Origin of the sequence: Staphylococcus shinii (assembly GCF_017583065.1) — a bacterium.
In the GTDB taxonomy this organism is placed as follows: Bacteria; Bacillota; Bacilli; order Staphylococcales; family Staphylococcaceae; genus Staphylococcus; species Staphylococcus shinii.
The window spans coordinates 288357-346027 of sequence record NZ_JAGEVL010000007.1; the positions used below are offsets into that span (position 1 = coordinate 288357).

The window sequence follows — 57671 nt, forward strand, 5'->3', positions numbered from 1 at the left end:
AATTCAAAATTGACTGTTGTATTACAGTATAATAACAATCGCAAATGTCTAGGGGTTATGTGCTATATTATTGTTGATTAAAATTAAGACAGTAAAGGATGAAATACTTAATGAAGAAAGGGTTAACATTTTCTATAACTACGGCAGCAATGTTTTTTGGAATAAATGGTGTAGCATCTGCAGACCAAATCCATACAGTGAAAGAAAATGCTAAATTAACAGATATAGCTCAAGCATTTGCAACATCAACTAATGAAATTCAAAGCTTAAACCAAATAGATAAAAGAGAATATGTGCAAGCAGGAGAAAGATTAGTACTTCCAGATGATGATATTGTAGAAGTAAAAGCTGGTGATTCAATTCAAAGTATCGCAACAGCACATCAACTTACAGTTGATCAAATTGTCCAGTTAAATCCAAATTTAAGAGAAATGATTTATCCAGGTCAACTTATAGCAGTCTCTGAGAAAGGTTCAGCACATTTAAACAATCAATTACAGCAAATATTTAGTGAACATGTTGGTGAGCAAAATGATAATTACAATGCAACTACTTATGAACAATCAATACCAAATCATATTGCAACTTCATCAAGTGTATCATCTGTTGCACCACAAGCATGGTCATATGTTAACTCACAAGACACAGGGGTAGACAACCAATATACGTATGCCAATCAAAATGCGGAATCTACAGGACAGTATAGTCCAGTGCAACAAGCTTCAAATGGTAATAACTATTATACTTGGGGACAGTGCACATATTACGCTTTCGATAGACGACAGCAACTAGGAAAGTCTGTAGGTAATTTATGGGGGAACGCAAATAATTGGGCTTCAGCAGCTCGCCAAAATGGCTATCAAGTAAACCATACGCCAGAAGTTGGAGCTATTTTTCAAAGCACTGCAGGCAACTATGGCCATGTAGGTGTAGTGGAACGTAAAAATTCAGATGGGTCAATCCTTGTGTCAGAGATGAACTGGCAAGGGGTAGGCCAAAAATCTTATAGAACTGTACATAACACAGGACAGTATAATTATATTCACTAACAAATACCATAGCCCTCAGTCTACAAATATATTAATAATTTATTTTATAATATAATGAGCGAAATCGATAGCTATATTAATTTGATAGAATGAATATAGAAAAAGTTTTAATAAGTTGAAGATTCTGTACGAGGGAGTGGGACAATGAAATCATTGTAGCGTAATGTGATTTCGCTGTTCCACTCCCTCATTATATTAAATATTTATTTTCAAGGATATTAGTAAGACATTTTATTTGTTGAGTGATATTATGAAAATAAGTATAATGATACATTAAATAAACTTAGGAGGCGATGTCATGGGAGTACATCAATATTTTAAACGCTTATCTGATTTAGAAAAATTAATTAGATTGCCAGGTAAATTTAAGTATTTCGAGCATAACGTCGCTGCCCACTCATTCAAAGTAACTAAAATAGCTCAATATTTAGGGACAGTTGAAGAATATCATGGGAATGAAGTGGATTGGAAAAGCTTATATGAAAAGGCATTAAATCATGATTTCGCAGAAATATTTACAGGAGATATTAAAACACCTGTAAAATATGCTAGTGGAGAATTAAAGAAATTATTCTCACAAGTAGAAGAGGAAATGGTAGATCATTTTATAAATGAAGAGATTCCAGAACCATATCAAGCTATCTATAGAGAAAGACTACAAGAAGGTAAGGATGATTCGTTAGAAGGTCAATTGCTTTCGGTAGCTGATAAAATAGATTTATTATATGAAACATTTGGAGAAATTCAAAAACGTAACCCAGAACAATTATTTTTTGAAATATATGAAATGTCATTAGAGACAATCATGCAATTTGATCACCTTAGCTCGGTACAAGATTTTATAGAAAATATCATTCCTGAAATGTTGACAGAAAAATTTATTCCAAAATCAGAATTACGAGAAACAACCATGGCTATTTTGAATAATAGAAACGGGTGAAACGAATGATTTGGTATGCGCTTGCGGCTTTTTTTCCTTGTATTTTTGTTGTGTTATTTAGTGTATTAACGAGAAATAAATGGGTAGGCACAATTCTGACATTAGTTATAATAGGTGCGTCTGTACAAAAAGGATTCTTCCATAGCGAATGGATTATTTTTATAGATGTAGTGTCTATGTTGGCAGGGTATCTCATTATTGATCAATTAGAATTGCACAAAAAAGAAGACGAATGAAAAGTAAGTATTGAGCAACCCAATTGCTATAATTGAATAAGCGCTTTATAATTATATGGCTTGAGATAATCAAGAATATGATTATAATCCTAATTTATGCAAACATGGTAGATTGACTATGTTTGTTTTTTATTTATAGAGAACAAGATTAACTAAAACGAACAAATGTTTGCTTTCGTGTTTGTTAATCTGTTAAAATATGTAACGAGTATGAGCACCTTCGGAAAAAATTACGCCAAATAAGTAATATATATAACCTAATAAGGAAATTTGAAATAGGTTCTAAGCGTTAGAAATGATATAGGAGGTATGGGTTAATATGGAACATTATCCGTTTAAACTACATTCTGATTTTGAGCCCCAAGGGGATCAGCCAGAAGCTATAAAAAAAATTGTGAATGGTGTCAATGAAGGAAAAAGACATCAAACGTTACTTGGAGCTACAGGTACAGGTAAAACTTTTACAATGAGTAACGTTATTAAACAAGTGGGTAAACCTACATTAATTATTGCACATAATAAAACGCTAGCAGGTCAATTATATAGCGAATTCAAAGAATTCTTCCCTGAAAATAGAGTAGAATATTTTGTCAGTTATTATGATTATTATCAACCAGAAGCTTACGTGCCATCAACAGATACTTTTATAGAAAAAGATGCCTCTATTAATGATGAAATTGATCAATTACGACATTCAGCAACTAGTGCATTATTTGAAAGAGATGATGTCATTATCATAGCCAGTGTAAGTTGTATTTACGGTTTGGGTAACCCAGAAGAATATCGTGATTTAGTTGTAAGTGTTCGTGTCGGCATGGAAATGGATAGAAGTGAATTGCTAAAAAAATTAGTTGATGTGCAATATACGAGAAATGATATTGATTTTAGACGTGGTACATTCCGTGTTAGAGGTGATGTAGTAGAAATATTCCCAGCCTCAAGAGAAGAAATGTGTATTAGAGTAGAATTTTTTGGTGATGAAATAGATCGCATTCGTGAAGTGAACTACTTAACTGGTGAAGTGTTAAGAGAACGAGACCACTTTGCCATTTTCCCAGCTTCCCACTTCGTAACACGTGAAGAAAAAATGAAATTAGCTATCCAAAGAATTGAAAATGAATTAGAAACACGTTTGACTGAATTACGTTCTGAAAATAAATTACTAGAAGCGCAACGTTTAGAACAGCGTACAAACTATGACCTAGAGATGATGAGAGAAATGGGCTTTTGTTCAGGAATAGAAAACTATTCCGTTCATCTTACTTTACGACCAACAGGTTCAACACCTTATACGCTTTTAGATTACTTTGGTGATGATTGGTTAGTAATGATTGATGAGTCACATGTTACGTTACCACAAATTAGAGGTATGTATAACGGCGACCGTGCTCGTAAACAAGTATTGGTTGACCATGGGTTCCGCTTACCGAGTGCTTTAGATAATAGACCATTAAAATTTGAAGAGTTTGAAGATAAGACTAAGCAACTAGTCTATGTATCTGCTACACCAGGTCCATTTGAATTAGAACATACAGATGAGATGGTACAACAAATTATCAGACCAACAGGTTTATTGGATCCTAAGATTGAAGTTAGGCCAACTGAAAATCAAATTGACGATTTAATTGGGGAAATTCAAGACCGTATTGATCGAAATGAGCGTGTCCTAGTAACTACTTTAACTAAAAAAATGAGTGAAGATTTAACTACCTATTTGAAAGAAGCAGGCGTAAAAGTTAACTACTTACATTCAGAAATTAAAACGCTAGAACGAATTGAAATTATTCGTGACTTACGAATGGGCACATATGATGTCATTGTCGGAATTAATTTATTAAGAGAGGGTATTGATATACCAGAAGTATCTCTTGTAGTGATATTAGACGCAGACAAAGAAGGATTCTTGCGTTCACAAAGATCACTTGTTCAAACAATTGGACGTGCTGCACGTAATAGTCGTGGTGAAGTTATTATGTATGGAGACAAGATTACTGACTCTATGCGTTATGCGTTGGATGAAACAGAAAGACGTCGCACTATCCAAGAAGCATATAATGAAAAATATAACATTACTCCTATGACAATTAATAAGAAGATACATGATGTGATTAGTGCTACTGTTGATAACAATGAAACTAATGATCAACAACAAACGGAAGTTCCTAAGAAAATGACAAAGAAAGAACGCGAAAAGACAATTGCAAATATAGAAAAAGAAATGAAGCAAGCAGCGAAAGATTTAGATTTCGAAAAAGCTACAGAGCTTAGGGATATGTTATTTGAATTAAAAGCAGAAGGGTGACACAAATGAAGCAACCATCCATTGTAGTAAAAGGGGCACGTGCCCATAATTTAAAAGATGTTGATATAGAAATACCTAAAGATAAACTTATAGTTATGACTGGACTTTCAGGTTCAGGTAAATCATCTTTAGCATTTGATACAATATATGCTGAAGGACAACGTAGGTATGTGGAATCATTAAGTGCATATGCAAGACAATTTTTAGGCCAAATGGATAAGCCAGACGTAGACACGATAGAGGGATTATCACCAGCTATTTCAATAGATCAAAAAACAACGAGTAAAAATCCAAGGTCTACTGTGGCAACCGTAACAGAAATTTATGATTATATTAGATTACTCTATGCACGCATTGGGAAACCATTTTGTCCTAATCATGGCATTGAAATAGAATCACAAACAGTACAGCAGATGGTCGATCAAGTCATGAAATTAGAGGCGCGTTCTAAGATTCAAATTCTTGCGCCAGTAATTACCCATAGAAAAGGTGCACAAGAGAAATTAATTGATGACATTAGTAAAAAAGGTTACGTACGTGTAAGAGTAGATGGTGAAATAACTGATGTAAATGAAGTGCCTGCATTAGATAAAAACAAAAACCACACTATCGAAGTAGTCATCGACCGTTTAGTTGTTAAAGAAGGCATTGAATCACGCTTGGCAGACTCTATCGAAACAGCATTACAACTTTCTGAAGGTAGTCTTATAGTGGATATCATTGACGGCGAAGAGTTAAAATTCTCGGAAAATCATGCTTGTCCGATTTGTGGATTTTCAATTGGCGAATTAGAACCACGTATGTTTAGTTTTAACAGTCCATTTGGTGCATGTCCAACCTGTGGTGGCTTAGGTCAAACACTTACTGTTGATTTAGATTTAGTTGTTCCTGATGCTAATAAAACGTTAAACGAAGGCGCTATTGTTGCTTGGGAATCATCTAGTTCTGATTATTATCCAACATTGTTAAGTCGTGTTTGTGAAGTGTTTAAAATAAATATGGATAAACCTTTTAAAAAACTTACAGATCGACAAAAGGATATCATTTTATATGGTTCAAAAGGTAAAGAAATTGAATTTACATTCACACAACGTAATGGACAAACGCGCAAACGTACAATGGAGTTTGAAGGAGTAATCAATAATATAAATAGAAGATATCATGATTCTCCATCTGAATTGGTAAGAGAAATGATGAGTAAATATATGACTGAATTGCCGTGTGAAACTTGTCATGGTAAACGTTTAAGTCGCGAAGCGCTATCTGTTTACATCGCCGGAAAAAATATTGGTGATGTCGTTGAACAATCCATTAAGGAAGCGTTGCATAGTTATGAACATATAGAATTATCTGAACAAGATAGAAAAATTGCTAATCAAATCTTAAAAGAAATCAATTCAAGATTAGAATTCTTATATAACGTTGGACTTGAATATTTAACATTGAATCGTGCATCTGGATCGCTATCTGGTGGCGAGGCACAACGTATTCGCCTTGCGACTCAGATTGGTTCGAGACTTTCAGGTGTACTTTATGTATTAGATGAACCTTCTATCGGCTTGCACCAAAGGGATAATGACCGTTTAATTAATACGTTAAAAGAAATGCGTGATTTAGGTAATACCTTAATCGTTGTTGAACATGATGACGATACAATGCGCGCAGCAGACTTCTTAGTTGATGTTGGTCCGGGCGCTGGTGAACATGGTGGAGAAATCGTTGCGAGTGGGACACCGAAACAGGTAATGAATAATAAGAAATCATTAACGGGCCAATATTTAAGTGGACAAAAACGCATTGAAGTACCAGAAGCACGTAGGCAGATTACAGATCGCAAAATTAGCGTGAAAGGTGCTAGAAGTAACAACTTGAAAGACGTAGATGTTGATTTCCCACTTTCAACAATGACTGTTGTCACAGGGGTTTCTGGTTCTGGTAAAAGTACATTAGTGAATGAAATACTATATAAATCATTAGCAAAACACATTAATAAATCTAAAGTAAAACCTGGAGATTATGATGAAATTCAAGGTATAGATCAATTAGATCGTATAATTGATATCAATCAATCTCCGATTGGCCGGACACCAAGGTCTAACCCAGCTACGTATACAGGTGTTTTTGATAATATACGAGATATCTTTGCGCAGACAAATGAAGCAAAAGTTAGAGGTTATACAAAAGGACGCTTTAGTTTCAACGTTAAAGGTGGGCGTTGTGAAGCGTGTAAAGGTGATGGTATTATAAAAATAGAGATGCATTTCTTACCTGATGTATATGTGCCTTGCGAAGTGTGTGGTGGCTCTAGATATAACCGTGAAACTTTAGAAGTAACATACAAAGGAAAAAATATTGCTGATATTTTAGCGATGACAGCTGAAGAAGCTACGTTTTTCTTTGAAAATGTACCCAAAATTCATCGTAAATTGAAAACATTAGTAGATGTTGGTTTAGGCTATGTAACGTTAGGCCAACCTGCGACTACTTTATCTGGCGGTGAAGCGCAGCGTGTGAAACTTGCTTCAGAGTTGCATAAACGATCTACAGGTCGATCAATTTATATATTAGATGAACCTACAACTGGTTTGCATGTTGACGATATTAGCCGCCTGTTAAAAGTGTTAAATACACTTGTCGAAAATGGTGACACTGTAGTTATTATAGAACATAATCTAGACGTAATTAAAATGGCTGACCACGTCATAGATTTAGGCCCAGAAGGTGGCGATGGCGGCGGTACACTTGTTGCTACTGGTACGCCTGAAGCAATTACAGAAGTTGAAGAAAGTTATACAGGACGGTATTTAAAACCAGTATTAGAGAGAGATACAGTTAAATAAACAATCATGTTTCAGTACACATTGATGAACTATATTAAAAGTACAAAATTAGAATCCTCACAAATAACACATAATAGTGTTGTTTGTGAGGATTCTTTTTCTGGTTTTACTATAAAAATATATAATTATTAGATGAACGAACTAAAAATTGAAGATATCGTTTATAATTAATTAAGAAGTGATGAATTAAATTATTGATCTCCTACACTTTTTAATATGGATTATCTATTCTTTTTGATATGATAATAAATATACTATAAATGTCGGAGAAATATTGATAGAGGTGAACCAATGTTAACTACAAAAAGTTTAGTAGAACGCTTCGAACTTGAAATGATTGCAGGAGAAGCAGGACTAAATAAGCAAATTAAAAACACTGATATTTCAAGGCCTGGATTGGAAATGGCGGGGTATTTCTCTCACTATGCTTCAGACCGTATTCAATTATTAGGTACTACAGAATTATCTTTTTATAATTTATTGCCAGATGAAGAACGTAAAGGACGCATGAGAAAATTATGCCGACCTGAAACACCGGCAATTATTGTGACGAGAGATTTAGAACCACCAGAAGAATTGATTGAAGCTGCAAAAGAACATGAAACACCTTTAATTACTTCTACAATTGCTACTACTCAATTAATGAGCCGTTTGACTACGTTTTTAGAACATGAACTAGCTAGAACGACGTCGCTTCACGGTGTGCTTGTCGATGTGTATGGTGTAGGAGTACTAATAACTGGTGATTCTGGTATTGGTAAAAGTGAAACAGCTTTAGAATTAATTAAAAGAGGGCATAGACTTGTAGCAGACGATAATGTTGAAATAAGAGAAATTAGTAAAGATGAATTAATTGGAAGAGCTCCAAAATTAATAGAACATTTACTAGAAATTAGAGGTTTGGGCATTATCAATGTTATGACTTTATTTGGTGCTGGATCAATTCTTACAGAAAAACGATTACGTTTGAATATTCATTTAGAAAACTGGCATAAAGAGAAATTATATGACCGTGTAGGATTAAATGAAGAAACTTTACGTATCTTAGATACAGAAATCACGAAGAAAACGATACCGGTAAGACCTGGTCGTAACGTAGCAGTTATCATTGAAGTAGCAGCGATGAATTACAGACTAAACATTATGGGTATTAATACCGCTGAAGAATTTAATGATCGTTTAAATGCAGAAATTTTACGTAATGGTAATAATGGTGAGGAGAAATAAGTAATGTTGACATTAAACTATATCGATCCTATTGCATTTGAATTAGGACCGATTTCAGTCCGATGGTACGGCATCATCATTGCGGCTGGTATACTATTAGGCTATTTCATAGCACAAGCTAGTGTAAAAAAGATTGGTTATGACCAAGATACGCTAGTTGATATTATTTTTTGGAGTGCAATATTAGGCTTTATTGTGGCAAGAATCTATTTTGTTATTTTTCAATGGCCTTATTACATACAAAATCCAATTGAGATACCAATGATATGGCATGGTGGTATTGCGATACACGGTGGTTTAATTGGAGGATTTGTTACTGGCATTATTATTTGTAAACAAAAGAACATTAACCCTTTTCAAATTGGTGATGTAATTGCACCTAGTATGATTCTTGGACAAGGTATTGGAAGGTGGGGGAATTTCATGAATCATGAAGCCCATGGTGGACCAGTTTCAAGATCTGTGCTTGAAAATTTACATATCCCTAATTTTATTATTGATAATATGTACATTGAGGGTAAATATTATCAACCAACATTTTTATACGAATCTATATGGGATATCTTAGGTTTTGTTATATTGATTTTATTAAGAAAACATCTACGTATTGGTGATACATTCTGCCTTTATTTAATTTGGTATTCTATCGGGAGATTTTTCGTGGAGGGCATGCGCACGGATAGTTTAATGTTAACAAGCGATATTCGTGTAGCACAGTTAATGTCTATAATCTTAATTTTAGTTGGTATTATCATAATGATTGTTAGAAGGGTGAAATATCATTCGCCACGTTATAAAGATGTTGGGCCGTTATCATGGCCAAATACCAAAGTGAAGTGATAAAATAGCATGCGGAATTTAAAAAGACTAAAGTCACAAGTCAGAAATCCACTGTGGCATATGTACCGTTATATAAGGTTTGTTAAAATTTTCAAGCAAACAGTGATTATTGAAATTTGTCGATATTTACCTATAGTAAAGTTAAAACATTGGATATATCGTAAATTTCTAAAAATGAATATCGGAGCAGAAACTGCATTTGCGTTTAAAGTTGTTCCAGATTTACTATATCCAGAATATATTACAATAGGTAAAAATTGTGTCATTGGATATAACACAACTATTTTGACGCATGAGTTTCTAGTGAATGAGTTTAAAACAGGGCCAGTCTGTATTGGAAACAATACATTAATTGGAGCGAACGTTACTATTTTGCCTGGTGTTACGATAGGTAATAATGTCAAGATAGGTGCGGGCGCCGTTGTATCTAAAGATATACCGGATAATTCGCTGGCTTATGGGAATCCCATACAAATTAAAAGTTAAAAACATAGGAGGTGATCATGGATGGCGCATAACGACAATGTAATACCGATGAAGTTAGATAGTCAATTTTATAAAAAATTAGGTGAGCAAAAATTTCACCAACAAGATTATAAAAAGGCTGCAGAATATTATAGAAAAGTGCTTGAAATGTCACCTCAAGATTTTGATACAAAAGTAAAATATTCGGAATGTCTAGTAAATATAGGACTAGGTAATAAGGCGGAACATCTTTTTTATGAAAGTATAGCGCAAGATGAATTTGTGGAAGAAAGCTATTTCCAACTTAGCCAACTTAATATTACGATGAATGAAGCCAATAAAGCATTCCTATTTGGAATCAATTATATTACAATGTCTGACGATGAAGATTATAGAGATGAACTTGAAGAGATGTTTGAAGTTTCCTACCATTCTGCTGAAAAAATTGAAACAGAAAGCCAACTATTTGCCATACAACTCATTTTTCAATATTTATTCTCCCAAGGTCGTTTACCAGAAGCAAGGAATTTTATTTTAAATCAAAATGATGACATACAAGCACATCGCGTCGTACGTAATTTGTTAGCAATGTGTTATTTATATTTAAATGAATATGATACGGCAAAAGAGATGTTTGAACGCTTATTGAGTGAAGATAATAGTGATGTACATGCCTTATGTCATTATACGTTATTACTATATAACACAAATGATAAAGAGAAATATCAACGTTACTTAAAAATTTTAGGAAAAGTAATGCCGATGAATGATGACGAATCGTTCAAATTAGGTATCGTTCTATGTTATTTAAGACAATATGAAGCATCACAAAAGATACTACTGCCCCTATATAGAAAAGGAAAATTCCTTTCTATACAAATGTACAATGCACTCAGTTATAATAATTACTATTTAGGAAATTTGGAAGATAGTAAATATTTTTGGTCCAAACTACAAGAGATTACGCAAGTAGACGTTGGGCATGCTCCGTGGGTTATAGAAGAAAGTAAAGCTTACTTTGATCAACAAATCTTACCATTATTATTAAATGACGATAGTCACCATAGATTGTATGGCATTTTTTTACTTAATCAATTAAAGGGAAGAGAAGTATTATTGACCCAAGAAATTTGGGGCGTACTAGAATCTATGAATGATTATGAAAAATTATATTTAACATACCTTATACAAGATTTAAAATTAAATAAGTTAGATTTTATTCATAGAGGTTTGTTAATGCTTTATGATGTGGAATCATTGAAAAATAATGAAGAATTATTTATTATATGGATTGATCAAGCGGAAGCAATTATTTCTGAAAAAGTAGACTTAACTAATGTGGATGATTATGTAGCGGCATTTGTGTATATGTATTTTCGAAACACTGATATTAAAGTGACGAAACAACAAGTGTTAGACTGGTTCAATATCTCAGCATATCGTTTAAATAAAACAATCGATTATTTAGTGAGCATATAAGTTTATAAAATGCAAGAAATCATATATACTGCGCATAATGAATTATTAAATAGGAGGCAATTAAATGGCTGAACAAGTGGATTTTGATATTGCAATTATCGGTGCAGGTCCAGCAGGTATGACTGCTGCAGTTTACGCATCTCGTGCAAATTTAAGCACTGTAATGATAGAACGTGGCATGCCTGGTGGTCAAATGGCGAATACAGAAGAAGTTGAAAACTTCCCAGGATTTGAAATGGTTACAGGTCCAGACTTATCTACAAAAATGTTTGAACACGCGAAAAAATTCGGTGCAAAATATCAATATGGTGATATTAAATCAATTGAAGATAAAGGATCATATAAAGAAATTAATCTTGGTAATAATGTAATTACAGCTCATGCAGTTATCATTTCAACTGGTGCAGAATATAAAAAAATTGGTGTTCCAGGTGAACAAGAACTTGGCGGTCGTGGTGTAAGTTACTGTGCAGTTTGTGACGGCGCATTCTTTAAAGGTAAAAAATTATTTGTTATCGGCGGTGGTGATTCAGCTGTTGAAGAAGGAACATTCCTTACAAAATTTGCTGACAGTGTAACAATCGTTCACCGTAGAGATGAATTACGTGCACAAAAAATACTTCAAGATCGCGCATTTAAAAACGACAAAATTGATTTTATCTGGAGTCATACGTTAAAAACTATTAATGAAAAAGATGGAAAAGTCGGTTCTGTCACTTTAGAATCAACTAAAGATGGTGCAGAACAAACATTTGATGCAGATGGTGTATTCATTTATATCGGTATGAAACCATTAACAGTACCTTTCCAAGATTTAGGTATTACAAACGAAGTTGGTTATATCTTGACTAATGAAGATATGAGTACCAATATTCCTGGTATCTATGCAGCAGGCGATGTTCGTGAAAAAGGCTTACGTCAAATTGTAACTGCCACAGGTGATGGAAGTATTGCAGCACAAAGTGCAATTGCATATATTGAACACCTTAAAGATACAATTGAAGCATAATTTAAAAATTAACTGAGGCATTAGAATCAATGAATGAACCTCAGTTATGCAATTATTGCTAGGATGTCAAACTTACAGTGGATTGTAAGTGAATACATTCTAGCTTTTTTTACATAAAAAATTATACATGTCGAAATGTTGTCATGATTAAATTTTAAAAATTAAAGTCACTCAATATAAATAATCTCATATTGACAAATGCTTAGACTACTACCTCCGACCTTTTTCATGTAAAATGGTATATGATACTATAAGACTATTAGCTATAAATGAATCACTTTAAAGAATGAATACAAAGGTGATTCAACGTAACGATTGGACTATTATTATGATAAATAAACAACGGATGGTGTGAAAAGATGCAACCGGAAGAACAAGATATTGTGAAAAGTGAGTTATTAGTTGTTACAGGTTTGTCAGGTGCCGGAAAGTCTGTAGTTATACAGAGCTTAGAAGACATTGGATATTTTTGTGTAGATAATTTACCACCAATTCTTTTACCAAAATTCGTCGAACTTATGAGACAAGGTAATCCTTCTTTACAAAAAGTAGCGATTGCAATCGATTTAAGAGGTAAAGAATTATTCAAGTCACTTGTTAAAGAAATTGATTTAATCAAAGGTGATTCAGATGTTATCGTTGATATGATGTTTTTAGAAGCATCTGATGAAAAATTGATTTCCAGATACAAAGAAACACGTCGTGCACATCCATTGAACGAAAGAGGACAGCGCTCATTAATTGAATCTATTGAAGAAGAACGTGAACTATTGACTGAGATTAAAAGCTTGGCAAACTATACAATTGATACTTCACAAATGAAACCAAAAGAATTGCGCAAACGTATTGGTGATTATTTCAATCAAAGTAACTATCAAACTTTTAATATAAATGTAACTAGTTTTGGTTTTAAGCATGGTATTCAAATGGACGCTGACTTAGTGTTTGATGTAAGATTTTTACCTAATCCACACTATGTTGATGATTTGAGACCGTTAACTGGTGAAGATGAAGCAGTCTATAAATATGTCATGAAGTGGAAAGAAACAGAAACTTTTTATGAAAAATTAATAGATTTATTAAAATTTATGATTCCAGGTTACAAAAAAGAAGGTAAATCTCAACTTGTTATTGCCATTGGGTGTACTGGTGGACAACATCGTTCTGTCGCATTAGCCAAACGAATCGGAGCAGAACTCAAAGAGAGTTTTGACTATAATGTTTATGTGCATCATAGAGATGCACATGTCGAAAGTGGCGTGAAGCATAAAGATGAGAAGAATTAAACTTGTACTTATAGGTGGAGGTACTGGTTTATCCGTTTTAGCACGAGGTTTAAAAGGCTACCCTATAGATATTACGACAATTGTAACAGTTGCCGATGACGGGGGCAGTACTGGGAAGATAAGAAGCGAAATGGATATACCTGCTCCAGGTGATATACGAAATGTAATTTCAGCATTAAGCGAAACTGAATCGACAATAGAACAATTATTTCAATATCGATTTAAAGAAAATCAAGTTGAAGGACACTCTTTAGGTAATTTATTGATTGCTGCACTTACAAATATTAATAATGATTTTGGACATGCAGTTAAAGAATTGAGTGAAATACTAAATATTAGAGGGCGTGTTATACCTTCAACAAATACAAGTGTAAGATTAAATGCGGTGATGGAAGATGGAGAAATTGTCTATGGCGAATCTAAAATACCTAAAAAAAACAAAAAAATAGAACGTGTATTTTTAGAGCCAGAGGATGTAGAACCAATGGAAGAAGCTGTGGAAGCTATTGAGGAAGCGGATCTAATTGTATTAGGTCCAGGCTCACTATATACGAGTGTTATATCTAATCTGTGTGTTAAAGGTATCTCTGAAGCATTACTTAAAGTTGACGTGCCTAAACTATATGTGTCGAATGTTATGACACAACCTGGGGAAACAAATCATTACACAGCACTCGACCACGTCAAAGCAATACATGATCACATAGGAAATAATTGTATTGACTACGCTATTTGTAGTACGCAAGCCTTTCATGGGGATGTAGTAGAACGTTATAGAGAAGATAATGCAGAACCTGTGCAATGTGATATAACTAAAATGGAAGCGCAAGGTATTAAAGTTTTTACACATCCAAACTTGGTTGAAGTTTCTACTGAAAATTATGTACGGCATAATACAGATGTTCTTTCAAAGATGATATATGAAATTGCTATGCAAGAAACAGAGACAATTGAATTTACACGCAAAAAAGAAAATGAAGAAAAACATTAGGTGAGACTATAAAGTTAAGAAGGGACTGATTGTAATGAGCTTTGCATCCGATATGAAGAATGAACTAACAAGAATAGAAGTAGATGAAGAGAATGCAAAAGCAGAGCTCAGTGCCCTTATTCGAATGAATGGTGCACTCAGTCTATCCAATCAGCAATTTGTTATCAACATCCAAACTGAAAATGCTACAACAGCTAGACGTATCTATTCACTAATCAAAAAAGTATTTAATGTTGAAGTAGAATTACTAGTAAGAAAGAAAATGAAGCTTAAAAAGAACAATATATATATTTGTCGCATTAAAGCACGAGCAAGAGAAATTTTAGATGAGTTAGGTATTTTAAAAAATGGTGTTTTCACACATGAAATTGATGAGGGCATGATTTATGAAGACGAAATGAAAAGAAGCTATTTAAGAGGTGCTTTTCTTGCTGGTGGTTCAGTGAATAACCCAGAAACATCTTCTTATCATCTTGAAATATTTTCATTGTACGAAGATCACTCTGAAGGTATTACACAATTGATGAATGAATACGAATTAAACGCCAAACATCTTGAACGGAAAAAGGGGAGTATAGCATATTTAAAAGAAGCAGAAAAAATATCAGACTTTCTTAGTTTGATTGGTGGTTTCCAAGCATTGTTAAAATTCGAAGATGTACGCATCGTACGTGATATGAGAAATTCTGTAAATAGACTAGTTAATTGTGAAACTGCAAATTTAAATAAAACAGTAAGTGCTGCAATGAAGCATGTTGAGAGTATCCATCTCATTGATAAAGAAATAGGATTAGATAATTTACCGGATAGGTTACGTGAAATTGCAAAATTAAGAATAGAACATCAAGAAGTATCGTTAAAAGAACTTGGTGAAATGATGTCGACTGGAAAGATATCTAAATCTGGCGTGAACCATCGTTTGCGCAAATTAAATGAAATGGCGGATAAAATACGTAGTGGCGAATCAATAGAGTTGTAATTTAGTGCAACAACAGGTCGATTTACTGTGTGGAAAATTTTTCTATATATAAACAAATTATATCTGGATATTTTTTTAATAATTATGCTAATATATTATAAAAGCAATCATTTCAATTACTGACACCTTGTTTAGGTGTCTTTTTTATATGATTAGAAAATTTGATTCTAAGGTTGAATCGAGGCGAAGTTTAATTAAGTAATTTAGACAATAAGGAGGGCATACATGTTAGATTTTATTAATAAGCATTATAGAAACATTATATTTTGTTTGATCGGTACATTAATTAACGCTATAGGGGTGAATTGCTTTTTACTTGGTTCTAACCTTGGTGATGGTGGGACTGTTGGCATATCACTTTCATTACTGTATGCCTTTGGTTTATCGCCTGCATGGACCTCTCTAATTATAAATACTATTGTTGTTTTTATTGGTTGGAAATTTTTAAGTAAAACAGTTGCTGTTTATACAGTAATATCAAATACTGCTCTGTCCTTCTTTTTACACTTAACTGAAAATATTAATCTCGGTATCGATAACTTTGTTATTAATTCGGTCTTTGGTGGCGCTATTATCGGTATTGGTGCTGGTTTAGTTATCTCAACAGGCAGTACGCTTGGTGGGACATCTGTTATTGCTAAAATAGTAAATAAATATACAGAGATTAAAACATCGCAAGGTATTTTTATACTTGATGCATTAGTAGTGCTTTCTTTTTTAATGGTATTACCGTTAGAAAACGTCTTATTTACAATTATTATGTTATTTGTTACTGAACGAGCAACGGCCTTTATTATTGAAGGGTTTAACCCTAAAAAAGCAGTTACTGTAATTTCAAATAAAAGTGAAACAATTAGCGATAAGATTAACGCTTTTACAGGTAGAGGTTCAACAATCCTTACTGGTAAAGGTGGATATGGTAAAAATGAAACACATATGCTTTATGTCGTTGTGCCACAGTCACAAGTGACAAGAGTGAAAAAACTTGTAAATGAAGAAGATGAAAATGCCTTTTTAGTGATACACGATGTTCGAGATGTGTTAGGTAGTACTTTTATTAATATGAGTTAAGTAATAAAACTGAAACTATGGATGCGTTGATTGAACAATGGCCAATTGGCAGATTTGCTAAACCAGAAGAAGTAATATCTGTCGTTCTATGGCTATGCCCTATATGAACGTGTTATATGATTGGAGAGCTGATATTAGAAGTTTGTGGTTTTATCATTTAGTAAGATATAAAAATGGGAATACCGTCGATTTGGTATTCCCATTTTATATGTATATAATTAAAAATTATAAGTCCCCTCGAAGGGAATCGAACCCCTATCTTAAGAACCGGAATCTTACGTGTTATCCATTACACTACGAGGGGATAAAAAACACATTAATCTTAGTGTACAAATCAAAATGGCTCCGGTCAATAAGAATAATTTAACTTTCATAAAAAAAGTGAGCGTTATTCTTTGACCATGTTTGACTTTTGAGTTAAAATAAGTTTATCAATTAGAAATAAGGAGGCAATATTAATGAATTTAATACCTACAGTAATTGAAACAACAAACCGTGGGGAACGTGCCTATGACATTTACTCACGTTTATTAAAAGATCGTATTATTATGTTAGGTTCACAAATCGATGATAATGTAGCAAACTCTATTGTTTCTCAATTATTATTCTTACAAGCGCAAGATGCTGAAAAAGATATCTATCTTTACATTAACTCACCAGGTGGTAGTGTAACTGCTGGTTTCGCAATTTATGATACAATCCAACACATCAAACCAGACGTACAAACAATTTGTATTGGTATGGCTGCGTCAATGGGTTCATTCTTACTTGCAGCTGGAGCAAAAGGTAAACGTTTTGCACTTCCAAACGCAGAAGTAATGATTCACCAACCATTAGGTGGCGCACAAGGTCAAGCTACAGAAATTGAAATTGCTGCTAACCACATTCTTAAAACACGTGCTAAATTAAATCAAATTTTAGCAGAACGTACAGGTCAATCAATCGAAAAAATTGAAAAAGATACTGATAGAGATAACTTCTTGTCTGCTGAAGAAGCAAAAGAATACGGTTTAGTTGACCAAGTAATGGTTCCTGAATCATAAAATTACAAGTTGGTAGATAAGCCACAAATAGAATTATGGCTTATTTCATACAATCCGGGACATAAATAGGTGTTCCGGATTTTTTATGCGCATTGTAATCTTGAACACTATAAATTTAACCGTTGCAAGATTGATTATCTTTCTTTAAGAATTAATAGTAATCAAATCCAAACATAATAATTAAGTAAATAAAAAACCAATCAAATGCAAAGATAGCACTTGGTTGGTTTTAGTTAAAAAGTATATTAAGAATCTTGGAATGTATTACTTTTTGAAGTGCTTTTACTGTTAAAGAAGAGTTTTAGTGCAAACACAGTAATAATTACTCCGGAAATGATTAAAAAGGATGAAACAACGAGCATCGGTATAGATTTCTCAAATGCAAAGCCACCATTTAACAATAGTAATAAACCAGAGATTAAAAGTAATACATGTGATAAACGATCATGTTTCATTTTTTAAATTCAGTCCTGTTCAATTAGTGTACTAAATCTTCTAAAGCTATTTTTAAATCTGGATATTTGAATTTAAAGTCAATTGCCTGTAGTTTATTAGGGATAACTTTTTGCGTATCAAGAATAACTGTAGACATTTGACCTAAGATAATTCGTAGTGCTAATGATGGTACCCATGTGTAATGAGGGCGATGGGTTGCGCGCGCCAGTGTGTAACCAAATAAATTTTGGTGTTCTACAATAGGTGCAGTAAAATTAAATACGCCTTGTGCTTCTTCTGTGTTAATAGTGTGAAGAATTGCTCTTGTTAAATCGTCAATGTGTATCCAAGAATACCACTGTCTTCCAGTGCCAATCTTACCACCAACGTATAATTCATATGGCAGTTTCATCATTGGTAAGGCACCGCCTTCTTTAGATAGCACCATACCAAATCTACCTATAACTACACGTGTACCTAATGATTCGAATTGACGAGCAAGACGCTCCCATTGATAGACTACTTCTGATAAGAAATCAAATGGTAACGTTTTGTATAATTCAGTATATGTGCGATATAAATCGGGTTTGTAATAACCGACAGCACTTGCGTTGAAGAATACTGAGGGTTTCTGCTCGCGCTCTTCAAACAATTCAAATAAGGCTTGCGTTGATTGTAATCGACTCACCATAATTTTTTGTTTATAGCTTTTAGTCCAACGCTTATTTAAACTTGCACCCGCAAGATTGATAACGATATCTATGTCAGGTACTCGTGCTTCCCAATCAGATTTTGACCAATTTACATAAGTGATTTTGGGATGTGATGTTGTTTTATCTTGTCTTGTTAAAATTGTAATATGTGCGTCACTTTGGACAATGGCTTCTACTAATTGTGTACCAACCATGCCTGTGCCACCTGTAATTAAATAGTTTTTCATTTTATCACCTCATAAATAGTAATGCCTAATGTTGCAATGGTTTTAAATGAAACAATCGCATCGCATTTGAAGGTCATAATTTTTTCAAAGATTGTTCAAGAATATGTCATTTACTTACCTTAAGAAGTATTTAAAACAAAGGAGTTTCGATTTATAATAAAAGTACCTTCGATATTAATTAATCATCTCTTAATTATTTCGAGTATACCCCATAATATACTAACGAAGGTAAAATTTTGACTCCCTTTAGTAGCGAGGCTGGGACATAACTGTGTGTCTCGGCCTTAAGTACGTTATTAGCAGAAGTTAATTAGATTTTATCTATTTTATAATTCTATTTCGTTGCTAGTCATTTTATCGGTATGGGGTTATAACAAAAGCGTTTTGAAAAAGCATCTTTCATTTATACCTTCCTCTAAATCTATATTAACGCAATTAATGGCATGTAACTATCTTTTTACGTATTTACGCTTTTACAAAGGATTAATACGTTAGAAAGTTATATTTGTATCTACAGAAATAATAAAATAAAGCCTAAAAGACTAATTAATATTAAACTAATAAAAACTGTGAATGCAAAACGTGATTTTGAATGTTCTCTAGTCTTATGATTATCATTTTCCAACATAATTTGTCTAAGACCAGTGTTCGTATTTTTTGAGTGTTGATCTAAGTCATCAAAGAGTTCATGTTTTTTCAATTTAGAACACATCCTGTTATGATAATAGATATAAGCTAATCTTTTGAATTACTTTCTCTAAAGTATTGAAAGTGCAGATAAAATTAGATTAGTATTAAAGTAAATCATAAAATTTTATCATACACATGTATTTTACTATATATATGACTTTAAGATAACAACTAGATTAAAAAATTAGTTAATAAGTTTAATTAGCATATGAAATAGTGTAAAATATATATTTGATATTGAACGTATACACAGTAATTTTAAATGTATGATATAAATTGAAGTGAGGGGAGCATATGCCAAAGCATAATCAAAATAATAACTTTGATGACCAAGATAACAAGAAAATGAGTGGTTTTGCGAAAATAGTTAGTGGAGTAATTGTATTACTATTAGTAGGTGGACTCATATTTGCTATTTTTGCATTTGTAGATCATTCCAATAAAGCTAACGAACGTTTAGCGGATCAGAAACAAGAAGAAAAAGAGAAAACAAAAGAAGAAAAAGAGAAGAAAAAGAAAGAAAAATCTACTGAAGAATCCCAACAAACACAACAGACGCAGCAAACACAACAAGCTCCTCAGACGCAGCAAACACAACAGACGCAACAAACGCAACAAAGAACTCAACAACCTGCTACTGCTGAACGCACAACTGAAGAAAAGAAAAAACCAGAAAAAACAAAAGAAGCAACAACTGAGGAAGCAACAACTGAGGAAGCAACAACTGAGGAAGCAACAACTGAAGAAAGAACAACTGAAGAGCGTACGACAGAAGAAAAAACGACAGAAGAAAAAACACCGGAGCCTTCTACTGAAGAAAGAACAAGAGAACCATCAACAGAAGAAAAAACATCTGAGCCTACTACAGAGCAAAAAACAAGTCAAAGAAGCGCACAAAACAGCTCTCAAAATAGTACCCAAGAAAGATCGTCACAAAATAGCACTTCAAATAGAAGCGCACAAACATCTGAAGAAGACTAAAATACAGTTGAACAAGAATGCATCAATGCATTTGTTAATATTGAAAAGCCGGGCTGATAAGTAATCAGTCCGGCTTTATTTGTGTAAAATCATTTCAGAAATTAATGTTAGTTAGAGTTTTTTAATTATTTAGAAATAACTGTTCCTAAAGTCACTTCTGTCACGTAACCATTTTGGATATCAAATTTAATATTGTTACCATTTAAAATATATGAAATAGATTGACCTTTTGCTGTATTAACAACTTTACCTTCTCCCCATACTTTAACCAATTGTTCTTGAGAAATATGGTTTTTCTTAACAGGGAATTTAGCTTGGATTGCTTTGTTAGAAGCAAATTTCATTACTTTTTGGTCATGTACTTTAACTTCTTTTGCATATTTTTGGTAACTTAAAGCGCTTTGATTATCAGCGTATATATTGTAACCATTAAGCTTAACATTATTATGCTTTACAGCATTTTTAAAATTAGTATCTAATATGAAGTTACCATTTTGACCAGTCATACCAGAGTATGCGTACCAAGGTTTTGTCGCTGCCTCAGCAATATTATTTTGTGATGCAAATTGTGTTACTGTAGTCCCTAATAATGTGCTCAATGCGATACCGCCAGCTAAAATAACTTTTGTGAACTTTTTCATTTTTTTAAAACTCCTTTTAATAATTTTGTAATTGAATTGTTTGTAATCTTATAGTAATATATTTATAACAATGAGATTACAAATATTACAAGTATGTTACGGTATTTTTTGATTAGTTAGTAAAATTTTGCCTAAGAGCGGGGAATATTCAAAGAAGTTAAGTTGTTTTGAGAGGATAAAGAATAAACTGTCGCATAGCTTAAGTTACTATACAACAGTTATGAATATATAAGCATTATAATGAATTGAGATGTTAGAAAATAGATAGAAGCGTTTATTATTAAAAGGTAGATTCTATGTGGAAAGCATGTAATCAGGACTTAATAGTATAGTAGTTGAACGATGAAACATAACTTATAATCATCATTTTTGAAAATATAATTTTAAAATAAAAAATTGAGTAAGTAAGACACTAACGAAAATATAATGATTAAAGTAAAACAACCACCAAAACACCCTAAGGGGCCACAACCACAGCCGAAATGTTTTGTGTAATTTAAAGAGTGATGTTGATTGTTTGTAGGGATGTCTTGATTTTTTTTATTAAAGTAATCCTTATCCTTATAACGTTGATCATCTGGGTCAATAACTTCTGGATTATTATTGTTAGACATGCGTTTCTCTCCTCGACTTGTTTAATATATATTCATTTTAAAGATTTAATACATAGTATTCAATTAGAGTTGCTCAGTGTAGTGATCGGATTTAGAGAAAATGTGACAAACTCATTGATCCAATTAATTTAAGTATTGATGATTAACAAATTATATAGCGGGTAAATTGTTACTGTACGCAGATAAAAAATATTTGATTTTAATAGTAAATGTAGTTGATAAGATAAGGACTATTTTTGCTTGCAATTTCAAAACGATAGTAGTATTATTGCAAATATAAGAGGTTATATTTTTTTGTCCCGCCAGGGACGGAAAAAGTCAATCTATGGTTAGAACTTGACCCTTTATAAAGAAACGGAGGAGGATAGTAGTGAAGGATTTGATAAAAGTTCAACAAAAGCTTGTGCCAGAAATTGTTGAAAAAATGTATCGTCGTTTCTCGATTCTCACTACTATTTCAAAGCATCAACCCGTAGGTAGACGTAGTTTAAGTGAATATATGGATTTGACTGAACGTGTGCTTCGTTCTGAAACGGACATACTAAAGAAACAGGATTTGATTAAAGTTAAACCCACAGGTATGGAAATAACAGAAGCAGGTGAATTAACGGTCAGACAATTGAATGGTTATTTTAATGTCTATTCTGATGACCATCATCTTGCTCAAGTTATTAAAGAACAGTATGGAATCAAAGAAGTCTATGTCATACCAGGGGATTCAGACGCTGATCAAACAGTTAAGATTGAATTATCCCGTCAGGCAGGACAACTCGTTGAAGATGTACTTTATGAAAATGCAATTGTTGCAGTAACAGGTGGTTCAACAATGGCCTACGTTAGTGAAGCAATGCATCATCAACCATACAATGCGTTTTTCGTTCCTGCGAGAGGCGGACTTGGTGAAAATGTTGTTTATCAAGCAAACACAATTGCAGCTAGTATGGCACAGCAAACAAATGGTGATTACACAACGTTATATGTACCAGATAATGTAAGCGAAACGACGTATAATACGCTTATGTTAGAACCCTCCGTAATCCAGACACTAGAAAAAATCAAACAATCCAATATTACAATCCATGGCATTGGTGATGCGCTGAAGATGGCGCGAAGACGTCAATCACCTAATGAAGTTATAGAAAAACTTCAACATCACAATGCCTCGGGAGAAGCATTTGGATATTATTTCGATGATCAAGGCGATATCGTACACAAGGTAAAAACGATAGGACTTCAATTAGAAGATCTTGAGTCGAAAAAGTTTATTTTTGCTGTAGCAGGGGGTAAATCAAAAGGAGAAGCAATTAAAGCTTACCTTTCAATTGCTCCTAAAAACACTGTATTAATTACAGATGAAGGTGCAGCAAAAGCAATCGTAAACATATAGTAATAAAAAGTGATAACACTTTTTAAATATCATTTATTAAAGGAGGCCATTATAATGGCAGTAAAAGTAGCAATTAATGGTTTTGGTAGAATTGGTCGTTTAGCATTCAGAAGAATTCAAAACGTTGATGGAATTGACGTAGTAGCAGTAAATGATTTAACAGATGACGAAATGTTAGCACATTTATTAAAATATGACACTATGCAAGGACGCTTCACAGGAGAAGTTGAAGTTGAAAATGACGGTTTCCGTGTTAACGGACAAGAAGTAAAATCATTCTCTGAGCCAGAACCAAGTAAATTACCTTGGAAAGACTTAGACATTGATGTTGTATTAGAATGTACTGGTTTCTTCGCTGATAAAGAAAAAGCAGAAGCTCATATTGAAGCAGGTGCTAAAAAAGTATTAATCTCTGCTCCAGCTACTGGTGACTTAAAAACAATCGTTTATAACACAAACCACCAAGAATTAGATGGTTCAGAAACAGTAGTTTCAGGTGCTTCATGTACTACTAACTCATTAGCTCCAGTTGCAAAAGTATTAAACGATGACTTCGGTTTAGTAGAAGGTTTCATGACTACAATCCATGCTTACACTGGTGACCAAAGCACACAAGATGCTCCACACAGAAAAGGCGACAAACGTCGTGCGCGTGCAGCAGCTGAAAACATTATTCCTAACTCAACTGGTGCTGCTAAAGCAATTGGCCTAGTAATCCCTGAAATCGATGGTAAATTAGACGGTGGAGCGCAACGTGTTCCTGTAGCTACTGGTTCTTTAACTGAATTAACAGTTGTATTAGAGAAAAATGTAAGTATTGAAGACGTTAATGCTTCAATGAAAAATGCATCAAACGAATCATTCGGTTACACTGAAGATGAAATCGTTTCTTCTGACGTAATTGGTATGACTTACGGTTCATTATTCGATGCAACACAAACACGTGTAATGACAGTTGGCGACCGTCAATTAGTTAAAGTAGCAGCTTGGTACGATAACGAAATGTCTTACACTTCACAGTTAGTTCGTACATTAGAACACTTAGCAACTCAAGCTAAATAATTCGATGTAAAATTAATTTAGCAAGCGCGTTGTGCTGTTAAATTTAAACAATATGCTTAGGAGTAAGCGGGGAGCACAACGCTTCTCCGCTTATTTTAATTTATTGTTCCATTCAGAGGAGGAAGCTTACATGGCTAAAAAAATTGTAACTGACTTAGAATTAAAAGGTAAAACTGTACTTGTTCGTGCTGATTTTAACGTACCGATGAAAGATGGAGAAATCACTGACGATAACCGTATCGTTCAAGCATTACCAACAATTCAATATATTATTGAACAAGGTGGAAAAGTCGTATTATTCTCTCATTTAGGTAAAGTGAAAGAAGAAAGCGACAAAGCAGAATTAACTTTAAAACCAGTAGCTGATGCATTAACAGAAAAATTAGGTAAAACAGTTACTTTTGTACCTGAAACACGTGGTGAAACGCTAGAACAATCTGTTAAAGACCTTAATGAAGGTGATGTACTGTTAGTCGAAAATACACGTTTTGAAGATGTAGATGGCAAAAAAGAATCTAAAAACGATCCTGAATTAGGTAAATACTGGGCTTCACTTGGTGATGTATTCGTAAATGATGCTTTTGGTACAGCGCACCGTGAACATGCATCAAATGTAGGTATTGCAGCTAACTTAGAAACAGTAGCAGGATTCTTAATGGAAAAAGAAATAAAATATATTGGTGGCGTAGTTGAAAACCCAGATAAACCAGTAGTTGCAATCCTTGGTGGCGCAAAAGTTTCTGACAAGATTGGCGTTATTACAAATTTATTGAAAATTGCAGATAAAGTACTTATCGGTGGCGGTATGTCATACACATTCTTTAAAGCACAAGGTAAAAAAATTGGCTTATCTTTATTAGAAAAAGATAAAGTTGATTTTGCTAAAGAATTATTAGACCGCGCCGGCGATCAAATCGTATTACCAGTTGATTGTAAAGTCGCTAAAGAATTCTCAAATGATGCAGAAATTACTGAAGTAACAGTAGATAATATCCCAGCTGACCAAGAAGCAATGGATGTTGGACCGAAAACGGTTGAATTATTCAAAGAACATTTACAAGGTGCACATACAGTAGTATGGAATGGACCAATGGGTGTGTTTGAATTAAGCAACTTTGCTAAAGGTACGATTGGCGTTTGTGAAGCAATCGCTGAATTGAAAGATGCTAATACTATTATTGGCGGCGGCGATTCAGCAGCTGCAGCAATTTCATTAGGTTATGCGGATGACTTTAGCCATATCTCAACTGGTGGTGGCGCATCATTAGAATATCTTGAAGGCAAAGAACTACCAGGCGTAGTTGCAATTGCTAACAAATAATCGCACGACTAAAAACAGCAACCCATGATTATATAGACAATATTTAATCATAATTTACTAATAGGAGTGTAATATAATGAGAAAACCAATTATCGCAGGTAACTGGAAAATGAACAAAACTGTACAAGAAGCTAAAGATTTTGTAAATGAATTACCAACATTACCGGATACTAAAGAAGTAGAATCTGTTATTTGTGCACCAACAATCCAATTGGATGCATTAGTGACGTTAGTTAATGAAGGAAAAGCACAAGGCTTACAAATTGGTGCACAAAATGCATATTTCGAAGATAACGGTGCTTTCACTGGTGAAACTTCTCCAGTAGCGTTAGCTGACTTAGGTGTTAAATATGTTGTTATCGGTCACTCAGAACGTCGTGAAATCTTCCATGAAACAGATGAAGAAATTAACAAGAAAGCACATGCAATCTTTAATCATGGCATGACTCCAATCATTTGTGTTGGTGAAACTGACGAAGAACGCGAAAGCGGAAAAGCAAATGAAGTTGTTGGAAACCAAGTTAAGAAAGCAGTAGAAGGTTTATCTGAAGAACAACTACAACAAGTTGTTATCGCATATGAACCAATTTGGGCTATTGGTACTGGTAAATCATCAACTGCTAAAGATGCAAATGAAATGTGTGCATTTGTAAGACAAACAGTTTCAGAATTATCTAGCCAAACTGTAGCAGAAGCAACACGTATTCAATATGGTGGTAGTGTTAAACCTAACAACATTGAAGAATACATGGCAGAATCAGACATCGATGGTGCTTTAGTAGGCGGTGCATCACTTAAAGTGGATGATTTTGTACAATTGTTAGAAGGTGCAAAATAATATGGCGAAACAACCAACTGCATTAATTATTTTAGATGGTTTTGCAAACAGAGAGAGCGAGCACGGTAATGCTGTAAAACTAGCTAATAAACCTAATTTTGACCGTTATTATAGTAACTATCCAACTACACAAATCGAAGCAAGTGGTTTAGATGTGGGACTACCTGACGGTCAAATGGGTAATTCAGAAGTTGGGCATATGAATATTGGTGCTGGTCGTATTGTTTATCAAAGTTTGACGCGTATCAATAAATCAATTGAAGATGGAGATTTCTTTGAAAATGATGTGTTAAACAACGCTATGAAACATGTTAGAGATAATGATTCAGTACTACATGTTTTTGGTCTGTTATCAGACGGCGGTGTACACAGTCATTACCAACACCTTTTTGCTTTATTAGAATTAGCTAAAAAGCAAGGTCTTGAAAAAGTGTACGTCCATGCATTTTTAGATGGACGTGACGTTGATCAAAAATCAGCATTAAAATATATAGAAGAAACTGAAGCTAAATTTAATGAACTAGGCATCGGTCAATTCGCTTCTGTATCTGGACGTTATTATGCAATGGACCGTGATAAACGTTGGGATAGAGAAGAAAAAGCATATAATGCTATCCGTAATTTTGGTGGAGAGACATTTGAATCAGCAAAAGCTGGCGTTGAAGCTAACTATGCTAAAGATTTAACAGATGAATTTGTAGAACCATTTATCATTGAAGACCAAAATGAAGGTGTTAATGATGGCGATGCAGTAATCTTCTATAACTTCCGTCCAGATAGAGCGGGGCAACTTTCTGAAGTGTTTACAGATAAAGCATTTGACGGGTTTAAAGTAGAACAAGTCAAAGATTTATTCTATGCAACATTTACAAAATACAATGACAACGTAGATGCTGAAATTGTTTTTGAAAAAGTCGATTTAACTAATACAATTGGTGAAGTTGCACAAGATAACGGTTTGAAGCAATTACGTATTGCTGAGACAGAAAAATTCCCACATGTAACTTATTTCATGAGTGGCGGTCGCAATGATGAATTTGAAGGTGAACGTCGTCGTTTAATTGATTCACCTAAAGTTGCAACTTATGACCTTAAACCAGAAATGAGCGCATATGAAGTAAAAGATGCTTTAATCGAAGAACTAAATAAAGGTGACCTAGATTTAATCTTATTAAACTTTGCGAACCCTGATATGGTTGGACATAGTGGTATGTTAGAGCCAACGATTAAAGCTATTGAAGCCGTAGATGAATGTTTAGGTGAAGTTGTTGATAAAATAACTGAAATGGGTGGCCATGCGATTATCACTGCTGACCACGGCAATTCAGATATGGTATTAACAGATAAAGATGAACCTATGACTACGCATACAACTAATCCAGTTCCAGTAATTGTTACAAAAGATGGTGTGACATTACGTGAAACAGGTCGTCTTGGTGATTTAGCGCCAACATTATTAGATTTATTAAATGTTAATCAACCTGAAGATATGACTGGTGAATCATTAATAAACCGCTAATATAATGAATTAAAATTTTGAGTGAAAACTAGTGCTATAAATTTAGTATAGAAGCGTTTCTTATTCTGACAATTTGTAGCATCTTATAAACAACACAAGAGAATTAAATTACTTTGTATTTATAGTATTTAAAGCTATAATGAAGATGAAATTTAATATTTCTAAACTACTTATTTATAAAGGAGATTATAAACATGCCAATTATTACAGATGTTTACGCTCGCGAAGTCCTTGACTCACGTGGTAACCCAACAGTTGAAGTAGAAGTATTAACAGAAAGCGGCGCTTTTGGTCGCGCATTAGTTCCATCAGGTGCATCTACTGGTGAACATGAAGCAGTAGAATTACGTGACGGTGATAAATCACGTTACTTAGGTAAAGGTGTTACTAAAGCAGTTGACAATGTTAACGAAATTATCGCACCAGAACTTATCGAAGGTGAATTTTCAGTATTAGAACAAGTATCAATCGATAAAATGATGATCCAATTAGACGGTACTGAAAACAAAGGTAAATTAGGTGCTAACGCTATTCTTGGTGTTTCTATTGCAGTAGCACGTGCAGCAGCTGATTTACTTGGACAACCACTTTACAAATATTTAGGTGGATTTAATGGTAAACAATTACCAGTACCAATGATGAACATCGTTAATGGTGGTTCTCACTCAGACGCTCCTATCGCATTCCAAGAGTTTATGGTATTGCCTGTAGGTGCAGAAACATTTAAAGAATCATTACGTTGGGGAACTGAAATCTTCCACAACTTAAAATCAATCCTTAAAGACCGTGGTTTAGAAACAGCAGTAGGCGACGAAGGTGGCTTTGCTCCTAAATTTGAAGGTACGGAAGATGCTGTGGAAACAATCTTAGAAGCGATTAAAGCAGTTGGTTTAGAGCCAGGTAAAGATGTATTCTTAGGCTTTGACTGTGCTTCTTCAGAATTCTTTGAAGATGGCGTTTATAATTACGCTAAATTCGAAGGTGAAAATGGTGCGAAACGTACTGCTGAAGAACAAGTTGACTACTTAGAGGAATTAGTTAATAAATATCCAATTATCACTATTGAAGATGGTATGGATGAAAATGACTGGGACGGCTGGAAAGTATTAACAGATCGTATCGGTGACAAAGTACAATTAGTTGGTGACGATTTATTTGTTACTAACACAGTTAAATTATCTGAAGGTATCGAAAAAGGTATCGGTAACTCAATCTTAATCAAAGTTAACCAAATTGGTACATTAACAGAAACATTTGACGCTATTGAAATGGCTCAAAAAGCTGGTTACACTGCAGTTGTATCTCACCGTTCAGGTGAAACAGAAGATACTACAATTTCTGACATTGCTGTTGCAACTAACGCTGGCCAAATCAAAACTGGTTCATTATCAAGAACTGACCGTATTGCTAAATACAACCAATTATTACGTATTGAAGATGAATTATACGAAACAGGTAAGTTTGACGGACTTAAATCTTTCTATAACTTATCTAAATAATACAGCTTTAAAATTTAAGAGTTCACGCGCTAACACGCAAGTCATAATGACTTGCGTGTTTTTTAAAGCCCCACTTCTCAATTTATTGAGTTAGTGGGGCTTATGCAATAGCAAAGCTATTGTAAACATCAAAAGTACTTGTTCAATTGAAAATTGAGCAAGTAGGACTTATGCAATAGCAAGCCTATTGTAAACAGTGGAAGGATTTGTTTTGATCTAAATCTTAATTATTAATATAGTATAAGCTCAAAGCCTCAGACACTCAGGCCCTTTTGTGCGTAATGTTTACAGATATAAATAGATGAACGTTTGTCTATTTATATCTATGTGATATCAAAAGTAAAAAAGTATTACTAGTGCTTATTATTTTAGTTTACTTATTTACTTAAATTGTTCATCTTTCACTATGAAACTGATATAATTGTAAGTGTAAATTATAGAAGGAGTCTTAACTCATTATGGATGTAAAACCGAAGTCAAAAGAAATTAAGACGGCACACATGATAGCATATAGTTCGTTAATCATTGCTATACTTTATGCTATACATTTATTTTTAGTGTTAGATGATAGTGTTATAAAACAATTGCTATCTAATAGTGGCCAAAAAACATCAGAAAACGCTGTTGGTACAATTAAAAATAGTTTTCAGTTTACAGGTATTATGTATATCTTAGCTAACTTAGCTGGTATTTTTGCAATTTGGAATCGACACAGCTATTTATGGTGGTTCATGTTTGCAGTCTTTGCATCACAAATTTTATATAATATAATTAATATTAGTGCAGTTTATCGTGCAATTTTAGATGTGAAAACTAGTTTAAACTTATTGCCACTAACATTAGTATTAGTGATGTCATTTGTACTCGGCGTATATATGTTAATCGTTTCAATAGTACGTAAGAGTACGTTCAATAGATAGAAGTTTGCTAAAGACAACGAACGTATGATATAATGCGTTTCGTATATGATGAATGGAGGACAATTTTCATGCATACATTAGTAATAGTACTTTTGATTTTAGATTGTATTGCATTAGTAACTGTTGTGTTACTCCAAGAAGGTAAAAGTAATGGACTATCAGGTGCAATCAGTGGTGGCGCCGAACAGTTATTTGGTAAACAAAAGCAACGCGGTATTGATTTATTCTTGCATAGATTAACAATTGTATTGTCTATCATTTTCTTCTTATTAATGTTAGGCATAAGTTATTTTGGTTTATAAGGTCCGACAATGTTAAAGTCGGGCTTTTTTATTTATAATAGATATGTTGGATATTAAATGAATAGTAAATTATTCAAGCATAGATAAATATAGTAATATTGTAATTAAAAGCATAAACGAAAGGATTGAATACAATGCAGATGAAACTACCAGAGCCATTCTTTTTTGAAGAAGGGAATAGAGCAGTGTTGTTGTTGCATGGTTTTACAGGAAATTCCTCAGATGTAAGACAATTAGGTCGTTTCTTACAGAAAAAAGGTTATACATCTTACGCACCTCAATATGAAGGTCATGCAGCACCACCAGAAGAAATTTTAAAATCAAGTCCTTTTGTATGGTTAAAAGATGCCTTAGATGGCTATGATTTTTTAGTGGAAAAAGGTTATGATGAAATAGTTGTAGCTGGTTTGTCACTCGGTGGCTGCTATGCTTTAAAATTAAGCTTAAACAGAGATGTAAAGGGTATTATAACTATGTGCTCTCCTATGTATATTAAGACTGAGGGCGCTATGTTTGAAGGTGTTTTAGAATATGCCCGTAATTTTAAAAAGTATGAAGGTAAAGATGAAGCAACAATTCAAAAAGAAATGGATAATTTCAAACCCACAGATACTTTAAAAGAGTTACAAGGTCAAATTGAAGATGTAAGAGAACACATTGATGAAGTGATGGATCCGTTATTGGTTATTCAAGCAGAACAAGACCAAATGATTAATACAGATTCTGCAAACATTATATACAATGAGAGCGAATCTGATGATAAAGATATTAAATGGTATGCAAATTCTGGACATGTCATTACGATAGACAAAGAGAAAGAATTAGTATTCGAAGACGTCTATAATTTCCTAGAATCATTAGATTGGTCTAATTAAAAAATAAATATTTAAAAATAGAAAGGAGGGGCATAATGAATTTAAAGCAATCCATTGAAGAAATTATTAAACAACCAGATTATGAACCAATGTCTGTGTCTGATTTTCAAGATGCATTAGGTTTAAATAGTGCCGACTCATTTAGAGACTTAATTAAGGTGCTTGTTGAATTAGAACAAACAGGTTTAATTCAACGTACAAAAACAGATAGATATCAACGCAAGGAATCACAAAAGTCCAAACAACCAAAATTGATAAAAGGTAAACTTAGCCAGAATAAGAAAGGCTTTGCATTCTTACGTCCAGAAGTAGAGGATATGGATGACATCTTTATCCCACCTACGAAAATAAACAGAGCTATGGACGGTGATACAGTCCTAGTTGAAATACACCAATCTAAAGGGGACCACAAAGGGAAGGTTGAAGGCGAAGTTAAAACTATAGAAACACATTCAGTTACTCAAGTGGTTGGTACCTATAGTGAAGCACGTCATTTCGGTTTTGTACTACCAGACGATAAACGAATTATGCAAGATATCTTTATTCCAAAAGGTCAAAACCTTGGAGCTGTTGACGGTCATAAAGTGCTCGTACAAATTACGAAATATGCTGATGGTACAGATAATCCAGAAGGTATCGTTTCAGCAATTTTAGGCCACAAGAATGATCCAGGTGTAGATATCTTATCAATTATTTATCAACATGGAATCGAGATTGAATTTCCTGATAATGTTTTAGCAGAAGCTGAAGCAGTGCCAGATCATATCGAACCATCAGAAATTGCAGGACGTCATGATTTACGTGACGAATTGACAATTACTATCGATGGCGCAGATGCGAAAGATTTAGATGATGCTATTAGTGTTAAAAAATTAAGTAACGGAAATACACAACTAACAGTAAGTATCGCAGATGTAAGTTACTATGTAACTGAAGGTTCAGCGTTAAATGAAGAAGCCTATAGCCGTGCAACAAGTGTGTATTTAGTTGACCGTGTAATTCCAATGATTCCACACCGTTTAAGTAACGGTATCTGTTCATTAAATCCTAAAGTAGATAGATTGACCTTAAGTTGTCAAATGGAGCTTAATGAGCGTGGTGAAGTTGTTAAACATAAAATTTTTGATAGTGTAATTCATTCAAATTATCGTATGACTTATGATGAAGTAAATGAAATTATAACGGATCAAAATGCAGAAACTCGTAATAAATATAGCGAAGTTACACCGATGCTTGACTTAGCACAAGACTTGTCTCAACGTTTAATTAATATGAGAAGACGTCGTGGTGAAATTGATTTCGACATTGATGAAGCTAAAGTACTCGTCAATGAAGAAGGTATCCCAACTGATGTTCAATTAAGAAAACGTGGCGAAGGTGAACGTTTAATCGAATCATTTATGTTAGCAGCTAACGAAACAATTGCTGAACACTTTGATCGTTTAGAAGTACCATTTATTTATCGTGTCCATGAGCAACCTAAATCAGAACGTCTACGTCAATTCTTTGACTTTGTAACTAATTTTGGTTTAATGATTAAAGGGACAGGCGAAGATATTCACCCATCCACTTTACAGAAAATCCAACAAGAAGTTGAAGGTCAACCAGAACAAATGGTTATTTCAACGATGATGTTACGTTCAATGCAACAAGCACGTTATGATGATGTAAACTTGGGCCACTTTGGTTTATCAGCAGAGTATTATACCCATTTCACATCACCGATACGTAGATACCCTGATTTAATTGTGCATAGATTAATTCGCAAGTACATTGTAGAACAGTCTATGGATAGAAAAGAAAAAAATAAATGGGAAGAAGCACTCCCTGAAATTGCTGAACATACGTCACAAAGAGAACGTAGAGCGATTGAAGCTGAACGTGATACAGATGAACTGAAAAAAGCCGAATACATGGTACAACATATTGGCGAAGAATTCGAAGGTATCATTAGTTCAGTGGCAAACTTTGGTATGTTTATTGAATTACCAAATACAATTGAAGGTATGGTTCATGTTTCCAACATGACAGATGACTATTATCACTTTGATGAACGTCAAATGGCTATGATTGGTGAACGCCAAGCTAAAGTATTCCGTATAGGCGATCCTGTAGAGATCAAAGTAATCAATGTTGATGTTGATGAACGTATGATTGATTTTCAAATTGTAGGTATGCCTTTGGCTAAAAATGAACGCGGCCAAAGACCTTCTCGTGGTAAGACGATTCAAGCTAACCCACGTACTAAATCATCAGACAAATCAAAAGATGATAGAAATAGTAAAGGTAACCGTACTAAACAGAAACAGCGTAAAGGTAAAAACAAACGTAACAATGGGAAACAAGAACAAGGTAATACGAAACACAAACCATTTTACAAAGACAAAAAAGTGAAAAATAAAGCGCGCAAGAAGAAAAAATAACTCAACAAAGAGGTGAAACTCAATGCCAAAGAAAAAATCACCAGGAACACTAGCAGAAAATCGTAAAGCAAGACATGACTATAATATTGAAGATACGATTGAAGCGGGCATTGTGTTACAAGGAACAGAAATTAAATCGATTCGCCGAGGCAGTGCAAATCTTAAAGATAGTTACGCACAAGTTAACCGTGGTGAAATGTATTTAAACAACATGCATATTGCACCATATGAAGAAGGCAACCGATTTAACCATGATCCACGTCGTTCACGTAAGTTATTATTGCACAAACGTGAAATTGAAAAACTTGGTGAACGTACACGTGAAGTTGGTTATTCAATTGTTCCATTGAAACTCTATCTCAAACACGGTCACTGCAAAGTCTTATTAGGTGTTGCTCGTGGTAAGAAGAAATATGATAAACGCCAAGCATTAAAAGAAAAAGCAGTACAACGTGATGTAGCTAGAGAGATGAAAGCCCGTTATTAAGCGGATATATTGCCAAAGACGATAATCTTTGGTAATATAATATGTGCTTTCTGAAAAAGCTTAGTAGTTACTATATAGTCGTTATAAAGTGATTACGAAGTTAGCAGAAAGTACATTTAATATTATTCTGGGGGCGTTTTTGGATTCGACAGGGGTTCCATGAGCTAGTTAAGCGTGTCGGAGGGTTGTCTCCGTCACCAACACACACAGTTATAATAACTGGCAAAGAAAACAATAATTTCGCAGTAGCTGCGTAATAGCACTCTGCATCGCCTAACGGTATCTCCTATGTACCGTTAACGCGATTCAACCTATAGTAGGATACGCTAGGCATTGCCGTTTGAAGTCTGCCTAGAAGAGATGAATCAAACTAGCATAATGACGGATGTCTATCACCTCCCATTATGCGAAACCTATTGATAGACTACGCACGTAGAAGTGCTAGTATCAGAACCTCTGGACGCGGGTTCGAATCCCGCCGTCTCCATATAAGGAAAGCCTATGACTGAATTGGTCATAGGCTTTTTATTTTTGAGTGCACATTAAATTAATACAAAACAAGAGTAAAAAGAAGTGATGGATTTTATGCATTCTAATGGACGTATAAAGGCTTATGAGACGATTGACAAACTACAAAAAGATTTAAGTATTTTAACCGTAATAACAGTGCTAAGAAGCATAGAAGAGCAACTGTAGTGTGAGGATTGTGATAAATATATGAATTATGATAAAGCTACATTAAAGCAATTTATACTTAACTATCATAGTGTACAGAAAAATGATGATGTAAATGAATGTAATAATGATTTAAGTGATTTTTTTGAACTTAATGATCAAGTGGAAACAGACTTTTATGACGATAATAATATTGAAGACGTGATAATTTATAATGAATTAGAGTCGATTGTAGAACAAGTTGGGCCAGATAAAGAGCATTATATATTTTGGTTGTTAAGTGAAGGATATTCATAGAAAGAAATTGGGAAGGTTTTTTATGTAACTGAGGCCAGAGTAAAGCAAATATTTGATGGATCGTTGAGCAAATTAGCTTAAGTAATAGAATATGTATCTTTATTATCTGTGACTATACTTAATTCTTGGAGATAAAAGAGTTCATTCTACTGTGCAATTGCTAGAATCCCCGATAAACAAGAATGTATTAAATATGAAAAAGAATTATTTGGTAAAATTAAATATAATAAACGGGTGCAATATAAGTACACCACGTGATTGTATTAAGGGTAGGCACTTAAGTGCTTGCCCCATTTTTTTGTGAAATTAATGATTATATATTAGTTAGTACTGAATTGAATATGACAATAATGTTAGATTCACAATTATAATTATTTGTTATTATTGTTTTAAATTGAATTTAAAGGAGGCAATAATTATGTTTTTAGATATTATAGGTTATGTATTAGGAATAGGTTTTGTTGTGTTTGGAATTTTTGCATTTGTTCTTTGGTTATATGAGATTTATAAAATAATAAGTAAAAGTGATAAAAAAGTTAGCTATAAAAGTTGCGTTTATTTTACTATTATTGCTGCTATTTGTGGAGTAACTTTGATTATTATGGCTAATGTGATTTAAGTTTCTTTGATAATAACCACCCACACTAGTCACGGGGTGGTTGTTTTTTGTCCATTTATATACAATATACATCTTTACATATACGAACAAGGGTTCTATTATATTCATGGGGTGATAATATGAAAGTAATAAATCCAGACGCACCAGATGAATATAAATATGAAACTGATTATCGGAAAATACCAAGAGAATATCTTAACCCACGTATACGACAAGGGCGTGTCATGGTTAAGTGGTAAGCCTTTAAAACACTGCCCAAACAATACAAGCAACTAGAACAATACATACAAGACCAAAATAAAATTGCTAGACCGTCATTAAGCGACCACCAATTGAACGATTTAACTAATAAGTTGATATTAAAAATGTATCACGAGCCTACAATTGAATTGCGCTATTTTGTCGACGGATATATTCAAACTAAAGAAGGCTACATACAGAAAGTAGATGTTCACACACAAACATTATATTTATATGAATAAATTGGATTAAGTAAAGTTGATTTGAAAGATATTGTGGAGATAAAATAAAAAAGGGCATTGTTAAATGCCCATATAAAAATATATTAAATAGAATTATCAGTCATATAATTCAAGATAACTATCGGTGAACTCTTCTGATGAGATTTCTCCATTGTCTCTTTGTTGTTGCAATTCTTCTGCTTTATTTTGGATTTCATCATACTTTTCACGAGAATACCCTTGATTTTCCATCTCTTCATAGTTTGCTTCTTCTTGATCTTTTTGTTGTTCAGGTGTTAAACAACCACCAACTGTACAATAAGAACCATCATCTTTATATTCACCAAACATAGCGTCACCAGCAGGTATATTTGATTGCTCGTTATTACCGTCTTGTGAGTTTTGTTGCTCTTCATATTGTGATTTCTCTTGTGACTGAACAGGTTGTTGTTGAGTATTCACTTGTTCCTGTGTAGTTTGCTGTTCTTGTGTATTCGTTTGCTCTAGTGATTCTTTGCCCGCTACTTTTTCATTAGACTTATCATCTGATTTATCTTTTTCTTTATCTGATTTCTTATTGTCTTTCTTACTTTCTTTATCAGTCGATTTAGTTTCTTTTTTATCTTCCGATTTGCTTTCATCTTGACCACATGCAGCTAATACTAGAAAACTAACTAACACTAAAAATAATAGCTTTTTCATTTATGCATCCCCTAAAAAATAAATTATTAACTTAATTGTACTATATATAAAAGATAATGGTGATAGCAAAAAGTTATGAACAATAGTATTATATGTGAATTTACTTATATAGTATTTTGAGAAAGAGATTACAATTAAGCACAATTTAATTAATTTATCACTCTTTGCAGTGGTTATTTTTATGTGTATTTATGTTAGAATATTCTGTAAATAAATATTAGGGGTTAAATGAGTATGAATGGGTTAAACAGAACAGAAATATTTTATTAGAACAATGTAGTATTTTAAATGAAAATGAATTCTCTAAAGAATTTGACTTTGGATTCCAAAGTATAAAAAAATCTTTAATACATATAGCAGGTTGTTACCATGCATGGCTAGGTTCATTTGTTCTTGAGAAAACAAAAACGCCATTGTTTACAAGTGAAGAGATTGAAGAATTGAAAATAGATGATATAAAGCAATATTTTTTACAGGCGGATAATTACATGGAAGACATTTTAAAAAGAAGCAGTAATGAATTGGATAACTATATAGAGAAAAGTCCCGCATGGAAACAAGGAAATGAGTCGATTATGAAAACAGTGCGTCAATTACTATTTCATTCAGTTACGCACGAGTACCACCATAAAGGGCAGATTGTTACAATGCTACGTATGCTTGGTTATACACCTAACAATACCGATGTGTTATTTTTATATATTTAAAAATATGTAGTTTATTATAATGAAGAAAAATATAAAAGATATTGTTGAATCAATATATCACTTGTTTTAAAAACTCAAATAAAATTAATTTAGAAATTGTTAGTGAGGAGGTACTATTTCATGATTCAATCTGTAAACCACATTACCTATTCTGTATCAGATATTAATAAGTCTACTGCTTTCTATCAAGATATATTAAAAGCTGAGATTTTAGTAGAGAGTGACAAGACGGTTTATTTTACATTAGGTGGTCTGTGGCTAGCGCTTAATGAAGAAAAAGATATACCAAGAAATGAAATTCAATACTCATATACGCATATGGCATTTACAATTGATGAACATACATTTGATGAATGGTATCAGTGGTTAAAAGATAACGATGTGAATATATTAGAAGGACGTAATAGAGACATAAGAGATAAAAAATCAATATATTTCACTGATCCAGACTGGCATAAATTAGAATTACATACAGGAACATTGCAAGATAGATTAGACTATTATAAAGAAGATCCATTTATAAATGGTTGGTGAAATTGGTGGGAACGCGCACGAAAAGGGGCGCCAATAGAATGGCAAACTAGAATAATTAATAGCATAGACAAATGTTTTGAATCAATATTTGGGAAATTGAAAATGAAATTGAAAATTATGTGCCCGATATAGAAACTTATATTGAAAAACGTCAACATAGTGGTAGTGTTTATATTTGTTTTGATTTAGTTGAAAGAGGAGATGCGACGTTCGTTACTACTAATGCACGTGATAAAAACTTTAATGAATTAATGACCTCAGCAAATAAAATCGCTAATTGGACAAATGATATTTTGTCATTAAAAAAAGAGATAGATAACGGCGAGATACATAATTTAATAATAAGCGTGCAAAAAGAAAATGATTGCACTATAGAAGAAGCATTATTAAATGTAAAAGAGTTAACTGTTCTAGAAATAAAAAAATATAGTGAACTTAAAAATAAATTATACGCAGATAACGAACCTTTTAATAGCAAGATAATAAAATATGTTTCTAGAGTTGAAAATGCGGTACGAGCCAATTATGAATGGAGTTTAACTACAAAAAGATTTTAAAAATTAAATAAAAAGGTTTGTAAAATAATAAGAAATATGCAAAACCCCACCTAAATGAATAGGTAGATTTTCTGAGGTTCAAAGTCAATAAAGCAACTGAATAAAGTTGAAATTTTTAATAGACTAAAAAAAGGAGGTGTTTAAATGCTTAATGTGGTATTAAGCGTACTATTTATAGTAGCATTCATTATTATATGTTTGTTATTTCAAGTATCTGTAGGTAAGTTTCAACAAAAAAGGAGAAGTTTTTCAGATAAAGAAGTGAAAATTGATAATAAAAGCCTATGGGTAGGCTTTTATTTTTATTTGTTTCTAGGTATATTAATAGTAATAGTCCATGTATTTAATTAAATACATGGACTATTATATTATTTATGACCTGCTTCTTTATTTCCATTTGGATAAGTTGTAGAAGTTATCCATTTTGCAGTTCCTGCTTTTTTAGTTTTACTTTTGTTTTTATATAATGTTGCATGATGTTCTATTTGACCTGCTTTATTAATGTATTGTTTATCTGTTATGTATACAGTTTTTATACCACTTAGACCTGCAGATAGGTGTCCACCGACAGTTCCTGCAACTATTGCACCTGCTCCTCCGGTTGCTAAGTATCCTAAACCTCCAGCAGCTGCATATCCAACTGACTTAGTTGCAAAATCACTTGCAGCAGTATATCCATTAACTGTAGTGAAATATTTAAACCCTTTACTGGCAGCTTGAGCTTCATGATTAGATGGAGTTATAGGGTTTGCTGGTGTTTCTGGCATAGCAATTGCTACTGAAGATAATAAAATCACACCACTAATTGTACTTAAGCAACTAGAGGATGCAGAGGAGTAACAGAAAAATGCATCCTAGTAGAACTAAGATTATAGATGATGTTCCGTTGGAGGATTAGACTAAGCCATCCACCAGTATAAGTTCTGGTGGGTGGCTTAGCTTAATTTTATCTTTACACCACCTTAATTGAATTGAATTTTAATTGTGTTAAACTTATGTTGGGAATGTTATTTTATATAGTAATTTGGAGAAACATTATATAAAAGGAGATTTAACGTTGAATAAGCAAATTAAAAAAATATTAACTACTAGTGTTGCTACTGCAATTTTATCTGGTCCCGTATATTTTACTATAGATTCTGGTAAAGCTAATGCTGAAACTATAGGTGAAATAGATAAAGAAATGGATCAAAGAAAAAAGATTGGTGATGCACTTTTAAAAGAGATTGGTAATAGTAAAAGTGATTTTAAAGATCCGGCAGTTGCTGATAGGCTAAAAGGTCAAGTGAAAAATTATAGAGATGGTGTAGCTGAAAGAGGCAAAGCCACAATGACTGCAAAAGCAGGAGCCCAAGCTATTAGAGCTACTGTAAATAAAGTTGGTGAAAAGGCATGGAATAAATTGGTGAAGAAAATAGAAAATACAACAGCTACTAAACTCGTTATGTTCCATTATCAAAGTATCAATAAATTTTGTGATATTTTAACGGGTTTTGAAGGCAACTTAGCAGATGGTATAGCGAATGGGTTAAACAATAATTTCGGTTTTAATAAACAATTTGCATATGTTGTTGCTAGAGCATTTATAGCAATTGTTTTATAGGTTTTACATATGAGTATTAATAAAAAAATTTATCTAATATTTTTAGTAGTAACATTTATAATTTATATTTCTTTACCAATTATTTTTGATGATAATTCTTTTAATATACGTTTATTTGCCATATTTCCATTATTATTTTTTGGTGCATTTTTATTTTCTTCTAATTCTAATAATAAAAAGTAATAATTTTATTCAATATTTCTTTGTACTAAGACAATTTAACATAAAAGGGAAGTAGATATTATCCCGAAATCTCAACAAATAATATTGGCTATACTATTAATTCTAATAATATTTAACTTCAGTCTACCTATTATAGGTGCAATTTTTCAAATTGAAGTTTTAGAGTTTGGTTCAATTTTTATAAAGATACTTGATAGTATAACTTTAATAGTTGCAATCATATTTGTATACAGACAAATTAAACGTAAAGGTTTTTGATATATAAGTAAGTAACCCACTTCCTCTAAGATGTTGAGTGGACATGCAAGGGTAGGCACTTATGTGCTTGCCCTATATTTTTGACTCTTTGACAAAGAGCCAAAATATTTAGGACGCCCCTTGATTTATTAATGTTCTCTTGCGTATGCATTAGCTTCTTCTTTTTCTGCTTCTGTAAAATCACTTGCCCCTTTACCGGTTTGTTCTTTGATTTCACGGAACGATCGTGGTCCACCAGTAGCGTCTTCTCTTTGTTGTTCCGCAGTATCTTCATCTAAATAATCATTAGTGTCATTAGAATTTTTTTCGTAAACTGATTCAACTTCGCCACTTTCAACTTTTAATGAACTTTCATAGGCAGCACTTGCGGGCCCTTCCATAACATTTCCTTGAGGTATAACTCCATTAGCTACAGCGCTATTATAAGCATTGATTTTTTCCATTTCGGTATAATTACCATATATAACAGACTCTAATATTGAACGGTCAGTTATATTTGACACATCAACTTTTCCATTTTCTTGCGATTGAGAAGTTTCTTCTTTAGTTTGTTGTTCAGTGTTTTCATCATGTGTCGCTACTTCTTGGTTAGAAGTGTCCTTGGATTTATCTTGTTTATTAGATTTCTTGTCTTCTTTTTTCTTGTTTTTCTCTGGTGCTTTTACCTCTTTCTTATCTTCAGATTTGTTTTCTTCTTTGTTTCCACATGCTCCTAACACCAATGTGCTAGCTAATAACAATCCTAAATACTTCTTCATCTAATTTCCCCTTTATATTGTCTTTCATTATATTTAAACACTCGTAACGGCTTAAATTGAATTAAGTAATCTTCATATAGTGTTTAAACTAAGCAATTAAATTGATATATTAACTTAATTGTACTATACCTAAAAAATAATAGTGATAACAAAAAGTTATAATTAAAAGTATTAATGAAGGAATATATTTATGTTATATTTTGATGGAATATTACTATTTAGCACAATTTTATTAATGAACTATTTTTCAGAGTGGTTATTTTTATGCGAATTTATGTTAGAATATTCTGTGAATTATAAAGTGAGGATGTGCTTTTATCATAGAATATAAATTGGTAGAATTTCATTCATGTTATTGGGAACAAATTAATGAATTGAATAAACAAGAAGGATGGCAAAATCTTGTTAAAAATAAAGATATGTATAGAAAATCTTTAGAAGACTCTATAACAATTGTTGCAGTCGATAAAAGCAGTAATGTTATAGGATTTATTAGAGGTATAACAGACGGTTACACGACTTTGTTTATCTGTGAGTTGCTTATAATAGAACAGAAAAGAGGCAGGGGCATAGGTAATGAGTTGATAAATCACTTACATAAAATGTATCCAGATACAAGAATTGACTTATTAGCAACAAGCCATTCATCAAAATTTTACGAAAAACAGGGGTTTAGAATGTTTTATGGATATAGAAAAGATTTTTAAAATATATTTTTACTATGAGGTGATAGCGTATGATTCAATCTATAAATCATGTTACTTATTCAGTATCAAATATTAAACAATCCATAACTTTCTATAAAGATATTCTGAAAGTTAATATTCTGGTAGAGAGTGATAAAACAGCCTATTTCACATTGGGTGGTCTATGGATAGCATTAAATGAAGAAAAGGATATACCGAGAAATGAAATTCAATACTCGTATACACATATGGCGTTTACAATTGATGAAAGTAAATTTGAAGAATGGTATCAATGGTTAAAACATAATAATGTGAACATATTAGAGGGACGTACTAGAGACTTAAGAGATAAAAAATCAATATATTTCACTGATCCAGACGGCCATAAGCTAGAACTACATACTGGTACATTACAAGATAGATTAAACTATTATAAAGAGGAAAAGCCACATATGAAATTTTATGAACAGGATGATGAAGATGAAGGAGACAATGATAGTAGATGAAAGTATAAAGTTAAGAGATGCGTTTGATGATGATGCGAAAGAATATCTTAAAATTCCATTCAATAAAGAATTATTAGAAATGTATGGCTCTAATATGAATCCAAACACAGATAAATCATTAGATAAAGCGCGATTATTAGTATGTGGTATAAAAGCAGACCCTTATGAATGGGTTATTGAATATGAGGGGAAGTTTATTGGGCAAGTTAGATTAACCATAGACGATGAAAATAATAAAGCGAAGTTTGCGATAGGTATATTCAATCCTCAATATTGGAATAAAGGAATTGGAACAAAGGTTTCAAACACAATATTGAACTTTGGTTTTTATGAATTAAAACTTCACAGAATTTATTTGAAGGTACTTGCTTATAATAAAAGAGCTATTAAATCGTATGAAAATGTAGGGTTCAAAATTGAAGGAGAAGAGAGAGAAGGAGCTTGTATTAATGGCAAGTATGAAACTGATATTCACATGGGGATTTTAAAAAGTGAATATCAGCAATTAAACATATAAGCTATACGTTTATTCATTTCTCGATGCAGCAGAGAGTGAATGTCAGAAATTCATTTTAGATCGTTTAATGTACGTCGATTAGTTAGCGATTTGTTATAAAAGCAAATACATAAAATTGAGTAACAGCTATTAGTCTAAAATGACTAATAGTTATTTTTCAAAAATTAAAAAAATTTTTATAATTGGATTGTTATATAGTGAGGTGCATAATGAGAACACAAAAAGAAATGTTGAACTTAATTCTGAGTATTGCTGAACAAGATGATAATATATTAGCAGTATGTATGAATGGATCTAGAATTAATGAAAATATTCAATCGGATATACACCAAGATTTTGATATTGTTTACATTGTTGAAAGTTTAGAAGATATGATTACTGATTTTGAATGGATAAATAAATTTGGCAATAGAATAATAACTCAGTTTCCAGAAGCACAAGATTTATACCCGTCTGAATTAGAAGAACGCTATCCAATATTAATGCTGTTTGATGATTACAATAGAATTGACCTAACATTATTATCTAAATATAGAATACCTGAATACTTAGCAGAAGATGATTTGATACAAGTACTTCTTGATAAAAACAACTTGTTGTTAGATATCGATAGTTCTAGTGATTCAAGTTATTGGATTAATAAACCATATCAAAAAATATTTGATGAATGTATAAATGAGTTTTATTGGATTTCTACTTATGTGATGAAAGGTATATGGAGGAATGAGTTGCTTTATGCAATAGATCATTTGAACATATGTAGAAGAATGCTATTTTTAATGCTTGCGTGGGATGAAGGTTATAAGTTTAATTTTCAAGTTAATTTTGGTAAGAGTTTTAAATACTTACCCAATTACTTAGGGTCTAATAAAAATAGTGAATTGACTTACACTTATCCTCATTTAAATATTAATGAAATAAGTGAATCATTATATATAATGATTGAAATGTTTGATTATGCTACAGTAAGGGTCGGAAATAAATGTAAATTAAATTATGATACAGGGGATTATGTAGAAGTGAAGAAATATATTGGTTATAAAAAATGAATTAGTAAATTTTTAAAAAACTAATTAAGCACAAACTAATATTATTAAGTATCTCACGCATACGGTAACGAACATATTCATAGTGCACAAATTTATGATGTTTTTGCAATTTTAACATTTTACACTAACATAGTAAGACAATGTAAAACTTGATATGACAATGCTTATAGCGATATTTAAATGTATAGATGAACGGTATAATGAACTCCCGCCGTTTCCATATATGGAAAGAGGTTGGGACATAAATCCCAGAAAAACAGCACTCAGATGATTTAATTCATCTGAGTGCTTCCTTTGTCTAAGAACTTTATGTCCCAGACTGTTTTATTTTTTACTATACAATAATTCAAAATATATGAACACCAATGTGTCATGGGGATTGTATGAGTATTTAGGTATCACAGATTATTTTTGAAATTCTGGATAGGTAAATGAAATGGAAAGATATGACTTTAAGGCGTATAGAACGTCACTAGTGGCTAGAAGGTTAAGTTTACGATGCAGACTTGCAGAAGAAAAAATTAACTATAATAAATATTCGATATTTTAATGGTGCTTAATCAACACAGATTTTGAAACAGATCGTAACGGAAATAGTGTGCATATTAAACACTAATAACCAAAAAATTGTGTATAGATTACAGCGTCTATGTTGGACTATTTTATAACTTTGAACAATCTTTAAGAGCAATTTAAGGAATAATTGAATAATTGCGTATCATTTTAATAATAAAATTAATATTGTTAAAAAAGAAAGTTAAGCACCATATATAGATGATTTTGAAAAAAGTAGAATTGTTAAATCATAGGTAGATATTAAGACTTTGAAGAGTACTGAATCAGAAGATTGGAAAATCACACAAAATCAAACGCCTATAGGCTTAGTCATTCGAAATCGAGAAGGAATTAAGACAAATCATAGAATTAGATATCAAAATAAAGAATATATTATTGAATCTGTGGTTAACAATAATGGGAGAAGTGAAATATTGTTTGTAATAATTACAGAATAGATATGAACTCATCGTGATAATCGGGTTTTTATTATGTTAGATATTATGATAGTCTATATTTAAATAAAATTAAATTGGTTAAAATACAAAAGGTGGTTTTTGTTATGAGCTTGAAAGAAATGTGGCATTATTTATTAAATAAAAAATGGGAATCTGATGACGTTTGGATGTTGATATTTTATGTATTTGTGGCAAGTATATTTGTCACACCATTGTTAGGAGTACCTATTGGAGTCATTGCATTTTTAATCCTTAATGAAGATGTTTTAGATAAATAACAACTCTGTCAAAATCTATGTATTGCACAGAGAAATGGTAAAGTAGTGTCTATATAGAAAGGTGTGTGTTATTGTGGCAAAGTACTTTACTTCTAATAAAGTAGGTCTATATTTGTTGGCTATAATAATTATACAACCTCTTGTATTCAAAGCATTTGATTTGGATAGCTCTTTAGTATTAGAAATTATAAGTCATGGTGTATTTATACTTGTTGGATTGATATGTATATACTTGAATTTCTATTTTCATAAAAATAAAGACCACTACAAATGATTTTAGAATCACTATCACAATAAAAAGTATAAAGAGTATTAAAATGTGAGTGAAAAAGAATATAATTGATATTTTAGCTAAAAGCACTCAATATACTGATGTTTTCATTTATAAACAAAGTAAATGTTTTTATGAAGATTATAATGAGTATGATATTGATTTCAATATTCAAATCCTTTTTATCTCTTTTATTCAATTGATGAAAACACATGAAAATTCAAATGATATATATGTTTATAGACCAAATAATGATATAGGCGTAATGTTTAATACAAATAACGATAATGTAACCGACGTACATATTGGTTATGGTGGCGCAGGTGGTTAATATATTACTTCTTGAATTCTAAAGGTAATACAACAAGACTTATAGTGATATTTAATATATAAATATTTTAATAAAAATTTATCGACTTTATATACAAGCTCTTAACCTTTATGGTTGAGGGCTTGTATTTTTATTACCTTAATTTATATTCGAATAGATAAAAATTAAAATTGACATATATTAGTTTTTTGCAATAAATAAAAATAAATGCTAGTGTTTTAACACTAAGAAGTTTATAGTAAATCCAATAATTTTCTAAGTGAGGGATTATAAAATGATTAAAGAACAATTTCAAGCATCGTATAAATTATTAAAAAAACATTTAAAAGATATTGATGAAGATAAAGCTACTTTTCAACCGAGCGTCGCTAATAATAATATTAAATGGCAATTAGGTCATTTAATTTTGTTAAATGATTTTTTAGTATTTGAAACTATTAATGGGGAAAATGCATTAAAGCAAACTGCTGCAAAATATTTTCTATGGGGTACATCGCCAACAGATTTTGATGGAAATGAGCCTTCTTTTAAGGAACTGAATTTATTGTTGGACGAACAATTTGATAGAATATTTAATAGATTAGAAGAGCAATTAATGAAAGATAGAAAGGAAGCAATTGTTCTTAAAGATGCAGACATAGTTATGGAAAATTTTAATGAATCTATTCATTTTGCTATTCTTCATACTAATCGACATTTTGGACAAATTGTATTATTAAAATCTATAATTAATAAATTATCATTGGATTAGCACCATAATTGACTAATATTAATACAGAGCTGTGTTTAATTTCACATATAAGCACAAGTGAAATGTTTGATCATTTAGTAGATTTTCGTTTCATACGTTTTAATGTATAGTAAACTAAAAATCAATTGTTGTTTCGCTGAGCACTTAAAAAAATAATTCGGACAATATATAGTCATGTTTATATTAGTTATTATTTTTTGAAAAATAAATATTTTGATGATTCAGTGAATTATTAATCTCCAGTATACTTTTGGTATATTACTAGAAATGTGCCTACCTTATTAATGTTTTAAGTGTTACTCATTATTTATGAATATAAATCGGAGGTTAGTATTTCATGCAAATAAATGAATTTAAAGGTATTTTTAACGCTACAGGAGCTAATATATATTTTGAATCAAAAGGGAATGGTGAAAATGTATTATTAATTCATGCCGGGATTGCAGATTCACGTATGTGGGATAAAGAATTTCACTTATTATCAGAAAAATATCGAGTAGTTAGGTTTGACCTTCCTGGTTTCGGTTTAAGTGATTTCACTGGAGGAAATTACTCTTATTATAAAATTATAAATGAACTGCTTATATATTTAGACATCAATCACATCCATATTTTAGCTGCTTCATTCGGCGGAAAAATAGCTATTGATTTTTATCTAGAATACTCAGAAAAATGTCTGAGTTTAGCGCTTTTGTCTCCTGCTTTAAGTGGATGGAATGACTCTACTTTCTTACAAAAATATGAAGAAAAAGAAGAAAGATTATTACAAGAAGATAAAATAGAAGAAACAGCACAGTTTAACTATACGACTTGGATACAAAGAAATAGAGCACCAGAGCTTATCAACCCAGATGTGAAACAATTAATCATTGATATGCAGGTGAAATTTTTAACTAAACCTGAGCCAGATTTTCTATGCGTGGAAATAGAAACAGAAGATAATATATTACAGATAAAAAATATTCAAATCCCTGTATTAATTATTAATGGTGAATGCGATGTTCAAGACTTTCATGATATATCTAAACTAATGATTAAAGAAATTCCTTATGTAAAAAATAGTACAATACCTGATACAGCGCATTTAGCTAACCTAGAATCTCCAAAGCATTTTTTTAAATTGATTTCGAAATTTTTTTCGGATAACTCTAATAATTCATGAAAATAGTATTTAAAACCATTTTAGATATATAATTAGTCAAAACCTCTAGTTTATTATAAATTAAGCGCCATATAAAAAATCTCCAGTATACTTTTGATATATTACTAGGTTGATTCGGCTACTATAACCTAGATAAGTCGCATATAAAATTATACGAGTAAGTAGGTTAGATTATGACATTAAAGACAAGATTATTTGTAGAAAAAGATATTAACCATATGGATGATTTGTTAGATTTATATAAAGAGTTAGGCTATCCAACAACAAAAGAAAAGTTGGCCAGTCGTTTAAAAAAGATATGTAACCATAAAGATTATTATTTGTTACTTTTAATTAAAAATGATGTGATAATTGGTTTGAGTGGTATGTGCAAAATGCTTTTTTATGAAAAAGAAGGAGAATATATGCGTTTACTAGCTTTCGTTATTAATTCCAATTATAGAGGAAAAGGCTATGGAACATTTTTGTTAAAAGAGTCGGAAGCATTAGCAACCCAACTAGTGTGTAAAGTAATCACTTTAAATAGTGGTAATAGATTAGAAAGAGATAATGCACATAGTTTTTATTATAATAATGGATTTGAAAAGAAGTCTTCTGGATTTTCGAAAACGCTATTGTAATATCAGTTTATATAGTTCTGGGCATGCATAATTAGGGGAATATTCAAACTGAAAGGTAATTAAAATATGAGTAAAATAATAGTTATTGGATCATCGGGTTCTGGTAAATCAACATTATCAAGAGAACTTTCACATATATTAGAAATTCCTGTTTATCATTTAGATAAATTATTTTGGAAACCTAATTGGGTTATGACTACAAAAGACGAACAATTCAAAATTCAAAATTCCTTACTAGATAAAAATGAATGGATTATTGATGGCAATTATACTGGTATTTTGGAAGAAAGATTACTGTCAGCTGATACTATTATATTTTTAAATTTACCTAGAAGAATTTGTTATTACAGGGTTTTTAAAAGATTATTGAAAAACTTCGGCAAAACTCGAATTGATATGGGAAAAGATTGTAAAGAAAGAATAAATCTTACATTTTTAAAATATATTTGGAATTATCCTAAATATCGTAAGCCATTTTTATTAAAGAAATTTAGGAAATTAGAGAATGAAAAGAAAATATTTGTTTTGAATAGTAAGAAAGAAATTAAAGAATTTAAAATACAATTAAGATAGTGGACAATAATAAATTAACAATTATACGTAATTTTAATTTTTAAGGGAATATAGAATGGACACTAGAGAATACTATAGCATTACAGGTATAATACGTTTAAATATCTAAGTATATATTTTTTATAGAATCAAGTGGCTAATATAGGATTAAATAAATTCTGTAAAATCAGAATAAAAAAGGAGGGGAAATTATGGGACTAGATGTCATTAAACACTACTTGAATAACGATAAAAACAATGGTGTATTCTTATATATACATGATAATTATAAAAGTGGAAGTATTACCGTAAGTCAGATAGATGAAACATTATCAAACGAAAATATTTTAGTGGTTACAGCGCCGTTTGAAAAAGCTGTTAATTTAAATTATGTTACATTAATTGAACCTTATGAAAATTAGTTTCTAAAAATAATAACTAAAGTAAAAGAGAAAATATGAATTTAAGAAAAGCCTATAATCAAATTGTTATAGGCTTTTCATTATGATGAAAAATCGTTCTATTCCCTATATTTTTTCAATCAGATATCAAATAAATCTCCAGATATTTCTTCATTTCAACAGTATATTTGTAGAATTTAGCGCTAAATATTTTTGAAATAGAGTAGTTAGTTGTAGTTATTAATAATACAAGGTATTTCAAATAAATCTTTAATTGTAGGTATTATATTAATTGAATTTTGATTCTTGTTTGATTTATATATCGCATACATCCCAGCTGACTTAGATGCTTTATAGTCATTTTCTAGGCTATCACCGACAAAAATACATTCATTTAGTTTTACTCCTAATTTCTTAGCAGCTCTTTCAAAAATAAGAGGGTTAGGTTTTTTGACCTCTTCTTTTTCAGAAACTAAGATTAATTCCATATATTTATCGACTTTTAAAGCTTTAATATTATTATATTGGAAAGGGAATTTCCCATTAGTAATGATAGCTAATTTATAATTATTTTCGGTGAGTAGCTTTAAAGTTTTATATAAATTAGGGTAAGGCAAACAGTGTTTCCAGAAGTTTGTTGTATAGTCATTTAGAAAAATATTAGGCGTTAAGTGACTAATATTAAAATAATCTATTAATTGTGTATAAACTTTATCTTTCCAAACATACCCATTTTGGTCTAATTCTATAAATTTATTTTTGAAAGTAATCTTTTCAATATGTTTTAAGTAATTAGAAAATTTGTCATATTGGACATCAATAAAATTTTTTAATGAGGTTTCCCTATCTAAAATTGTTCCATCTAAATCGAATAAAATTGCTTTTATCATAAAATCACCCCAATATTTTAAGTATACTTAATAAATTAAATCAATGTTATCATAAAATTAAAGTACAAAGTATCTTAAGGTATACAATAATTGTCAAAGTAAAATTAGAAATATTTATAGGTATATTATAAAACAATAAATCTTTCCAATTGGAATTACATAGGACAAAATTTAGTAATAGGACTTTATCAAAATTTCGTCTACGAAAGGAGATTTATGAGAACTTTTTTAATTGTTGTAGTAGCTCTAATTTTAATGCTTACGATTTCATTCTGTATATTTAATTATTTAGATAATACACTTGGTAGTATTTTAGTAGGAATCTCAAATGGGCTAATTATTGTTGTAGCAATGCAATTAAAAGATAAACTTTTAAAATAAATACTTATGATTAAACAAACCACTCAATATCTATGGGTGGTTTGTTATTTTTTGAGTCTTAAATTTTTCTATTTTAACAATAGTTATTTGAAGTTAATTAGAAAGTGACTATATGTAACTAAAGAAACTTTTATAGAATACACGATAAGCTCTTTCTTTCAAAATTGTCACATTTGGTTGGTATTTTGTAATGATTTTCGAACGATTCAATAATAATGAAATGTTAGTATTGAATTAAAAATTAGGAGGTTTAAATAATGAAAATTATTTTTAAAATATTTATATTTATAGTGGTAATAATTTTAGCGCTATTCTTTTGGAAGTTATATGCTGAATCTCATACAGATAGTAAAAACGTTAGGAGTCTTGCTAACTTAAATCCTTTAATCACAAGTGAAAAGTATTATATACAAACTAATGAACCTAGAAGTGTAAAAGATTCTGGTAAAGGTACTAAACAATATAAATATACGAATAAAGCATATGATAAGGACGGTAATGAAAAAGAGATTACCTATACAGCAATTAAAAAATTAAAGACAAATCATTATTTAGAGTTAAATTATAAAGTTGGAGAAGTAAAAGGATATAGTGAAGTGAAAGAAAAAGACATACCTAAGAAAGCAAGAATTAAACTATAGAATCTAAATCTCATCGTTATCGATGAGATTTTTTACGTTTTTGTATAATAACATAGCTAAAAATTCAAACATTTGTTTTAAAATATGATAAGTAACCAAATTTGTTTTCACTTACAAATGGTAAACATAAGTCATTGTATTGACCGAATATTTTAGTTTAAATAATTGAATAAAAAAATCACTGCCTTACTTATGGCAGTGATTGCAATTTCGTAGCTCATAATTTAGTTTAGGTAATTACCAGGAGTGTCATTCTTTAATACTATTTTCAGGCGATTTAAATTATTTATTGTTGTCTAATGTATCAGCAAGTTCTTCTAATTTAATTTTCACTTCTTTAAGTGTGTGACTATCTGAAAAAGTAAAACTAAATTGTTTTCCTTTGGCTGTTTCTGCCACAATAGTAACAAGTTCACTAAAAACATCATGTTCTATACTATAATTTAATATTTTCATATTAACTCCCCTTAGTTTTGATTTCCCATTTTTGCTAAGTGTAATAAGTTGATTATTATTATTCAAGTTTTCTTTCTCTTTGAAGTAATTCATAGGTAACTTTATGTGGTAACATATCTTTGTTGACTGAATGAGAAAATAAGACACCTGACATAGTTTTTACAATATAAGTATAATTTTCGTGGTTTTCGTGGTCATAATTAAAAGCTACAACTTCCATAAATATGCTCCTTTAAATAAAATTCTAAAGATCTTTCTGATATCTTTAATTTTGTACTAATAATTTTTTAGGTACTCCCAATACTAAAATTTATTAGTAACAAGCATATGGAATTTTCTATATACCTACGCAAAATAATTATATTAGTTAATTGTACTATATATAAATGAGTTTTGTGATAATAAAATCTTATATTTTGCAATATAATTACTTATAATTAAATAGGTTCTTAATGTCAGCTATTTAATATTGTTAAATTTAATATATTTTGATAAATCAATGATTTGAAGTAATTATTACTAATGATGTTTCTAAACGATAATATAAAGGGTAAGTATATACAAAACAAGTGGGGGGGTTTGAATGGAAAAGTTAAATCAAGTGATGTTATATGTTGATGATCAAGCAAAATCAGTTGAATTTTGGACAGATATTTTAGGATTTGTTGTAGTTTCTGAAGAAGAAATGGCAGAAGGTTTTAAGGCTGTAGAAGTAGCGCCAAAGAATGATGTTGAAACATCAATTTCAATTATTGAAAAAGAGTTCATGAAAAAATATAGTCCAGAAATAAGCGTTACTACTCCATCTTTAATGTTCAAAGAGAAAGAACTTGATGCATTGTATGAAAAATTAAAAGAAAAAGGCTTAACTGGTCATGAAATCATTGAAATGTCAGGTAGACGAGTATTTAATTTTCAAGACGGACAAGGTAATTATTTTGCAGTAAGTGAGTAATTGAAGTTATGTAGGTTTTTCAGAAAAAGAGCGCTTTTTATGAATTTAAAAAATCATAAGAAGTGCTCTTTAATTTTATATGAAAATGTTAGTGAATGTTTACTGCGTTATTTCTAATATATTTAGTCCTTCAAATTCATTAGGTTCTTCAAAATACTGGCTAATATAATTAAACGTTTCTAATGTGTCAAAATTAGCTCTTTCAGGATTTTCTATATTTCGTTGTTTTAACCTTTCTAAACATGTTTCGTCTGATATATTTAGATAAATGAGTTTGTGGCTAACATGGATTTCTGAAGGAATATTGCTAAGCCACTTGCGTTGTTTTTGAGTGTTTCCTGGAAAATCCATGACCACATTTGTACCAACGCTTAATAAATTTTGAACGTGATTTTTAATAAAAGGTTTAATACGATTTGAATAAGTTAAGTAATCATCAAATGTCTTTATTTGATTTGGATAAAATTGTTCAAGCATTTCATCTTCTGATAATAGTACGGCATTTTTATCTTTAGCTATTTTTTTAGCAGTTGTTGATTTACCAGCACCCATTTTACCAGTGAAAAAATATAATGTAGCAAAATATTCCATTACATTACCTCCGTTTACGTTTTATGACAATAGTTTTAGTATAAAGAATTAATGAAATAAGTTATAGTGAAAATTAAAGTTACATAATAATTTTAATAAACAAAGGGGCTTTTTATGTTTAAGTATATTTTAAAAATCAGTGTGCTTTTAATATCGGCAACATTATACATATTTGTAATAAATCAATCTAGTAATGCTTCAGCTGCTACAAATGCAACACAACAAGATGCAATTAATCATGTTGAAACTTTAAACGGTAAAGGTTGGGACTATGATTCAGAGTATGGATGGCAATGCTTCGATCTTGTAAATGAACAGTGGGATTATTTATACGGGCATGGATTAAAGGGTGATTATGCAAAAGATATTCCAGCAGAAAATAATTTTATAGGTGAAGCAACAGTTTATGAAAATACATCTGATTTCAAAGCCACAGCAGGTGATATTGTAGTGTTTAATGAAAATTATGGGGAAGGTGCTGGTCATACTGCGATTGTAACTAACGGCAATTATGATGGCAATTATCTTCAATTTCAATCCTTAGACCAAAACTGGGAAGGCGGTGGTGCAAATAAAACCGAAGTCGCGCATAAGGTGGTTCATGACTATGAATCAGAGATGGTATTTATTCGCCCACATTACAGTAAATAAATGAATAACTAAAAATTAATATTAAGTGAAAAACTGAAGCATAACATTCAATTTCAGTTTTTTAATGAATATAAAGCATACTAATATAAAACCTATAGTTTATAGGGATAGATTTGCTTCTTATTTTGACGGGACATTAAAACCTTAAATTTTTAATTTGGAGGTGGGTCCCGTTTTTTGATTTTAACTGAATATTTTTGATTTGCTACCAGTGCATAAAGACTAAATTATATAGTGAATTTTCTATTTAATTAGGGTATTGAATATTATATAATACATTCAAAAGTATTTTTGAATGAGGTGTGTCATGTTACAAATTATTATTACAGCAATTATTCTGTACACAGCTACAGCAGTAGATTTATTAGTTATTTTATTAATATTTTTTGCTAAAGCTAATACAAGAAAAGAATATCGAGATATTTATATAGGTCAATATTTAGGTTCATTAGCATTAATTGTCATAAGTCTATTTTTAGCATTTGTATTAAACTATGTTCCTGAAAAATGGATTTTAGGATTATTGGGATTAATACCAATTTATTTAGGTATTCGTGTAGCTATTTCTGATGATTGTGGTGGTGAAAAGAGAGCTAAAAGAGAATTAAATGAAAAAGGGTTAAGTAAGCTTGTTGGTATCGTTGCGTTAGTTACCATTGCTAGTTGTGGTGCAGACAATATTGGTTTATTTGTGCCGTATTTTGTAACTTTAAATATTGTAGAATTGATAACTACATTAATTACATTTGTTATTTTAATTCTACTATTAGTATTTTCAGCGCAAATTTTATCAAAAATTCCAGGTATTGGAGAAGTAATTGAGAGATTTAATCGTTGGATAATATCTGTAATATATATTGGATTAGGATTATTTATTATAATTGAAAATGAAACAGTACAAACTATTTATAATTTAATTATGAATTAAGGGAGTGGAAGAAATGGCTAACGATTATACTTGTGAAGTGCAATTTATACATAAACAGAAAATTGAAAATGCACAGAATTTTATAGAGGAAAATGCATCTAAATCACTATTAAGTATTTTTAGCAAGATCTCTGATGATACTAAAGTCAAAATTATACTTGGTTTATTAAAAGAAAGTGAAATGTGTGTGTGTGATATATCTGTATTACTAAATATGAGTATCGCAACAACGTCACATCATTTAAGATTATTATATAAAAAAGGGGTACTTGATAAATACAAAGAAGGAAAAATGTCTTATTACTTTATAAAAGATGAACAAATAAAATCATTTTTCATGGATAATTTGTAATGTTAGGTAACTAATAAATAATATGAATAAGTAAAAAGGAGTGAATCAGCCAACTTATTAAAGCAATAAGTTGGCTGATTCACTCCTTTGTTATACAAATTAAAATGTTTATTTAACTTTTCTTTCATCCACAGTATTTGATAACAACATCAAATAACGTTGAACATTATCTGACGGTGTATCTTTAGGGAATGCATGCGTAAACACATGACCTTTAAGTGTCTTGACTGTGTAACTAATATCTATATTACCAATTTCATATTTTATAATTTTCATAATGTCCCCTTAAAATTGCCTTTTAAAAATTTAAATTCACTATATAAACATGAATCTAATATCCCTATAGAAATAGTATGTTTTATTCAATTGTACTACATATAAACGTTTTTGCAACTATAAAGTGTGCTACGTTTATATGTAGACTGATAAGATTTAATTTTAAAGAAATCTGTTTTGACCTATTTAATGAATTGTTGTAAATTTAGTTATAAAAAAGACCACAATAATTAGTATTGTGATCTTACATAAATTATTTTTACTTATTTAATTTATCGATAACACCATTGATTTTGTCTTTAACATTTTCAGTTACTTCTTTTGCTTTACCAGAAGCCTTATCTTCTTTACCTTCTTTTTCTAATTCTTTATTATCCATAACATTGCCTGCTGTCTCTTTTATGTTTCCCTTAACTTGTTCAAATTTACTTTCATCTGCCATGTTATTCACCTCAAAAATATTTTTAGACCATTCTATAAATAATATACAAAATGCTAAAATTTAAAACAAACAAAATGTATGTAACTTGGTATATTTGTATTTAAAATGAATTATATATGTCAGAAATAACAAAGTTTATAAGAAAGAGAAAAAGCGATGGTGAGCTGTCATACGTTACTCTAATGAACATTCATTGTTCCGCTGTGGAAAAGTGAGTTATGCATAAAAAAGTATTTCTCTAAGATAGAAAGTGACAATAATTCAATATGTGTTATAAACGCATTTTTGAGTAGTAAACCTTTATAAGATGTCTTATTAAGAAATATTAGACATTATCTAAATAAATCAAAATTTTATGCATCTAGTAGTTTTTGAATTTCAGAATATTTTTGTGCGTTTAATGTACCCAAAGGGCTCTGTTCAATTTCAAAAATTAGAAAGTCATCAGTATCATTAAAAGATGTTTTGATGCTTTCACAAATTGTATTTTTATCTAAGTCACTTTGTAAAAACCACAAGCCACTGTAAATATATAGCGCATTACCTAGAGACTTTAATTGTGCAGGTAATTTTTCATATCCATATGAAATTGAGTTTAAATTATAAGACAATATATATTTTGACACTTATATCACGCTCCCATGTAAGCATATCATTAACTGTAATTAAAAAGTTGTAAGAACATAGTATTAGCATTGTTTTTTAGTTTAATAGCTTTAATTATAATAACAGCAATACTGATAATGTTCTGGTTTGTGATAATGAAAATAAGGTAATACTATCTATACAGACAATAGAAATAAGCAAATATTACGTCGTAAATGTATTATACTTAATACCAAAAATATAATCTTTTATTAAAATATATCTTTTAATTGGAGAGGCGAAAAGGATACATAACAATGAGCAAACAATACCAAATTGAG

67 protein-coding genes, 1 tRNA gene, 1 other RNA gene and 2 pseudogenes (1 of these 71 only partly in view) are annotated in these 57671 nt (G+C 31.4%); 55 read left to right on the forward strand and 16 right to left on the reverse strand.

Annotated elements, in window-relative coordinates; genetic code table 11:
* Window positions 1-110 precede the first annotated feature (110 nt).
* From J5E45_RS11030 to J5E45_RS11095, 14 genes are all read left to right on the forward strand, one after another.
* Complete coding sequence (locus J5E45_RS11030) at window positions 111-1049, forward strand: CHAP domain-containing protein (protein ID WP_039068624.1); 939 nt, start codon at window positions 111-113, stop codon at window positions 1047-1049.
* 298 nt (window positions 1050-1347) lie between these two features.
* A complete protein-coding gene (locus J5E45_RS11035; RefSeq protein WP_029377670.1) occupies window positions 1348-1989 on the forward strand; it encodes a YfbR-like 5'-deoxynucleotidase in 642 nt (213 codons plus the stop codon).
* Between the two features lie 5 nt (window positions 1990-1994).
* Entirely contained in the window at window positions 1995-2225 is a 231-nt protein-coding gene (locus J5E45_RS11040) for a CsbA family protein (RefSeq protein WP_101050353.1), read from the forward strand.
* 319 nt (window positions 2226-2544) lie between these two features.
* Window positions 2545-4527, forward strand: coding sequence for an excinuclease ABC subunit UvrB (gene uvrB / locus J5E45_RS11045; RefSeq protein WP_039068626.1), 1983 nt, complete (start codon window positions 2545-2547; stop codon window positions 4525-4527).
* Window positions 4528-4532: 5 nt separating this feature from the next.
* Window positions 4533-7367 carry an excinuclease ABC subunit UvrA gene (gene uvrA, locus J5E45_RS11050; RefSeq protein WP_208182204.1) on the forward strand — a complete coding sequence of 945 codons (2835 nt, stop codon included), beginning with the start codon at window positions 4533-4535 and terminating at the stop codon, window positions 7365-7367.
* Between the two features lie 291 nt (window positions 7368-7658).
* Window positions 7659-8594: an HPr(Ser) kinase/phosphatase gene (gene hprK, locus J5E45_RS11055; RefSeq protein ID WP_039068628.1), complete on the forward strand. Its 936-nt coding sequence runs from the start codon at window positions 7659-7661 to the stop codon at window positions 8592-8594.
* A 3-nt stretch (window positions 8595-8597) separates the two neighbouring features.
* Entirely contained in the window at window positions 8598-9434 is an 837-nt protein-coding gene (gene lgt, locus J5E45_RS11060; protein WP_039068629.1) for a prolipoprotein diacylglyceryl transferase, read from the forward strand.
* 9 nt (window positions 9435-9443) lie between these two features.
* The gene (locus tag J5E45_RS11065) at window positions 9444-9920 is read left to right on the forward strand and encodes an acyltransferase (RefSeq protein ID WP_039068631.1); all 477 of its coding nucleotides are present in this window, start codon (window positions 9444-9446) and stop codon (window positions 9918-9920) included.
* A gap of 21 nt (window positions 9921-9941) precedes the next feature.
* Window positions 9942-11378, forward strand: coding sequence for a tetratricopeptide repeat protein (locus tag J5E45_RS11070; RefSeq protein WP_039068633.1), 1437 nt, complete (start codon window positions 9942-9944; stop codon window positions 11376-11378).
* Window positions 11379-11442: 64 nt separating this feature from the next.
* Entirely contained in the window at window positions 11443-12387 is a 945-nt protein-coding gene (trxB, locus tag J5E45_RS11075; RefSeq protein ID WP_039068634.1) for a thioredoxin-disulfide reductase, read from the forward strand.
* Between the two features lie 359 nt (window positions 12388-12746).
* Window positions 12747-13673 carry an RNase adapter RapZ gene (gene rapZ / locus J5E45_RS11080; RefSeq protein ID WP_039068635.1) on the forward strand — a complete coding sequence of 309 codons (927 nt, stop codon included), beginning with the start codon at window positions 12747-12749 and terminating at the stop codon, window positions 13671-13673.
* A complete protein-coding gene (locus J5E45_RS11085) occupies window positions 13660-14664 on the forward strand; it encodes a gluconeogenesis factor YvcK family protein (protein WP_101050347.1) in 1005 nt (334 codons plus the stop codon). Before rapZ ends, J5E45_RS11085 begins: the two co-directional genes overlap by 14 nt.
* 34 nt (window positions 14665-14698) lie before the next feature.
* On the forward strand, window positions 14699-15643 hold the full coding sequence (gene whiA / locus J5E45_RS11090; RefSeq protein ID WP_039068636.1) for a DNA-binding protein WhiA: 945 nt from the start codon (window positions 14699-14701) through the stop codon (window positions 15641-15643).
* A gap of 225 nt (window positions 15644-15868) precedes the next feature.
* Window positions 15869-16714 (forward strand): YitT family protein, encoded by an 846-nt coding sequence (locus tag J5E45_RS11095; protein ID WP_069792695.1) that lies wholly within the window; start codon window positions 15869-15871, stop codon window positions 16712-16714.
* A gap of 232 nt (window positions 16715-16946) precedes the next feature.
* Here the strand turns inward: J5E45_RS11095 and J5E45_RS11100 are convergent.
* Window positions 16947-17018, reverse strand: a tRNA-Arg gene (locus J5E45_RS11100).
* A 154-nt stretch (window positions 17019-17172) separates the two neighbouring features.
* On the opposite strand from J5E45_RS11100, the gene clpP reads away from it, so the two are divergent.
* The gene (gene clpP / locus J5E45_RS11105) at window positions 17173-17757 is read left to right on the forward strand and encodes an ATP-dependent Clp endopeptidase proteolytic subunit ClpP (protein WP_017722486.1); all 585 of its coding nucleotides are present in this window, start codon (window positions 17173-17175) and stop codon (window positions 17755-17757) included.
* A gap of 245 nt (window positions 17758-18002) precedes the next feature.
* Here clpP and J5E45_RS11110 read toward each other — a convergent pair whose 3' ends face one another.
* From J5E45_RS11110 to J5E45_RS11120, 3 genes are all read right to left on the reverse strand, one after another.
* On the reverse strand, window positions 18003-18212 hold the full coding sequence (locus J5E45_RS11110; protein WP_039068638.1) for a hypothetical protein: 210 nt from the start codon (window positions 18210-18212) through the stop codon (window positions 18003-18005).
* Between the two features lie 23 nt (window positions 18213-18235).
* The gene (locus J5E45_RS11115; RefSeq protein ID WP_039068640.1) at window positions 18236-19132 is read right to left on the reverse strand and encodes a TIGR01777 family oxidoreductase; all 897 of its coding nucleotides are present in this window, start codon (window positions 19130-19132) and stop codon (window positions 18236-18238) included.
* Window positions 19133-19643: 511 nt separating this feature from the next.
* Window positions 19644-19832 carry a hypothetical protein gene (locus tag J5E45_RS11120; protein ID WP_069792693.1) on the reverse strand — a complete coding sequence of 63 codons (189 nt, stop codon included), beginning with the start codon at window positions 19830-19832 and terminating at the stop codon, window positions 19644-19646.
* 284 nt (window positions 19833-20116) lie between these two features.
* Between J5E45_RS11120 and J5E45_RS11125 the strand changes: the two genes are divergently transcribed.
* On the forward strand, window positions 20117-20803 hold the full coding sequence (locus tag J5E45_RS11125; protein ID WP_208182206.1) for a DUF4887 domain-containing protein: 687 nt from the start codon (window positions 20117-20119) through the stop codon (window positions 20801-20803).
* 125 nt (window positions 20804-20928) lie between these two features.
* Here J5E45_RS11125 and isaB read toward each other — a convergent pair whose 3' ends face one another.
* Together isaB and J5E45_RS11135 are read right to left on the reverse strand one after the other, a co-directional pair.
* Window positions 20929-21444: an immunodominant staphylococcal antigen IsaB family protein gene (gene isaB / locus J5E45_RS11130; protein WP_107548600.1), complete on the reverse strand. Its 516-nt coding sequence runs from the start codon at window positions 21442-21444 to the stop codon at window positions 20929-20931.
* A 383-nt stretch (window positions 21445-21827) separates the two neighbouring features.
* A complete protein-coding gene (locus J5E45_RS11135; RefSeq protein WP_107548601.1) occupies window positions 21828-22058 on the reverse strand; it encodes a hypothetical protein in 231 nt (76 codons plus the stop codon).
* Between the two features lie 370 nt (window positions 22059-22428).
* Here J5E45_RS11135 and J5E45_RS11140 point away from each other — a divergent pair, with 370 nt between their 5' ends.
* From J5E45_RS11140 to J5E45_RS11210, 15 genes and pseudogenes are all read left to right on the forward strand, one after another.
* Entirely contained in the window at window positions 22429-23445 is a 1017-nt protein-coding gene (locus J5E45_RS11140; RefSeq protein ID WP_039068644.1) for a sugar-binding transcriptional regulator, read from the forward strand.
* Window positions 23446-23499: 54 nt separating this feature from the next.
* The gene (gene gap / locus J5E45_RS11145) at window positions 23500-24507 is read left to right on the forward strand and encodes a type I glyceraldehyde-3-phosphate dehydrogenase (protein ID WP_039068645.1); all 1008 of its coding nucleotides are present in this window, start codon (window positions 23500-23502) and stop codon (window positions 24505-24507) included.
* A 130-nt stretch (window positions 24508-24637) separates the two neighbouring features.
* Entirely contained in the window at window positions 24638-25828 is a 1191-nt protein-coding gene (locus tag J5E45_RS11150; protein WP_208182208.1) for a phosphoglycerate kinase, read from the forward strand.
* 76 nt (window positions 25829-25904) lie between these two features.
* A complete protein-coding gene (gene tpiA / locus J5E45_RS11155) occupies window positions 25905-26666 on the forward strand; it encodes a triose-phosphate isomerase (RefSeq protein ID WP_039068647.1) in 762 nt (253 codons plus the stop codon).
* A 1-nt stretch (window position 26667) separates the two neighbouring features.
* Entirely contained in the window at window positions 26668-28185 is a 1518-nt protein-coding gene (gene gpmI, locus J5E45_RS11160) for a 2,3-bisphosphoglycerate-independent phosphoglycerate mutase (protein ID WP_039068648.1), read from the forward strand.
* Window positions 28186-28379: 194 nt separating this feature from the next.
* Window positions 28380-29684 carry a surface-displayed alpha-enolase gene (gene eno / locus J5E45_RS11165; protein WP_069792688.1) on the forward strand — a complete coding sequence of 435 codons (1305 nt, stop codon included), beginning with the start codon at window positions 28380-28382 and terminating at the stop codon, window positions 29682-29684.
* A 458-nt stretch (window positions 29685-30142) separates the two neighbouring features.
* Window positions 30143-30604 (forward strand): hypothetical protein, encoded by a 462-nt coding sequence (locus tag J5E45_RS11170; RefSeq protein WP_208182209.1) that lies wholly within the window; start codon window positions 30143-30145, stop codon window positions 30602-30604.
* A gap of 68 nt (window positions 30605-30672) precedes the next feature.
* Window positions 30673-30906, forward strand: a complete 234-nt coding sequence (gene secG, locus J5E45_RS11175; RefSeq protein WP_039068652.1) for a preprotein translocase subunit SecG — start codon at window positions 30673-30675, stop codon at window positions 30904-30906.
* Between the two features lie 134 nt (window positions 30907-31040).
* The gene (locus J5E45_RS11180) at window positions 31041-31781 is read left to right on the forward strand and encodes an alpha/beta hydrolase (RefSeq protein ID WP_101050334.1); all 741 of its coding nucleotides are present in this window, start codon (window positions 31041-31043) and stop codon (window positions 31779-31781) included.
* A gap of 35 nt (window positions 31782-31816) precedes the next feature.
* On the forward strand, window positions 31817-34204 hold the full coding sequence (gene rnr / locus J5E45_RS11185; protein WP_208182211.1) for a ribonuclease R: 2388 nt from the start codon (window positions 31817-31819) through the stop codon (window positions 34202-34204).
* Window positions 34205-34226: 22 nt separating this feature from the next.
* Window positions 34227-34691 carry an SsrA-binding protein SmpB gene (smpB, locus tag J5E45_RS11190; RefSeq protein ID WP_039068656.1) on the forward strand — a complete coding sequence of 155 codons (465 nt, stop codon included), beginning with the start codon at window positions 34227-34229 and terminating at the stop codon, window positions 34689-34691.
* A gap of 129 nt (window positions 34692-34820) precedes the next feature.
* Window positions 34821-35181, forward strand: a transfer-messenger RNA (tmRNA) gene (gene ssrA / locus J5E45_RS11195).
* 227 nt (window positions 35182-35408) lie between these two features.
* A complete protein-coding gene (locus J5E45_RS11200) occupies window positions 35409-35663 on the forward strand; it encodes a sigma-70 family RNA polymerase sigma factor (protein WP_237282880.1) in 255 nt (84 codons plus the stop codon).
* 418 nt (window positions 35664-36081) lie between these two features.
* The gene (locus J5E45_RS11205; RefSeq protein ID WP_208182213.1) at window positions 36082-36282 is read left to right on the forward strand and encodes a hypothetical protein; all 201 of its coding nucleotides are present in this window, start codon (window positions 36082-36084) and stop codon (window positions 36280-36282) included.
* A gap of 119 nt (window positions 36283-36401) precedes the next feature.
* Window positions 36402-36764 (forward strand): annotated as a pseudogene (locus tag J5E45_RS11210) (YolD-like family protein).
* A 96-nt stretch (window positions 36765-36860) separates the two neighbouring features.
* Here J5E45_RS11210 and J5E45_RS11215 read toward each other — a convergent pair.
* The gene (locus J5E45_RS11215; protein WP_208182214.1) at window positions 36861-37445 is read right to left on the reverse strand and encodes a hypothetical protein; all 585 of its coding nucleotides are present in this window, start codon (window positions 37443-37445) and stop codon (window positions 36861-36863) included.
* 245 nt (window positions 37446-37690) lie between these two features.
* Here J5E45_RS11215 and J5E45_RS11220 point away from each other — a divergent pair.
* The 4 genes and pseudogenes from J5E45_RS11220 to J5E45_RS11235 form a co-directional block, all read left to right on the forward strand.
* Window positions 37691-38152 (forward strand): annotated as a pseudogene (locus J5E45_RS11220) (DinB family protein); the annotation flags it as partial.
* 120 nt (window positions 38153-38272) lie between these two features.
* Window positions 38273-38686: a metallothiol transferase FosB gene (fosB, locus tag J5E45_RS11225; RefSeq protein WP_119585781.1), complete on the forward strand. Its 414-nt coding sequence runs from the start codon at window positions 38273-38275 to the stop codon at window positions 38684-38686.
* 95 nt (window positions 38687-38781) lie between these two features.
* Complete coding sequence (locus J5E45_RS11230) at window positions 38782-39243, forward strand: terpene synthase family protein (protein WP_257934658.1); 462 nt, start codon at window positions 38782-38784, stop codon at window positions 39241-39243.
* Between the two features lie 144 nt (window positions 39244-39387).
* Complete coding sequence (locus J5E45_RS11235; RefSeq protein WP_101094540.1) at window positions 39388-39594, forward strand: hypothetical protein; 207 nt, start codon at window positions 39388-39390, stop codon at window positions 39592-39594.
* Window positions 39595-39611: 17 nt separating this feature from the next.
* Here J5E45_RS11235 and J5E45_RS11240 read toward each other — a convergent pair whose 3' ends face one another.
* The gene (locus J5E45_RS11240; RefSeq protein WP_208182216.1) at window positions 39612-40010 is read right to left on the reverse strand and encodes a hypothetical protein; all 399 of its coding nucleotides are present in this window, start codon (window positions 40008-40010) and stop codon (window positions 39612-39614) included.
* A gap of 290 nt (window positions 40011-40300) precedes the next feature.
* Between J5E45_RS11240 and J5E45_RS11245 the strand changes: the two genes are divergently transcribed.
* Window positions 40301-40846: a hypothetical protein gene (locus J5E45_RS11245; protein WP_208182217.1), complete on the forward strand. Its 546-nt coding sequence runs from the start codon at window positions 40301-40303 to the stop codon at window positions 40844-40846.
* 569 nt (window positions 40847-41415) lie between these two features.
* On the opposite strand, the gene J5E45_RS11250 is transcribed toward J5E45_RS11245, so the two are convergent.
* Window positions 41416-42045, reverse strand: coding sequence for a hypothetical protein (locus J5E45_RS11250; protein WP_208182219.1), 630 nt, complete (start codon window positions 42043-42045; stop codon window positions 41416-41418).
* Window positions 42046-42377: 332 nt separating this feature from the next.
* Here J5E45_RS11250 and J5E45_RS11255 point away from each other — a divergent pair, with 332 nt between their 5' ends.
* From J5E45_RS11255 to J5E45_RS11310, 12 genes are all read left to right on the forward strand, one after another.
* A complete protein-coding gene (locus J5E45_RS11255) occupies window positions 42378-42752 on the forward strand; it encodes a GNAT family N-acetyltransferase (RefSeq protein ID WP_208182220.1) in 375 nt (124 codons plus the stop codon).
* A gap of 29 nt (window positions 42753-42781) precedes the next feature.
* Window positions 42782-43237, forward strand: a complete 456-nt coding sequence (gene fosB, locus J5E45_RS11260) for a FosB/FosD family fosfomycin resistance bacillithiol transferase (protein WP_208182222.1) — start codon at window positions 42782-42784, stop codon at window positions 43235-43237.
* Window positions 43212-43754 carry a GNAT family N-acetyltransferase gene (locus tag J5E45_RS11265; protein WP_208182228.1) on the forward strand — a complete coding sequence of 181 codons (543 nt, stop codon included), beginning with the start codon at window positions 43212-43214 and terminating at the stop codon, window positions 43752-43754. Before fosB (J5E45_RS11260) ends, J5E45_RS11265 begins: the two co-directional genes overlap by 26 nt.
* A 209-nt stretch (window positions 43755-43963) precedes the next feature.
* Window positions 43964-44803 carry an aminoglycoside 6-adenylyltransferase gene (locus J5E45_RS11270; RefSeq protein ID WP_208182229.1) on the forward strand — a complete coding sequence of 280 codons (840 nt, stop codon included), beginning with the start codon at window positions 43964-43966 and terminating at the stop codon, window positions 44801-44803.
* A gap of 824 nt (window positions 44804-45627) precedes the next feature.
* Complete coding sequence (locus J5E45_RS11275; protein ID WP_208182231.1) at window positions 45628-45816, forward strand: phage head completion protein; 189 nt, start codon at window positions 45628-45630, stop codon at window positions 45814-45816.
* A gap of 104 nt (window positions 45817-45920) precedes the next feature.
* On the forward strand, window positions 45921-46094 hold the full coding sequence (locus J5E45_RS11280) for a VraH family peptide resistance protein (RefSeq protein WP_157822553.1): 174 nt from the start codon (window positions 45921-45923) through the stop codon (window positions 46092-46094).
* A 323-nt stretch (window positions 46095-46417) separates the two neighbouring features.
* Window positions 46418-46696 carry a hypothetical protein gene (locus J5E45_RS11285; RefSeq protein ID WP_208182232.1) on the forward strand — a complete coding sequence of 93 codons (279 nt, stop codon included), beginning with the start codon at window positions 46418-46420 and terminating at the stop codon, window positions 46694-46696.
* A 274-nt stretch (window positions 46697-46970) separates the two neighbouring features.
* Window positions 46971-47447 (forward strand): DinB family protein, encoded by a 477-nt coding sequence (locus J5E45_RS11290; RefSeq protein WP_069792504.1) that lies wholly within the window; start codon window positions 46971-46973, stop codon window positions 47445-47447.
* Between the two features lie 337 nt (window positions 47448-47784).
* On the forward strand, window positions 47785-48609 hold the full coding sequence (locus J5E45_RS11295; protein WP_208182234.1) for an alpha/beta fold hydrolase: 825 nt from the start codon (window positions 47785-47787) through the stop codon (window positions 48607-48609).
* 173 nt (window positions 48610-48782) lie between these two features.
* Entirely contained in the window at window positions 48783-49229 is a 447-nt protein-coding gene (locus J5E45_RS11300; protein WP_039068674.1) for a GNAT family N-acetyltransferase, read from the forward strand.
* A gap of 66 nt (window positions 49230-49295) precedes the next feature.
* Entirely contained in the window at window positions 49296-49802 is a 507-nt protein-coding gene (locus tag J5E45_RS11305; protein ID WP_101094366.1) for a DNA topology modulation protein, read from the forward strand.
* A 191-nt stretch (window positions 49803-49993) separates the two neighbouring features.
* The gene (locus J5E45_RS11310) at window positions 49994-50203 is read left to right on the forward strand and encodes a hypothetical protein (RefSeq protein ID WP_119605384.1); all 210 of its coding nucleotides are present in this window, start codon (window positions 49994-49996) and stop codon (window positions 50201-50203) included.
* A gap of 206 nt (window positions 50204-50409) precedes the next feature.
* On the opposite strand, the gene J5E45_RS11315 is transcribed toward J5E45_RS11310, so the two are convergent.
* On the reverse strand, window positions 50410-51072 hold the full coding sequence (locus tag J5E45_RS11315; RefSeq protein WP_208182236.1) for an HAD family hydrolase: 663 nt from the start codon (window positions 51070-51072) through the stop codon (window positions 50410-50412).
* A gap of 216 nt (window positions 51073-51288) precedes the next feature.
* On the opposite strand from J5E45_RS11315, the gene J5E45_RS11320 reads away from it, so the two are divergent.
* Window positions 51289-51453: a hypothetical protein gene (locus J5E45_RS11320; RefSeq protein ID WP_208182237.1), complete on the forward strand. Its 165-nt coding sequence runs from the start codon at window positions 51289-51291 to the stop codon at window positions 51451-51453.
* Between the two features lie 257 nt (window positions 51454-51710).
* Window positions 51711-52094 carry a YxeA family protein gene (locus tag J5E45_RS11325; protein ID WP_208182244.1) on the forward strand — a complete coding sequence of 128 codons (384 nt, stop codon included), beginning with the start codon at window positions 51711-51713 and terminating at the stop codon, window positions 52092-52094.
* 282 nt (window positions 52095-52376) lie between these two features.
* Here J5E45_RS11325 and J5E45_RS11330 read toward each other — a convergent pair whose 3' ends face one another.
* Together J5E45_RS11330 and J5E45_RS11335 are read right to left on the reverse strand one after the other, a co-directional pair.
* On the reverse strand, window positions 52377-52550 hold the full coding sequence (locus tag J5E45_RS11330) for a hypothetical protein (RefSeq protein WP_172643893.1): 174 nt from the start codon (window positions 52548-52550) through the stop codon (window positions 52377-52379).
* A 58-nt stretch (window positions 52551-52608) separates the two neighbouring features.
* A complete protein-coding gene (locus J5E45_RS11335) occupies window positions 52609-52770 on the reverse strand; it encodes a hypothetical protein (RefSeq protein ID WP_182477871.1) in 162 nt (53 codons plus the stop codon).
* Between the two features lie 363 nt (window positions 52771-53133).
* On the opposite strand from J5E45_RS11335, the gene J5E45_RS11340 reads away from it, so the two are divergent.
* Window positions 53134-53505, forward strand: coding sequence for a VOC family protein (locus J5E45_RS11340; protein WP_039068682.1), 372 nt, complete (start codon window positions 53134-53136; stop codon window positions 53503-53505).
* A 99-nt stretch (window positions 53506-53604) separates the two neighbouring features.
* On the opposite strand, the gene J5E45_RS11345 is transcribed toward J5E45_RS11340, so the two are convergent.
* Window positions 53605-54096 (reverse strand): P-loop nucleotide/nucleoside kinase family protein, encoded by a 492-nt coding sequence (locus J5E45_RS11345; RefSeq protein ID WP_119586349.1) that lies wholly within the window; start codon window positions 54094-54096, stop codon window positions 53605-53607.
* Between the two features lie 114 nt (window positions 54097-54210).
* Here J5E45_RS11345 and J5E45_RS11350 point away from each other — a divergent pair, with 114 nt between their 5' ends.
* The 3 genes from J5E45_RS11350 (at window position 54211) to J5E45_RS11360 (ending at window position 56027) form a co-directional block, all read left to right on the forward strand.
* The gene (locus tag J5E45_RS11350) at window positions 54211-54747 is read left to right on the forward strand and encodes a CHAP domain-containing protein (protein ID WP_101050292.1); all 537 of its coding nucleotides are present in this window, start codon (window positions 54211-54213) and stop codon (window positions 54745-54747) included.
* Between the two features lie 307 nt (window positions 54748-55054).
* On the forward strand, window positions 55055-55675 hold the full coding sequence (locus J5E45_RS11355; protein WP_039068686.1) for a CadD family cadmium resistance transporter: 621 nt from the start codon (window positions 55055-55057) through the stop codon (window positions 55673-55675).
* Window positions 55676-55688: 13 nt separating this feature from the next.
* Window positions 55689-56027, forward strand: coding sequence for an ArsR/SmtB family transcription factor (locus tag J5E45_RS11360; RefSeq protein ID WP_101050288.1), 339 nt, complete (start codon window positions 55689-55691; stop codon window positions 56025-56027).
* A 108-nt stretch (window positions 56028-56135) separates the two neighbouring features.
* On the opposite strand, the gene J5E45_RS11365 is transcribed toward J5E45_RS11360, so the two are convergent.
* From J5E45_RS11365 to J5E45_RS11375, 3 genes are all read right to left on the reverse strand, one after another.
* Window positions 56136-56303 carry a hypothetical protein gene (locus J5E45_RS11365; RefSeq protein WP_182477873.1) on the reverse strand — a complete coding sequence of 56 codons (168 nt, stop codon included), beginning with the start codon at window positions 56301-56303 and terminating at the stop codon, window positions 56136-56138.
* A gap of 259 nt (window positions 56304-56562) precedes the next feature.
* Complete coding sequence (locus J5E45_RS11370) at window positions 56563-56745, reverse strand: CsbD family protein (protein ID WP_069792497.1); 183 nt, start codon at window positions 56743-56745, stop codon at window positions 56563-56565.
* A 353-nt stretch (window positions 56746-57098) separates the two neighbouring features.
* Complete coding sequence (locus J5E45_RS11375; RefSeq protein WP_039068691.1) at window positions 57099-57371, reverse strand: hypothetical protein; 273 nt, start codon at window positions 57369-57371, stop codon at window positions 57099-57101.
* A 276-nt stretch (window positions 57372-57647) separates the two neighbouring features.
* Between J5E45_RS11375 and J5E45_RS11380 the strand changes: the two genes are divergently transcribed.
* A protein-coding gene (locus J5E45_RS11380) for a DUF1722 domain-containing protein (RefSeq protein ID WP_101050286.1) crosses the window boundary here: on the forward strand, window positions 57648-57671 show its start. It continues 354 nt past the right edge of the window; the window shows 24 of its 378 coding nt (coding positions 1-24); it begins with the start codon at window positions 57648-57650; its stop codon lies beyond the right edge, outside the window.

Excerpts from the sequence above, each read along its gene's own strand:
- trxB (WP_039068634.1), top strand. The coding sequence starts at position 11,443 with ATGGCTGAACAAGTGGATTTTGATATTGCAATTATCGGTGCAGGTCCA.
- J5E45_RS11295 (WP_208182234.1), top strand. The coding sequence starts at position 47,785 with ATGCAAATAAATGAATTTAAAGGTATTTTTAACGCTACAGGAGCTAAT.
- J5E45_RS11345 (WP_119586349.1), bottom strand. The coding sequence starts at position 54,096 with ATGGAATATTTTGCTACATTATATTTTTTCACTGGTAAAATGGGTGCT.
- J5E45_RS11320 (WP_208182237.1), top strand. The coding sequence starts at position 51,289 with ATGAGAACTTTTTTAATTGTTGTAGTAGCTCTAATTTTAATGCTTACG.
- J5E45_RS11310 (WP_119605384.1), top strand. The coding sequence starts at position 49,994 with ATGGGACTAGATGTCATTAAACACTACTTGAATAACGATAAAAACAAT.
- J5E45_RS11040 (WP_101050353.1), top strand. The coding sequence starts at position 1,995 with ATGATTTGGTATGCGCTTGCGGCTTTTTTTCCTTGTATTTTTGTTGTG.
- fosB (WP_119585781.1), top strand. The coding sequence starts at position 38,273 with ATGATTCAATCTGTAAACCACATTACCTATTCTGTATCAGATATTAAT.
- J5E45_RS11360 (WP_101050288.1), top strand. The coding sequence starts at position 55,689 with ATGGCTAACGATTATACTTGTGAAGTGCAATTTATACATAAACAGAAA.
- J5E45_RS11300 (WP_039068674.1), top strand. The coding sequence starts at position 48,783 with ATGACATTAAAGACAAGATTATTTGTAGAAAAAGATATTAACCATATG.
- J5E45_RS11070 (WP_039068633.1), top strand. The coding sequence starts at position 9,942 with ATGGCGCATAACGACAATGTAATACCGATGAAGTTAGATAGTCAATTT.
- J5E45_RS11125 (WP_208182206.1), top strand. The coding sequence starts at position 20,117 with ATGCCAAAGCATAATCAAAATAATAACTTTGATGACCAAGATAACAAG.
- rnr (WP_208182211.1), top strand. The coding sequence starts at position 31,817 with ATGAATTTAAAGCAATCCATTGAAGAAATTATTAAACAACCAGATTAT.
- J5E45_RS11170 (WP_208182209.1), top strand. The coding sequence starts at position 30,143 with ATGGATGTAAAACCGAAGTCAAAAGAAATTAAGACGGCACACATGATA.
- J5E45_RS11235 (WP_101094540.1), top strand. The coding sequence starts at position 39,388 with ATGCTTAATGTGGTATTAAGCGTACTATTTATAGTAGCATTCATTATT.
- J5E45_RS11035 (WP_029377670.1), top strand. The coding sequence starts at position 1,348 with ATGGGAGTACATCAATATTTTAAACGCTTATCTGATTTAGAAAAATTA.
- J5E45_RS11370 (WP_069792497.1), bottom strand. The coding sequence starts at position 56,745 with ATGGCAGATGAAAGTAAATTTGAACAAGTTAAGGGAAACATAAAAGAG.
- secG (WP_039068652.1), top strand. The coding sequence starts at position 30,673 with ATGCATACATTAGTAATAGTACTTTTGATTTTAGATTGTATTGCATTA.
- gap (WP_039068645.1), top strand. The coding sequence starts at position 23,500 with ATGGCAGTAAAAGTAGCAATTAATGGTTTTGGTAGAATTGGTCGTTTA.
- J5E45_RS11355 (WP_039068686.1), top strand. The coding sequence starts at position 55,055 with ATGTTACAAATTATTATTACAGCAATTATTCTGTACACAGCTACAGCA.
- J5E45_RS11315 (WP_208182236.1), bottom strand. The coding sequence starts at position 51,072 with ATGATAAAAGCAATTTTATTCGATTTAGATGGAACAATTTTAGATAGG.
- clpP (WP_017722486.1), top strand. The coding sequence starts at position 17,173 with ATGAATTTAATACCTACAGTAATTGAAACAACAAACCGTGGGGAACGT.
- smpB (WP_039068656.1), top strand. The coding sequence starts at position 34,227 with ATGCCAAAGAAAAAATCACCAGGAACACTAGCAGAAAATCGTAAAGCA.
- J5E45_RS11030 (WP_039068624.1), top strand. The coding sequence starts at position 111 with ATGAAGAAAGGGTTAACATTTTCTATAACTACGGCAGCAATGTTTTTT.
- uvrA (WP_208182204.1), top strand. The coding sequence starts at position 4,533 with ATGAAGCAACCATCCATTGTAGTAAAAGGGGCACGTGCCCATAATTTA.
- J5E45_RS11250 (WP_208182219.1), bottom strand. The coding sequence starts at position 42,045 with ATGAAGAAGTATTTAGGATTGTTATTAGCTAGCACATTGGTGTTAGGA.
- J5E45_RS11135 (WP_107548601.1), bottom strand. The coding sequence starts at position 22,058 with ATGTCTAACAATAATAATCCAGAAGTTATTGACCCAGATGATCAACGT.
- J5E45_RS11150 (WP_208182208.1), top strand. The coding sequence starts at position 24,638 with ATGGCTAAAAAAATTGTAACTGACTTAGAATTAAAAGGTAAAACTGTA.
- J5E45_RS11280 (WP_157822553.1), top strand. The coding sequence starts at position 45,921 with ATGAGCTTGAAAGAAATGTGGCATTATTTATTAAATAAAAAATGGGAA.
- rapZ (WP_039068635.1), top strand. The coding sequence starts at position 12,747 with ATGCAACCGGAAGAACAAGATATTGTGAAAAGTGAGTTATTAGTTGTT.
- J5E45_RS11205 (WP_208182213.1), top strand. The coding sequence starts at position 36,082 with ATGTTTTTAGATATTATAGGTTATGTATTAGGAATAGGTTTTGTTGTG.
- J5E45_RS11335 (WP_182477871.1), bottom strand. The coding sequence starts at position 52,770 with ATGGAAGTTGTAGCTTTTAATTATGACCACGAAAACCACGAAAATTAT.
- J5E45_RS11290 (WP_069792504.1), top strand. The coding sequence starts at position 46,971 with ATGATTAAAGAACAATTTCAAGCATCGTATAAATTATTAAAAAAACAT.
- J5E45_RS11365 (WP_182477873.1), bottom strand. The coding sequence starts at position 56,303 with ATGAAAATTATAAAATATGAAATTGGTAATATAGATATTAGTTACACA.
- isaB (WP_107548600.1), bottom strand. The coding sequence starts at position 21,444 with ATGAAAAAGTTCACAAAAGTTATTTTAGCTGGCGGTATCGCATTGAGC.
- J5E45_RS11115 (WP_039068640.1), bottom strand. The coding sequence starts at position 19,132 with ATGAAAAACTATTTAATTACAGGTGGCACAGGCATGGTTGGTACACAA.
- J5E45_RS11325 (WP_208182244.1), top strand. The coding sequence starts at position 51,711 with ATGAAAATTATTTTTAAAATATTTATATTTATAGTGGTAATAATTTTA.
- J5E45_RS11350 (WP_101050292.1), top strand. The coding sequence starts at position 54,211 with ATGTTTAAGTATATTTTAAAAATCAGTGTGCTTTTAATATCGGCAACA.
- J5E45_RS11085 (WP_101050347.1), top strand. The coding sequence starts at position 13,660 with ATGAGAAGAATTAAACTTGTACTTATAGGTGGAGGTACTGGTTTATCC.
- J5E45_RS11200 (WP_237282880.1), top strand. The coding sequence starts at position 35,409 with ATGAATTATGATAAAGCTACATTAAAGCAATTTATACTTAACTATCAT.
- J5E45_RS11330 (WP_172643893.1), bottom strand. The coding sequence starts at position 52,550 with ATGAAAATATTAAATTATAGTATAGAACATGATGTTTTTAGTGAACTT.
- J5E45_RS11305 (WP_101094366.1), top strand. The coding sequence starts at position 49,296 with ATGAGTAAAATAATAGTTATTGGATCATCGGGTTCTGGTAAATCAACA.
- J5E45_RS11215 (WP_208182214.1), bottom strand. The coding sequence starts at position 37,445 with ATGAAAAAGCTATTATTTTTAGTGTTAGTTAGTTTTCTAGTATTAGCT.
- lgt (WP_039068629.1), top strand. The coding sequence starts at position 8,598 with ATGTTGACATTAAACTATATCGATCCTATTGCATTTGAATTAGGACCG.
- whiA (WP_039068636.1), top strand. The coding sequence starts at position 14,699 with ATGAGCTTTGCATCCGATATGAAGAATGAACTAACAAGAATAGAAGTA.
- J5E45_RS11095 (WP_069792695.1), top strand. The coding sequence starts at position 15,869 with ATGTTAGATTTTATTAATAAGCATTATAGAAACATTATATTTTGTTTG.
- J5E45_RS11180 (WP_101050334.1), top strand. The coding sequence starts at position 31,041 with ATGCAGATGAAACTACCAGAGCCATTCTTTTTTGAAGAAGGGAATAGA.
- eno (WP_069792688.1), top strand. The coding sequence starts at position 28,380 with ATGCCAATTATTACAGATGTTTACGCTCGCGAAGTCCTTGACTCACGT.
- tpiA (WP_039068647.1), top strand. The coding sequence starts at position 25,905 with ATGAGAAAACCAATTATCGCAGGTAACTGGAAAATGAACAAAACTGTA.
- J5E45_RS11240 (WP_208182216.1), bottom strand. The coding sequence starts at position 40,010 with ATGCCAGAAACACCAGCAAACCCTATAACTCCATCTAATCATGAAGCT.
- J5E45_RS11065 (WP_039068631.1), top strand. The coding sequence starts at position 9,444 with ATGCGGAATTTAAAAAGACTAAAGTCACAAGTCAGAAATCCACTGTGG.
- J5E45_RS11110 (WP_039068638.1), bottom strand. The coding sequence starts at position 18,212 with ATGAAACATGATCGTTTATCACATGTATTACTTTTAATCTCTGGTTTA.
- uvrB (WP_039068626.1), top strand. The coding sequence starts at position 2,545 with ATGGAACATTATCCGTTTAAACTACATTCTGATTTTGAGCCCCAAGGG.
- J5E45_RS11340 (WP_039068682.1), top strand. The coding sequence starts at position 53,134 with ATGGAAAAGTTAAATCAAGTGATGTTATATGTTGATGATCAAGCAAAA.
- fosB (WP_208182222.1), top strand. The coding sequence starts at position 42,782 with ATGATTCAATCTATAAATCATGTTACTTATTCAGTATCAAATATTAAA.
- hprK (WP_039068628.1), top strand. The coding sequence starts at position 7,659 with ATGTTAACTACAAAAAGTTTAGTAGAACGCTTCGAACTTGAAATGATT.
- J5E45_RS11270 (WP_208182229.1), top strand. The coding sequence starts at position 43,964 with ATGAGAACACAAAAAGAAATGTTGAACTTAATTCTGAGTATTGCTGAA.
- J5E45_RS11265 (WP_208182228.1), top strand. The coding sequence starts at position 43,212 with ATGAAGGAGACAATGATAGTAGATGAAAGTATAAAGTTAAGAGATGCG.
- gpmI (WP_039068648.1), top strand. The coding sequence starts at position 26,668 with ATGGCGAAACAACCAACTGCATTAATTATTTTAGATGGTTTTGCAAAC.